The organism is Maribacter aquivivus, assembly GCF_900142175.1.
GTDB classification, from domain to species: Bacteria; Bacteroidota; Bacteroidia; order Flavobacteriales; family Flavobacteriaceae; genus Maribacter; species Maribacter aquivivus.
The window spans coordinates 1786556-1844226 of sequence record NZ_FQZX01000001.1; the positions used below are offsets into that span (position 1 = coordinate 1786556).

Sequence of the window (57671 nt, forward strand, 5' to 3'; positions counted from 1 at the left end):
CAGACATGACGCAAGAGCAATTAGCAGGTACATTGTTTGATAGTTTACGTACTAAAATAATGCCGTTGGCAGATGATATTACCGTTTACCCAGCACATGGCGCTGGTTCTGCATGTGGTAAGAATATGATGAAGGAAACGGTTGATACTTTGGGTAATCAGAAAAACATGAATTATGCCCTTAGGGCAGATATGACCAAAGAAGAATTTGTGAAAGAAGTAACCGATGGTCTGTTGCCACCGCCTAAATATTTTCCTTTGAACGTAAAGATGAATAAGGAAGGGTATGAAGATATTGGAGATGTACTTGATCGTGGTAATGTTGAATTGTCGCCCGATGAGTTTGAAAAAGCAGCGAACGATACGGAAGCTTTGGTATTAGATGTAAGACATCAAGATGAATTTGTGAAAGGTCATATACCGAGATCTATTTTTATAGGACTTAACGGTGATTTTGCTCCGTGGGTAGGCGATTTAATTGCTGATACCAAACAGCCTTTATTATTGGTTATACCTGAAGGAAAGGAAGAAGAAGCAATTACTAGATTATCGCGTGTTGGTTTTGATTCTGCCATAGGATATTTAAAAGGCGGAATTGAAGCTTGGAAAGCTGCTGGTAAAGAAATTGACCAAATAACATCTATAACAGCATCAGAAGCTAAAAACCTTATTGATAAAGGTAATGTTGGTATTTTTGATGTTCGTAAAGATGGAGAATATCAAAGTGAGCACTTAGTAGGTGCAGTTCATACGCCGTTGAGTGAATTGAACAAGCATTTATCTGAATTTCCTGAGAAAGGAGAATTTTTAGTGCATTGTGCTGGCGGATATCGTTCTGTTATAGCATCGTCTATTTTAAAGAGTCGCGGAATCCACAATCTTATTGATGTAAAAGGTGGGTACGGAGCACTTAAAAATGAAGATTTAGAGAAGACAGACTATGTTTGTCCAACCACCTTATAGGTAGTAGTACTGAGCTTATAACGCAAATACGGCAGTAGGATTATTTCTTACATAGCTTTCAACAATACGCTGGGTTTCCAGCGTATTTTTTTGTGGCGTAATGAACATCTCAAGATCTTCAATTTGTGCTATGGTAACATCGGTAGGGGCGAACCCGTAACCGGCATAATTGTTTTCTCTGATGACAACAAATCCGTTTTCATCCATAGTTCTGCCGTTGGTTTTGATAACCAGCGTAGCTTCTACTTCTTTAATACTTTGTAAGGCATCTTGCACGCGTTGGTTGTATTCTTCTACAATATCTAAATCAGAACAAATACCTATGCATTGTTTAATTTTATAATGAGAGCAAACAGCCACATTTTCTTGTAGATGGCAATACTTAGGGCAAAGCTCAAAAGTGCTGCACAGGGTTTCTAAATACTGTCTGGCTTCGGTTGGACTATAACAAATAGCAACCGGATTCGGAGTCATCTTTATTTTATTGAACGCAAGGTGTATAATGCCGTTTCGGTCTTCGTAAGTGAAAATGCCGTATTGTTGAATAGACCTTTTTTGTGCACTATTGTATTTAGGGTAGTGGTGTTTAATTTCGGCAGATTCTTTTAGTAATGCAATTAGTTCATTACCGGTCTCCTCAAAATCTAATGAAGTAGTTTCTGCACAGAGGGTAATTTCCTTTGTTTTTTTATCATAAAAATGACCAAGCACTCTTTTCTTAATGTTTTTGGCTTTACCTACATATATGATTTTTCCCTTATTGTCTTTAAAATAATACACACCAGCAGTTGTTGGTAGTTTTAGATATTCCTCTTTTGGCAACCCGGGAGGTAAAGTAGCTTCTTGAGATTTTGAATTCAAGAATTGTTTAAAAACGGTGTCTGCATTTTCGGCTCTCAGTAATTTATGGAATAAAAGTACCGTAGCATGTGCATCGCCTCGGGCTCGGTGTCGATCTGTTAAGGGTATACCTAATGCAGCCGTTAATTTCCCTAAACTGTATGAATTATAGCCAGGCAATAATTTTCTTGATAAACGAACGGTACATAGTTTCTTTCTAGAGAAATCATGACCAAGTAATTTAAACTCATTTTTGATGACGTTATAATCGAAATTGACACTATGGGCTACAAAAATGGTGTCTTTGGTAATTTCTACGATCTGCGGAATCAGTTCTTCTAACAACGGAGCATTCCGTACCATGTCATCGTCAATACCTGTAAGTCCGGTTATAAAGGCGGGTATCGGGCATTCTGGATTTACCAAAGAAGTAAACTCATCAATGACCTCGTGACCATCATATTTAAAAATGGAAATTTCGGTAATTCGATTACCCTTTATGCCGTTTCCGGTAGTTTCTATGTCAATTATCGTATACAAAAAGAGAAGAATGATTTAGTACTGCAAAGTTAGCAGAAAATGCATTAATACAGGTACTTCTCTTATATGTTTGGCATTTAACTAAAATGTAGAAATGTATAAGTTTACTTGAGCGTATTTGCAAATAAATGTTGAGGTTATGCACTTTTAATACCAAGTAAAATATAGTGGTTATTACAGCGTAAAGATTGTGGTCTTCAAAAACAGCCAGATAAGATTTCTAGCTTTTAATACAATTTAAAATAAGTTGATGCTTGTAGAAGGTAAACAAACCAGTTTTAAAAAGGATTGTTTATATTTCTTGATGCTACTTTACAGAACTTACATTATCAATAACCGCTACTCCAAAATTGTTGCTGTCGGTGGTATTGTTTGATATTACTTTTTCAGCGTTATCTCGTACTACGTATTCTGAAACTAGGTCATAATCCTTGCCGCAAGAAGATAAACTTAAAAGGAAAATAACGGCTGCTACAGGGACGAAAAAGGTTTTGGTAGGGTATAATTTCATGTAATTGGTGGTAAAAATTATCTCGCTATTTTATTAGCGCATTTCGAAAATATTTAAACTTTATTCATTAACGACGAAAAGTTGGTTTTATTCGATGAAATGCACATAAATGTTATTAACACCTGTTGTTGATAACATATATAGGGTTTATTATAAGTGTATTGACTTATATTGTATATAAGATAGGGTTGATTTTTTTTATGAAATAAATGGAAAACTTCGCCCTTTATTCTCTTTACTGATCTATTTTCTAGAATTCTATCAATAATTGCCATGAAGACTTAGACTAAAAATATTTTAAGGTTTTAAATAGTGTATTAGCATTTGCTCTTTTGTTGTGTAGTTTAATAATACATAGTAGTTCAGAAACGGTTTGGTCATGATTTGCTTTCAGCCGTTTTATTCTTCCTTCGCCTAACCTTGTCATTATTTGTAATTTTTCTTGTATCGTGCACGATATTTAAATCTGTCCTTTTAAGGGAAAGACTTAATTGTGTAAAAGGCATTTCATCTTACTAGCGTATTATATGTGGACTAAAACTATGTGTAGGCAAAAAAATGAACAATACTAATAGTGGGTCTATTATAGTTAGTGAAGATATGTTGTGAAATTTATTTCATTAAAAGATAAAGGGGAGACAGATATTTGTCTAAGTAAATTTAATAAAACATCGAATTTAAAGATAGCTTGATGTTTAGGTAAACTTGAACTTAATAAATGAATGCATCTTTGTATCGAGTTTAGAGTACGTTTTGAGTTAGTAGAACTACCGATGCATCCTCATATGTGTGTCGGTTTTTTTATGCTCGAAATTAGAGGATAAGTAAAGTGGTATCTTGAGTGTAAATTAAAGTTGAACTCTAATCTCATTGATTTTAAAAACCTGAGTCCTTAGAAGGTTCTGAAAAATCTGAACGATTTTCTCTTGATTTTTTTCAGGTATACGACCGCCAATAATCCAGTTTTTCTTAACGAACTTTGTGCTTTCTAAATTAAACTCAGACTTCAAGAGAAGTAGTGCTTCATCGCGAGTTTCGTCGTTCATTTTACTGAACATTTGTCTTATATTTTCGGTCATGGTTGGTTTTGGTAGAATCCAAAAATAAATAAAAAAGCGTTTCAACTGCCTAATTAAATGAAATAGATATAAGCATGTTGATAACAATGTAATTCACATTTGTTGGTAACCTAGTTTTTGGTTGATTTTTAAATTTGCATTTAATGGTTTTACAGATAATGAGTTATATATAGTTTTCGTTGTAGTTAATTAATTATTGGAGTCTACAATTTTTTGAAACTTAATGTTGATTGTTGAGAAGAATTTTTATTAAAACGGAAGAATATTCATATAAAATGTAAATGGTAGGTAGTTCTTATTTGGTGTGTTTATAAAGATTGTCATTAAAAGTTAGAACTCTTTTATAATTTTCTTTCAATACATAAAAACAAGTGTGTTATTTTATGAAGAATATTTTCTTACAGTATTAAGATTCTAAGCATCCTTTTTTTGAAATTCTTTTATATTTTTTTTGATTTTCGTAAATCATCAGTAATAAATGTCTGATGTTGAGTTGATTTCATGCTTTTTAAATGAAATTTTAAATAATCAAAATTGACCTTTATATGATAAATATTAGTTTTTAGTAAAATTAATTTGTAAGTTTTATCTTGTTAAAAAAATTATAACGTATATTTAATATATAAAGTAATACGAAAAATTAATTGCTATGAAAGTTGACACAGTTTGTATTATAGACGACGATCCTATTTGTGTTTATGGCACTAAAATTCTTTTGAACCACAATAACTTTGTGAGTGCTAATATTCTAGTTTATGAAGATGGTTATGAGGCATTAAATAATTTAACTTCTCTTCTCAAAAGTGGGCAGAGAATGCCTGATATTATCTTACTAGATTTAAATATGCCGGTTATGAATGGCTGGGAGTTTTTGGATAAATTTCAAAAACTAACCTTTCGTAACAAACCACAGGTATTTATTGTCAGTTCTCACTTTGATCAATCTGAAATTAAAAAAGGAAGAAGTTATGAGTTGGTTCGTGACTTTATCTCAAAACCTTTAATAGCTAAAAATTTGAATGATATTATAGCTATGAGTAAAGTAGCGGTATAAATTGTACGAATAGATTAAAAGTAAAAAACCACCCAAAAGGTGGTTTTTATTAGTGGAGCGGAGACGACCTTACGTTAATAAAAGGTCTAGCAGACCTTTTTAGCATGGTGCGAGCTGATGTGCTGGCTTTCGAATCCTGCAGGTGTAACGAAAAAAACCACCCTAAGGTGGTTTTGTTTTGTGGAGCCGGAGGGATTCGAACCCTCGTCCAAACAAGCAATTAAAATGCTTTCTACATGTTTAGAATCTGATTAATTTTCGATGCGTACCTGACCAGAAGCCGCCCAATACACACTTATCTTCTTAAGATTTTGGTGGTGTCGCCAAAGCGAGCGGACACCCTTATGTTGACTTTTCTGGTGCTCCTATAAGAATCGCCATCAACAAGGGCTATTCAGGAACATCTCGCTTCCCTACCTGGTAGGGACGAGGCTAAATCCTACTATAATTCGGATTAAGCGGCAAGAGCGTAATTATTTTCGCCAATTAAAAGTGTGAAAAATGAGATTAACGAGCTGTTTCTCAGCGCTCGACATGCTTACATTCCAACTGGTCTCGCTGTCAAAACCGGTCGGCCCCAATATGTAAAAGAACTTCCTAATCTAAATAATAGCTGAATCAAATGAATCGACTTCAACTATTAAATAGTGGGCAGCAAAGCTAACAAAACTTTACGATCCCATATAATTTTTATTTTGACCGAAGCCAAGTGTTTCTAATTGCATAATTTAGTGCAATATTTATACCAAACCCATATGAAGTTCGGAATCATCAGAGAACGTAAGAATCCACCAGATAAGCGTGTTGTTTTATCTCCAAAAGCATGTCAAAAAGTCTTAAGTACATATACTAAGGCTGAAATTATTGTAGAACCGTCGCCTATTAGAGCATATACCGATGATGCCTATAAAGCTTTGGGTGTATCTGTAGCCGATGAAATGAATTCTTGTGAGGTGCTACTTGGAGTTAAAGAGGTGCCAATAGATGAGCTAATTCCGAATAAAAAGTATTTTTTCTTCTCACATACCATTAAAAAGCAACCTTATAATAGAGATTTGCTTCAAGCTATATTAGAGAAGAACATTGAAATGTATGACCATGAGGTAATTACCAACAAGCAAGAACAACGTGTTGTTGCCTTTGGTAGATACGCTGGTATTGTTGGTGCCTATAACGGGTTTCGTGCATACGGACTCAAATTTGACTTGTTTCAATTACCCAAAGCCAACGATTTAGAAGATCAAGAAGCGTTAATAAACGAACTAAAAAAAATAAAATTACCTGCTATTAAAGTACTACTTACTGGTAGAGGTAGGGTTGGTAATGGCGCTAGAGAAATGCTAGACGGTATGGGGATAAGAAGGGTGAATGTTGCAGAATACTTAGAAGAGACATTTAATGAACCTGTGTATTGCCAAATAGACGCTGGTGAGTATAACAAGCGTAAAGACGGAGTTCGTGGTAATAAAGCCGATTTTTTTGCTAACCCAGAGGAATATAAGTCTAATTTTTTCAGATTTGCCAAGGTGAGTGATTTCTATATTGCAGGTCATTATTTTGGTCAAGGTTCTCCATATCTTTTTACCCGTGAAGATGCCAAACATGAAGATTTTAAAATAAAAGTTGTTGCCGATGTCAGTTGTGATATTGACGGACCGGTAGCCTCTACCATTCGCCCCTCAACAATTGCAGATCCAATTTATGGGTATCACCCTGAATCGGAATCTGAAATCGATTTTAAAAACACTGACGCGATTGCCGTTATGGCCGTTGATAATTTACCGTGCGAATTGCCTAGAGATGCAAGTGAAGGTTTTGGTGAGGCTTTTATAAAAAATGTTATTCCTGCTTTTTTTAATAACGATAAAAACGGCGTGCTTGAAAGAGCGAGAATGACCCAAAATGGCAAGTTGACCGAACGTTATGCATATTTGCAAGATTATGTTGATGGTAAAGAATAGGTAGTGGTTTCATTTTAATTTATAGGCTGTTTTAATAGGAATCGTTTTTTGATTTCTAAACTGGTTACGGTAAGTACACCTAAGGTATATGCCAATAAATCTTGTATGCTAAAATAGTTTCCGAAGATTAAGTTTGCCCATTTAGAATGTTCTAGTCCGAAATAACTAAGCATACTCGTTAGCTGTAAAAATTCAATGACGTATGCGATTAGCAAGGTTACAATACCGATGGTAATATCATTTGCCTTCACGAAAGATTTAAAAAAGTAAAACATAAGAATGACCACAAGGTAATCTCCGAAAGTGTGTCGAATAAAGCCTGATTTCAAAAACACGGCAATTAAGATTTCGATTCCCAGCAGTGCAAGAAAGTATATAAAATAGATGTGGTTGAATTTGAATTTCATGTGTTGAATGTTTAAGCGTTTATTAAATAGATATAAAGCATACTTATTGGGTAATTCATAATCAGTAAGATAAGCACCATGGTATGCTCTTGTATATCCTTCGAATACCTAAGAACATTTACCAAAATTATAATCAACGCTATACAGGTAACGATGATATAGCTGAGATATAGCATAATTCCTATAACGGTGGTGATTTCATTTTCTGGTATTAAGCCAATGCACAGTAGCAAAGTCGAGACTAGAAAATACAATGAAACTACTCTCAAAATTCTACGGTTCCATTTATGTTTAAATAAAACCATCATTTAGTATCGGTTTTAGCTAGTTGGGCAAACGTATATTCTTGCCATGTTTTTTCTGATTGTAGGGTAAGGTATTCGTCATACTTTTCTTGAATACTAATATTTAAATCATAATTAACTTCTTTCTCTTTAGCATAGTCATATAATTGAATGCTATTGGTATCTCCTAAATCGATGAGGTAATGAATATCTGGATTTTCTAGTGTACTTAAATTAAAATACGTAATTGCTTTATCCCACGGCACTGCAGCGCTGAGTACTAAAAATGCAAACACTGTGGCAATATTGGTGCGTACTAAATAAACAAAGCTTTTTACTTCGGCTACTTTAATATAGGCTGTAATTAATCCGGTAAGGGTAAGTAGCAGATATACGAAAACACCAATGCGTTTATAGGTAAGACCCAAGGCTTCAACATAGGTAAAGTTCTTGTAAGATGTAAAGACAATTAGTATAATATTTAAAGAGATCCAAACATATGTAAGCGTTTTTATTTGCGTATTCTCTTTATGAAAATTGAGATTTCCTCTAAAGAAATAAAGAATTAAGATAATCGCTAGCACTATAGAAAACATAAGGGCATACACACCTTGATGTACAGATGCGGAGTATTCTGCATTAGAAATATCAGTTTTTTGGAACAGGTAAATTCCGTCGGTTACTAAAAAGAATACCAGTAAAAAATTAAGGGCGATAAATATAAATGAACCTAAGGTATGCTCACTTTCAAGTTGCTTTTTTTGACCTATTATTTCTATTTCGGTCGGAGTCTCCAATTCGTTTTTCTGAGATGCATCAACTGCTATTAATTCTTGTGCATCTAAAGGACGTAAAATGTTTAGAAATATAACATATCCCAGAAATGTGAAGAATACCCAAGGGAAACTAATAAAATCAAAAGAGATTTGGTCTACCAGATTTTCAAAAACAGGATTCGCATTCTTATAAAGCGTAGCAAATAAGATTAGTAGAATACCAGCAAAGAAGCCACCTTTTAAGCGGTTCAACAGTTTTGGTGAAGTCTCTTTTTTTACATCTTTTTCTTCTACTGAATTTTGTCTTTGAATGAAATTTGCGATAGACGCAACCAATAAATTAGTAAAACCAAGTAACCAAGAAAGGTATAATGAGGTTTTGCTTGATATGGACTTTCCTATAAACACCATTAATGCCATGAAATGAACAAATATGGTAAACCCCGTTGGGTTAATAAGTATAAAGATGGAAGTTAAAATATAGGTAAGTGCATAGCCCCAAGACATGGTTCTAGTTTCTTTTAAGGTAGAGACAAGCACTACCACTAAAATTGATATTAAGAATAGATTTAGACCAAAGCTTTTGCTGTAGAATAATAAACTGAAGGCTAAGGCAGATAAGATTGATTTTATATGAATATTCATAATATGATGTATTTAAAAGGTTATTAGTGATTTGATTTTTGTGATTATTAATAAGAGATAGTATCCAAGAATGAGATGCACTGTCTTACGGGATTTTGAAATTTTAGATAGTTCTAGTATCATGGATTTATGGAATTAAAAATGTGGATTTTATTCGTTGAATGGGTTGGTTTAGCAGTTTCTGAAACTCTAATTGATGAAAGGGTAGTGCAGATTTTCCACAGGTATATTTAGATATAAAGAACTTCCAATACTCCGGATACAGCATAGAGCCTATTAGTATTACGGTAAATAAGTAAAAACTTCTTTTTCCATTTCCCATTAAATAGAACTGCATGCTTATTTCTTCGGGTACCGTAGTTCCCGTGTTCGTGAGTACATGAAATACATCATGACTCTCTAGTTTGTCTTGCAACTGAAAGTTATTGGCAACAAGAAATTCACCCATATGATAGCCTAGAGAGTTGCTATGGTACTCTTTTAGCTCTTCAGCATTATATTGCCAAGCTTCATTTTTCTTGAAGTATTGATAGGGTGTCACGCTCCAATCATACAATTTTTCTAAAATGGCTGCTCTCATTATTTCTTATTTTAAAAGTACTTTGAAATTCAAAGTAAAATGATAAAAAAATATACTACTTACCTATGAGTTTTTCTAAAGCATTAATATGCTTCTTAAACTGTGCTTTGCCAAGTGGGGTGGCAGAATAACGTGTGTTTGGTTTACGACCAATAAATTGCTTTTCCACTTTTATATATTCCTCTTTTTCAAGCGCTTTGGTATGACTGGCTAAATTGCCATCTGTAGCACCTAAAAGCTCTTTTAGCATTTTAAAATCAGCATAATCGTTCACCATTAGAATAGACATAATGCCCAGTCTTATACGGTGATCAAAAGCTTTGTTTATGTTGTCAATTAAACTCATATATCAATAGCTAGCTAATCTTAATTTCTGTCGTACTTATAATACATCAATGCGCCATATAGAATATGGCAAACGCCAAACCCTAAAGCCCAAAAATACAATCCATATCCTATAAATTGAGTGCTAACCAATCCTATTCCAATAAAAGCTAAACCCATATATCTAACATCACCCATGGTATACTTGCTTGCATTTACACAAGCCAGACCATAAAAAATGAGTGTTGCAGGTGCCACTAGACCAGCTATACCTTGTTGCATAAGTACTAAACAAAAAAGTCCGCCAACTATTAACGGAATAGCGAAATTGAACACTAATCTTTTGCTGGTGCTGTCCCAAATTTTCTCTCCACTTTTTTTAGACTTCTTCAAGGTCATAATAAAACCGGTAATTACTGCTGCCACCAAAACGGCAATAGCAATTAAAGTTAGGTCGCTAACAGTTTCTGAACCCCAAAGTGACGAAGACCTACCTGAAAAATTTTCATAATTGGCAGCTGAGGTGTCTTTTAGCTTAACATAAGTAAAGCCAGCCCCAATTAATGCGTATATACCGGCGAGTACTCCAGAGAGTCCGCTTAATGAAATAAACCGTGAAGAACGATTCATTAAATTCTTGATTTCGGTAATATCGTTTAGATACTTATTTGTCTCCATATTAAAGTACTTTGAAATACAAAGTTAAATTAAATATTTGATTATTCAACAAAACTGAAGTAAAAAAAGTTAGCGAAGATGCTTTAATGCGAGCTAAGAAAGAGGAAGGTGACTAAGTTTTATTGCGTATTAATTCCTTTTAAACTTAATGTCTAAAGGAGGTTTGCTGTTTTGGACAGAACTATTGTAATAAAAATTCTATGGAGAATATATATGTGCACATCAACTATAAAAACGGGCAATAACATCAGAAATCTTCGCTGAATTTCCATCAGTAATTTATATAAAAACGGACTTTAAGTCAAAAAATAGAGTAAGTGTATAGCCTTTTTAAAGCGCTTAATTAATCAAAGAAACACCAATTCCAATTGTGGTTTGTCGGTGGTTGTAATCAATGAGCGTTTCGCCGTAACCGTCAAATAATTGAAAATGACCGTTGAAGTTTTCGAAAATTGGGAAAGACCAATTGAGTTGTAAACTCCCGCGACTTTTATCTCCCAAATTCAAAGAATGCCTTGCAATGGCTCTAAAACGCTGTCTACCCCAGTCATACGTAATATCAGCTTCACCACGCCCTATATAATCAGATATATTCTCGTTATCATCAATCTTGCTCCCTATACGAATCCATGGTTTTAGCATTACCTGCCAGTTTCCTTTTTCGAATGCAGCATGAAAAGCAATACGGTTCCAGCTTCTAGAAATTGGGTCTGACTGTCCGTTAGATTCATGAATTATGGCGGCTCCGATTATTTTAGTCTCAAACCCCAAAATTGGAAACTTAACGGGAAAATTTGCGATGATTTCAGGTTGATAGTTCAATTCTCGAAATGGTCTTGAACGCTCTGTATTATAAATTTGCCAATAGGCGGTCTGCGAATAGCCCATCCATAAATCCATACGACCATCGAACATGCCGTGAAAAATTTTGGTTTTTAGACTGATTTGAAATTTTGACTCCACAGCGTTTAAACTACTAGGTTCATCTAAAACTTTATCTGAATTTTCTGCCTGTGGAAATTCATTGGGGTTGGTAGAAAATTTTGCGGCAGTTATGTATATGGGTTTATACGAAGTAAGAATGAATGTACCGCGTTGGTGGTCATCATCTAGTTCCCATAATTCGCTTAAGCTTTTACTATTGTTGAAATACCAATTATGGTCATGGTCTTCTTGAGCAACACCGATATAATATGTACCTGTTATAAAAGCAATTAGTAGAACTATAGTTGTGTTTTTAAGCATTGATGAATTTTAAGAGTGTCAAAATTATATATTTGAATGCGTATTTGTAAATGAATTCGTATTTTAAATTAACACAATCAAATTGATTATGAAACCAGCAGAGGATTATATTTTCAATCAACCTGAACCGTACAGAGGAATTTTAATGCATTTGCAAATGATGATTGAAACGACTTTGCCTGAGGTTGAACTGAAATTTAAATGGAATATACCTTGCTTTTATATCGGTAAATCGCCTATTTGTTATTTGAATGCATCGCACAAAAAGCAATTTGTAGATATTGCTTTTTGGAACTCTGCACATCTTACAAAACATTTGAACGTACTAATTTCTGAAAACAGAAAAGTAGTACGTTCATTGCGTTATAGTACCCTTGAAGATATTGATAACGATATTCTTATTGATGTTTTACAAGATGCTTATTCTGTTCGTAAAAATGGGTTTTATAAGCGAAAAGACTTATAAATTAAAACTGATTAACAACTGCTCTTAACGCCACTAAATCTGTCAATAGTTTTTTCATTAATCCTAAATCTAGCATATTGGCACCGTCGCTTTTTGCGTTGGCACAATCAAAATGTGTTTCAATAAAGAGTCCGTCAACACCTGCTGCAACACCTGCACGTGCCATTGTGCCTATTAAAGCTGGTCTACCACCTGTAACACCAGAAGTTTGATTTGGTTGTTGTAACGAATGTGTAACATCTAAAACTACAGGTGCAAATTGTTTCATAGTTGGTACACCTCTAAAATCTACGATCATATCTTGGTAGCCGAACATGGTACCACGATCGGTAATAATTGCTTGTTGGTTTCCGGTCTCTGTAACTTTATTAACGGCATGCTTCATACTCTCAGGACTCATAAATTGTCCTTTCTTGATGTTTACCGTTTTTCCTGTTTGTGCAGCGGCAACAACTAAATCTGTTTGGCGTGCTAAAAATGCAGGTATTTGAAGTACATCTACATATTCTGCAGCCATGACGGCATCTTGCTCAGTATGTATATCGGTAACCGTTGGTACTTTAAATGTTTCAGAAACTTTTCGAAGAATCTTCAATGCTTTTTCATCTCCTATACCTGTAAATGAATCTAAACGACTACGATTTGCTTTCTTGAAACTTCCTTTAAATACATAAGGTATTTTAAGCTCATCGGTTATGGTAATAATATGCTCTGCAATGCGCATTGCCATGTCTTCACCTTCAATGGCGCAGGGTCCAGATAGAAGGAAAAAGTTATTACTGTCGGTATGTTTTATTTGTGGTATTAGAGATAGGTTCATTCGTCGAATATTTTTAATCAAAGATACTATTTTAAGAAGCTTACTGTTCTATTAAGATAAGATTGTCGAAACCCCAAATCGAAATGAAAATCAAACAGTTTCTAATTATACTATTGCTTGTATTTTTTACTGGCAATGCCCATGCTCAATTTGGTAAAAATTGTGAGCTGAGGCAGGTAAAGATTAACCTTATTAATCCTGGTATAGAATACGAAATGGCATTGGGCACGAATACAACCCTTGATATAAAAGCGGGAATTCAAGTTGCTTTAGATCCTCTGTTGCCAGATGTATATAGAGAATTTGGAGTTTTTCCTGCTATAGCCGGTCAATATCGCTACTATTATAATTTTGGAAAGCGCCAACGTAAAAGAAAACAGATTTATGGTAATTCTGCTAATTATGTAGCACCTGCTGTAGCGGTCTTTTTTCCTAGTTCGCGAACTATTGCTAATGAAAATGTAGCGGGAGCTTTTGGCTATGCCGGTTTGGTAACAGGTATACAACGTAGTTATGATTCGGGATTCAACTTTTCGGTAGATGTTGGTGCTGCGTATTATGACGGACAATTTGAAGGCGGTATTTATCCGGTAGCGAACTTAAGTATAGGCTTTATTATTAGTGAAAAACGATGGTGCGTTGGGCGTTAATTACGTAGGTATTTTCTTAATATTTCATTAAATCAAGTGGTTACCTTTTTATAATCATGTAGTTTTAGTTGCAACATCAATCTATCTACATGAAAAAAATTACACTGATTTTTCTATTCTTATCTATAACAACGGCACATTCCCAAATCAGGGATTTTTCTGAAAAAGGCAACGGACTCGTTAATCTAGAGCGACACCAATTTACAATTAACATATTGGGACCGGGAATTAGATATGAGCTAGGTCTTTTTAAAAACGTAAGTGTATCTACCAGTTTTACACCGGCATTTGCAAGATACCAAGAAGGCTATACTTTAGGTTTTGCTTGGCATACTAGAATTAGATATTACCATAATTTTCAAGAGCGTTTAGATGTGAATAAGAATGTAATAGGTAACTCTGCAAATTACATTGGTCCTGCGCGTAGCATTTTCTGGGAGCCTGTACAGTTTACAGATAATATCTCTGACGGAAATAGTGATTATGCCTTTGCATTCTATGGCGGAGTATACGGTGTTCAGCGAACCAACAGAAAAGGTTTTAATGTAAATGCAGAAGTGGGTTATGGCTATTTTGATTCAAAAACTTTAGATAGTGGTCATGGCTTTTTGCTTAATGTTACCTTTGGGTGGGTAGCCACAAAAAGAAAATCTACAAAACCCACTTTTGATTAATATGGTCTGATATTTGATATACATCCCCAATAAAATCAAACCAAATTATATCATGAAAAAAATCACCTTTCTATCCGTTATTCTTTTGTCCGCTTTTTATGTGAATGCACAGTCTGATCAATTAGTAGAAGACGGACTCTTTAAAGTTAATGCGTTGTTACCTGGAGTTTCATATGAAATAGGAGTAGGGGAAAGAACAACAATAAATGCAGAAGCTATTATAGGTTTTGCCCTTCGTGGGGCTTCAAATGTAGAAACAGAGTTCGGACTATATCCTGGTTTTGCGGCTGACTTTAGATATTATAATAACTTCGACAGAAGATTAAAAAAAGGAAAAAACATTTCTGGCAACACTGGTAATTACTTCAGTTTTTTAAATCAGTTTCAATTCGGCACACCTATTATTGGTGATTTAGAATACGCATCAGACTACTATTATAACGCTGCATTAGTGTATGGTTTACAGCGTACTTACAAGAAAGGATTCTACTTTAGCCTGGCTTTCGGACCAGGTGTTTTTGTGAATGAATTTAATACAGATGCGGGTATTTTAATTGATGCTAGACTTGGTTGGGTTATTGGTGGTAGAAAAAAGTAGGATTCGTATTGTGGAACTCTCTCAAAATCAATAAGATAAAAATAACATAAGTTTAAGTGTGGCTATTGTTATTTAAAGTATCTTTGCACGCTTAAATAAGACCTTTTATGTCCACTACTACAAAAAATATTGCGATCATTGCGCACGTTGACCACGGTAAAACAACCTTGGTAGACAAAATAATGTACCACTGTAGCTTGTTTCGTGAAAACGAGAATACAGGTGATTTAATTTTGGATAATAACGATTTAGAAAGAGAACGTGGTATTACCATTACTTCTAAAAACGTTTCCGTTATATATAAGGATACTAAAATAAATATTATTGATACTCCTGGTCACGCCGATTTCGGTGGTGAAGTTGAGCGTGTATTGAATATGGCAGATGGTGTTTTGTTATTGGTAGATGCCTTTGAAGGTCCTATGCCACAAACACGTTTTGTACTTCAAAAAGCGATTGACCTTGGTTTAAAGCCTTGTTTGGTGATCAATAAAGTTGACAAAGAAAACTGTACTCCAGAAGAAGTACATGAAAAAGTTTTCGATCTTATGTTTGAACTAGGTGCTGAAGAATGGCAGTTAGACTTCCCTACAGTTTACGGTTCTGCAAAGAACAACTGGATGAGTGAAGATTGGAAAAACGAAACAACGAATATTGAGCCATTGTTAGATATGGTTATTGAGCATATTCCTGTTTTTGAACCAAAAGAAGGTAACACTCAAATGTTGATTACTTCTTTAGATTTCTCTTCATTTACTGGTAGAATTGCTATTGGTAGATTACAAAGAGGAACATTAAAAGAAGGACAACAAATATCTTTGGTTAAAAGAGACGGTTCTATTGTAAAATCTAAAATCAAAGAACTTTACGTATTTGAAGGTCTTGGTCGTAAGAAAGTACAAGAAGTTATAACTGGTGACATTTGTGCATTAGTTGGTGTTGAAGGTTTTGAAATTGGTGATACTGTTGCCGATTTAGAAAACCCTGAAGCATTAAAAACTATTACAATTGATGAGCCAACAATGAGTATGTTGTTTACGATTAACGATAGCCCATTCTTTGGTCAAGATGGTAAATTCGTTACTTCTAGACATATTAAAGATCGTTTGGCTAGGGAGTTGGAGAAAAACCTTGCCCTACGTGTAAATGATACTGATAGTGCTGATAAGTTTTTAGTATTCGGTCGTGGTGTATTGCACCTTTCTGTATTAATAGAAACTATGCGTCGTGAAGGTTATGAATTACAAATTGGACAACCACAAGTAATTATAAAAGAAATAGACGGTGTTAAATGTGAGCCTATTGAGCATTTAACTATTGATTTACCTGAAGAAGTTTCTGGTAGAGCTGTAGAAATGGTATCTATACGTAAAGGTGAGATGACTAGTATGGAAGCTAAAGGTAACCGTATGTTGTGTGAATTTCAAATTCCATCACGTGGTATCATCGGTCTTCGTAACCAATTATTAACTGCTACTGCTGGTGAGGCTATTATGGCACACCGTTTCTTAGAGTATCAACCAATGAAAGGTGATATTCCTCAAAGACAAAATGGTTCTTTAGTTTCTATGGAAAGAGGAAAAGCAATTCCTTATTCTATCGATAAATTACAGGATCGTGGTAAGTTTTTCGTTGATCCGGGTGAAGATATTTACGAAGGTCAAGTTATCGGTGAAAACTCTCGTGGAGATGATATGACCGTGAATATTACAAAAACTAAAAAGATGTCTAACGTTCGTTCTTCTGGTGCAGATGATAAAGCTAAAATTGTTCCGGCAATTAAGTTTTCTCTTGAAGAAGCATTAGAGTACATTCAAAAAGATGAGTATGTTGAGGTTACACCTAAGCATTTACGTTTACGTAAAATCTATTTGACAGAAAATGAGCGTAAGAGAAATAAAATAGCATAAGTAAAAAAGCTCCTTTTTTAAGGAGCTTTTTTTTTCTTTTAAATATAGAAACCACCCAATAGGGTGGTTTTTTTAGTTTTAATAATTATTTGGAAGTTGTTGATGAAGTGTGTTTTGTGATTACCACGCTGATATAATGTTAATTAGTGTCTGTGTGTTCAGAAAAACGCAAAATTATAGGTTAGATTTTCCTACATTCTTAATAATACATTCATCCTGCATTTTTCTTCGTTTATGCATAGAATTTTGGCTAATTTAAAGTGGAATTTAATCACAACTTAAACTAACATTATTATGCAACTAAAAGGGAAAAATGTACTCATTACTGGGGGTACACGGGGTATTGGAAAATGCATGGTTCAATACCTAATTAAAGATGGGGTAACCAATATTGCTGTAATTGCACGCGACAAGAAAAATCTTAAAGATTTATCATTAGAATATCCTGAGGTAAGTTTTATAAGAATTGCGGGTGATATTGCTAATATTCAAGTTTTACGTGATGCTGCTGCACGTATAGAAGATAAATGGGGGCATTTAGATATATTGATAAACAATGCCGGTATCGTCGCTGCTGGTCCTTTAGAAGATATACAAGATGAAGACTTATATGATCAAGTTGCGGTAAACTTAACGGCGGTAATGTTATTGACAAAATACTGTATTCCACTTTTAAGGTTTTCTGAGGATGCATATATTTTAAATATTTCATCGGGATTGGGATTGATCGGAATGCCATTTTATGCAGTTTATGGTAGTACCAAAGCTGCTATTCGTCAGTTTTCAGATTCTATGCGTAGAGAATTGGCACCTTTTAAAGTTTGGGTAACCTGTGCTTTCCCCACTGCTACAGATACCCAAATGATGCAAAAATTTAAGGGTAGAAAAATGGATGCACCAGAGTATGTTGCTGAGCGATCCTTAGAAGGATTATTTAATAAAGAGATTCAAGTTATTTTTGGAGGTGAAGAACGACTTAAAGAAAATACTCTAAATTTTGAAGCACCAGCAGAATTAGATAAGGTGGTTGCAGAGAATTATGAGGAACGTAAAATAGCCAGTTTAGATCATAAAGCCGTCTGATCATAACTGTATACTAAACTAAACGGCACACAACTATGAAATTACTTTACAAATTTTCACTTTTATCATTATTTGCAGTTTTTATATCCTGTAAAGAAACTCCTAAAAAAACAACCGAAACCGCTAAAGAAGTGGTTGCTGAAAATGATGTTATTGCTTACCCAGATTCTTGGGTTACATCAAGAGTTGCAAAAACAAAAGAAAGACTAAATGGCACTGAAGCTGGAAAAGTTATTTGGAATGCTATGGAAGCTCATGGCGGTTTAGATACTTGGTATGCAAACGGACCAATTACCTTTCGTTTTAATTATCAACCTTTAGATGGTAAAACGCCTAGAGATAGTTACCAAACGGTAGATACGTGGAGCAACAGATCTGTACATACAAGTGCGACAGATAGCTCAGCCAAATTTGGTTGGACAGGTGAGCAAGCTTGGGTAAAGGCTAAAGACAGTACTTCATTTGCTTATGATACTAAGTTCTGGGCACTAACACCGTTATGGTTTGTTGGTCATCCGTTTGTTTTGAGTGGGGAAGGGGTTAATCTAGAGTTGTTAGATGCAGAGAAATTTAAAGATCAAGATTATAATGTGATCAAAGTAACTTTTGATGCAGAGACTGGTGATGCACCAGATGATTACTACATTTTATATGTAAATAAAGAGACAAATAAAATAGCGGTTATGAGATATATCGTTTCATACCCTGAGTACTTTAAAGATGGTGGTCATGCACCAGAAAAGTTTACTGAATTTGTAGGTGAGCAAACGGTAGATGGTATTACCATGCCAGGCGGATTTAAAACATACTGGACAGTAAAAGATAATCAACCTGGTGACTATATCACTAAAATTGATTTTACAGATGTGTCTTTTGAGAAAGAATTACCAAAGAACTTTTTTGATGCTCCAGAGGGCGCGAAAATTTTAGAATAATACCTTATCAAGTTTTAAGGTATATCTATACTATAAAAAAAGCGTGTATCTAAAAGTTCTTTTAGATACACGCTTTATGATTTGATCAAGGTTTAAACTCTATTCCGCAGCGCAAGCATCATACGCTTGGCTATAAGCTAAAAGACCTTCTTTAGTGTTTTTGTATTCGTTAGCCATAATTTTTCCTTTTACCACTTCACATTCAGTACTTAAGGCTGCTAATTTTTTATTAAAACCAAAAACAAAATCTTTGCTCATTGTTGATATACCGTCTTCAGTATTGGTATACTTTAAAACATATTCTTTGCCCATATGTTCGTACAATGATATATTGCTTCCCTGGTAAATAGCTTTTGCAAATTTTGGGCTGTTAGATTTGTCACTAGCAACTGATGAAGTAAAAGTGGCAACTTCATAAATATCACCTGTAGTTAATACTATTTGTTTGCTGTCTATAGCAGCAACTTCCTTTGCTTTATTGTTTTCGTCTAGCACTTGTATTGCTGCGCTCGCTTTTGTTAATTCGTCAATAGCAACTGTTGTTTGTAAAGTATCGTTAGCAGCTGTTATTAAAAACGCAACTGCCTTTTCTGATTCTTCGGCCGGATCTTCTGCATATACAATTGCTACATCTGGCTCATTAGATAGGTCTTCTGTTATAACTTCAAAATGCCTTGTTGAGATTTCGTTTATGGTGAAATCATTAATTAAATCTTCGGCACTTCTATTTAGTCGTTTCCCGTCTTTTTTATCGTACTCGTTTGCCGTAAGTAAATCGGCATATTCCTTAACTTTTTCTGGTAAATCTAAGTTCAAATATATTTTTGCAATATTGTAGTAACTCGCATAACGCACTTTTTTATGCTGCTTGTCATCTTCATTATATCTTGTTACAACGTCATTGAAATAATCGATCCATGGTTGCGCCTCTACTAAAAGATCATCTACTGGTTGATCATGCTGCATTTTTGAAAATATTGCCTTTAAAGCTGCAGATGCTTCTTGGTGATTGGCAAATTCTGGGTGCTTCTTGGTAGCGATTATCCAAAAATGTTGTGATTGACTAGTAGTAACTGGAACGTATCCATATTTATAGTTGATTTTACTATTTGTTTGGCTAATCATGCTATTGCGATGCTTAGTACGATATTTGTCTCGTATACTATAGCGATTGTTGTTGTAATACGAACTTGCTTTAGAATAGGTCTTGAATCCTTTGCTTGAGTAACTGTCATCTTCGGAAAAGGTAAGAGAAGAATTTTCACCAGAATCGGCATTACTAATTGAAACCGTTGCTGAAGATGAATAACTACAAAGTACATCATACGTATAGGTCGTTTTAATTACGTTTCCTTCTTTGTCTTTTTCTTCGTGAGTTCTTTTTTTGATATCTACATCACCTATTTCGGTACCGTGAAATGTAAATCTAAAATCAAGGGTTCCGTTTTGTGCTACTCTAGAAAATCCTTCTAAAAAAATATTACGACTACTTGAGGTAAAGGTTCTTTTTGAGTCATCTAGAATTGGTATTGTTGGTAAATCAACATAAGAGACTTGAAAGTATTCTCTATCTAAATTTGCCCTTTGACTTAAAAGTTTTGTGGCAGTAAGGCAACTGATAATTACTAATAAACTGAGTACTTTTTTCATTGTGGTTATTTTGGTTGGTTATATAAAATATTAAGCGTGAGATATTACACTTTGTTTTAAAGTGTTATAAATACGTTGAATACATATTGATAATGTATTGTAATTGAATAAAGATTAATGAAGTGTAGCTACTGCTGCACCTATAATACCGGCGTGATTTTGAAGCGCTGCAGGTATAACTTTGGTATCTATTTTGATCTTCGATTTAAACTCATCAAAATCTTTTGAAGCACCCCCGCCTAGAATAATTAAATCTGGTGAAACAATCAATTCAACATACTCTAAAAAGGTATTGAATCTCTTTCCCCATTTTTTATACGAAAGACCTTCGCGGTCTTTTGCTGATCCGGCTGCCCATTTTTCTATTTTAGAATATCCTTTATAAGGTATTTGTCCTAGCTCAAAATTAGGTATCAACCTACCATCTAAAAATGCGCCACTACCTAAGCCTGTGCCAATGGTAATCATAACTACAAATCCTTTTTTGCCTTTACCAGTACCATAGTTCATAGTAGCGTAGCCAGCAGCATCTGCATCGTTGATTACGGTAAAATCAAGTCCCGTTTTCTTTTCTAATAACTTTTCAACATTTACACCTAACCAGCTTTTATCAAGATTACCGGTAGCCTTACAGACTCCGTTTTTAATAATGGTAGGGAAACCACAGCCAACTTTGCCTTTATAGTCAAAATGGGTTACAATTTGAGCAATAACATCGGTCATTGCTTCTGGCGTTCTAGGTATGGGAGTGGGTATTCTATGGCGTTCAGAGATCATTTCTCCTGTTTCCGAATTAACTAATGCTCCTTTAATTCCAGAGCCACCTACATCAATACCTAGTAAAGTCATTTTGTGTTTTGTTATGAATTACAAAGAAACGAAAAAGAATCGGGTCTTTGAAGTGAGATTCTTTTTGTGAATATACACATCGTTTTTAGCTCATTTTAGAGCATAAAAAAAGGACCTTTTTAGGTCCTTTATATATGTTTATATTGGCATTAGCAATTTGACTATAGTGCTAACTTGAATTTCTTCATCATCTTCATCTAACTCAGTATCTACAATGAAAGTGATCATAAATTGTTTGCCAACAAATTTTTGGCTGTTTAAATCGAATTCATTCGCAACATTATCTGTAATGTTCGTGAATTCAGCATTGTAACCTTCACTATCAGAAAAAACATATGCGCCATCAACATAGCCTACATAAGTTCCGTTCATAGTGCTGGTGTCTTGACCATATGAGGTCAACGAAGAAACAGCTACGAACAATACTATTAAAAGTGATTTCATTTTTTTAATTGTTTAGTTAATTATAGATTTTTTTTGTCCGTTTTTTAAGTCCTGTTTATGGACCTAAAAAGTTGATACAAATGAAATCTAATTTATTGAATAACGAATAATTTTATCATTTTATTATGAATCTTTTTTTTAATCTTAATCTGCTGTAATTCAGTAGCGTATTTTTATTTTTTTGTATTAAAATAATTAATAGTTAGCGAATTAAGTAATCTGATTTGATAGTACCTTTGCTAAATAAATTAATAGAATTCAATTGAAAAATAATAATATATATTTTCATCTTATTACGCTTATTGTTGTTCTCTTTACTTTGGTTCAAAGTACTAATGCACAATCTAATTTAGCCGCCGAAAATTTGCAGACATTAGTAGCGAAATACAAAAGTGATATTCGAGGTCCCTATAAAGATATTCGTTGGTTTTGTACAGATGGTAGCGTACGCCAGCCAAAAGATCCTTGTCCAGATAATATAGGTCCAGGGGTGCAGCATGCGCGCTATAAAGATGAGGTTGTTGCTTTGGGCAAAAGCAACCATATTTACTTTGGTCAAATTCTAGCTTATACGACTATTGATGAACTTTGGGATGCTAACCACAACCATTCTCGTTTAAAACAATATCAATTAGATAAGTATTTGCGTTTGGTCGATGACGGATGGATCAATCAAAAAGGGCAGTTTTACAGAGGATCGGTTCAGGTAGAAGACGAAGAAGCTTGGGGTATTGCTTTCTATAAATCGATTTTATCAAAGGATGCAGTAGTTACCGATAACTTCTATTTTATTCGTCAGTCATTAAAAGATATTCCACATAACGGGGATGATAATGTTGCGCAGTTAATGCGAAGCGAATCTAAAGTGATTTCCGATTTGTATACTCCGTTTATGGACTTGAGAACTAAGATTCATAGTCAACCAGAAAAATTGGATATTCAAAAAGTAATTGATTTTAAAGCTAAAAATCAAAAATCGCTGACTACTGATTTGAATAAAAAGTTAGACGGACTTGTAGCTACAATGAATACGTTTTTTAAACCTGTAGATGTTCAGTCATTATTGAATAAATCAAAATTGGTAAAAGGAACGGTCTTAGGTGATAAGGTGCAATCATTTGTAGATGGTATGGCAAATAATGAATCGCCTTCGTATTCCGTAAATGAAACAGCGCAGTTACTTTTAGAAATCAGAGAAGAACTGCTAACCGAGAAGCGATCTTTAGCACGATTACAATTGCTTGATATTTCTTTAAAGTTAGAAGAGTTATTATTTCAAAATGCACCTATTTGGGAGCCTACAACGGTAAGTGGACAATTAGAAAAAATTTGTGCATTGACAACGGCATCAGTCGGGGCAGGATATTTAGAACTGTGGGAATGGGAGCAGATTTCTGGTGTCCTTAGTAAATTCAACCAAGATCAATTAAGTTTGGCAGAATTAACGCAAGTATTAGAAACGGCTAGAGCTGCGGTAGAATGGAGTGCAGCTATGGTAAAAGCAAACTACCAGGAAGTTGTAAATACATATACTACGTTTGAACCAAAATCTTATGCATTTATAGATGATAGAATTAGAGGTTCTGTAGCATTACATTTAGGGCAAAGCGTTGGTGAGTTGGGTGATTTCATTTCAAAGGAATCTGCCTTGACCAATAAAGTGATGGATGTTGCTAACCAAAGTACATTTAGAGGATTGAACCCTGGGTATGCGTTTGGTGAGTTGGTGGTTGTAGATGGCTCATCTGAAGATATTGAAGTGTCAGCAGATAAAATTTATATTTTTCAACGCTCACCATCAGATTTAAAACCTGTTGCGGGTATTGCTACGGTGGCTGAAGGGAACATGGTGTCACACGTGCAATTATTGGCACGTAATTTAGGCATACCAAATGCAGCGTTGTCAGATGCTAACCTTCAAAGTTTAAAGAAGTACGACGGTACAAGGGTGTTTTATGCGGTTTCTAACAAGGGAAATGTGATTATAAAACCGGAAGCACAAATGACGGATCAAGAACGTGGAATATTTGTAAAGAAAGAGCGTAATACAGATAAAATCGAGGTGCCTGTTGAAAAAATTCAATTGGGTAATACTGATGTTTTGAATATGCACGATGTTGATGCTAGCGATTCGGGAGCTTTATGCGGACCAAAAGCTGCGAACCTTGGGCAGTTGAAAAAGATGTTTCCTGAACAGGTGGTTGAGGGGTTAGTGATTCCGTTCGGAATTTTTAGAGACCATATGGATCAGCAAATGCCAGGCGAGAATAGTTCATATTGGGAATATTTGAATACGATGTTTGTGGAAGCTGAGCGTATGCGCAGTGCAAATGTGTCAGAGCCAGAAGTGGAGAATTATCAATTACGACAATTAGAGACTTTAAGAGGTGCCATCAAAAAAATGCCGTTGAAAGAAGATTTTATGAATCAACTGGAAAGTAAATTCAAATCTGTTCTTGGGTCGGACTTTGGAAAAATTCCTGTGTTCTTACGCAGCGACACCAATATGGAGGATTTAAAAGAGTTTACTGGTGCAGGATTAAACCTAACATTATTCAATGTGTTGGATAAAGAGAAAGTTTTAGAAGGTATAAAAGATGTGTGGGCTTCACCATACACTGAACGTAGCTTTAAATGGAGACAGGTGTATTTATTGAATCCAGAGAATGTTTTTCCTTCTATTTTGGTGATACCAAGTGTTGATGTAGATTACTCGGGTGTATTAATTACAAAGGGTATCAATTCTGGTAACGATAAAGATTTAACCGTGGCATTCAGCAGAGGTGCAGGTGGTGCCGTAGATGGTCAGTCAGCAGAAACCTATACTATATATGATAGTAATGGATATCGTCTTTTAGCGCCTGCAAGAGAACCTTTATATAATACTTTACCTGCAACTGGAGGAACTGGCAAGAAAGTAGCTACGTTTCAGAACAGGGTAGTGAATGATAAGAACATGGCCGAGATTAAGACTTTAGCAAAAACTATACGTGAAACCTTGCCTAAAGAAACAAATTCAGATTACGAAGGTGCTTATGATGTAGAGCTTGGTTTTAAAGAAGATAAATTATGGTTGTTTCAAATTAGACCATTTGTTGAGAATAAAAAAGCGTTGAGTTCTGGCTATTTAGAATCTATTACACCGAAAATTAATACAGAGAAAGAAATCTCTTTAAATACAAAATTGTAATATGAAAAGGATCTATTTGTTTTTTATTGCTTCATTGTTTCTTGTTTTTACTGGTTGTGATACAGAGGATGACAATGTTGTTAATGAAGAATTGCCAATATCAACAATAGCAGGCTTAAATACATTTGGATGCCTTATTAATGGACAAGTGTATGTGCCTGAACAAGAGAGCTTTTGTTTAGATTGTGAAGATGCACCTAAATTGCAATTAACCTATGGCGAAGTCTTTGAGGAGTATCGGTTTTCTTTAAGTACATTCAATGATACAGACGGTGATGTTTCTGTTGCTTTAGAACTTTTTAATGGAAATGAACCGTTAACGGAAGGTCTGTATTCTCTTTCACAAACTATATTAGAAACTAATGACACACCCGTAGCTAATGCAACTTGTAGTATTAATAAAAAAATTAATGGCGAAAAAATTGAGTCGGAATTTTACTCTAATGACAATATTGGTGGAGTTTTGGAAATCATTAAAATTGATGAAGAAAAGAAGTTTATATCAGGTACTTTTTATTTTTCAGCATTAGATGGCAACGGTCAATTCGTTAATATAACCGACGGTCGTTTTGATGTTACGTATAATAGTTTTTAAGAATTAGTATTGATATGAGTATGAAGAAAATTATAGTATTACTAATTGTTGTGTTAAGTGCATCTGCATTTACAACCTACAAATATTACCCAATTGACGGTTACGAGCGTACAGGCATAAAACGTTTAAAGAGGTTAGAATTAATTAAAAGCGGCGAGCTTAAAGATGCAACGGCATTACCGGTTGGGGCTTTAAAATCGTACAGCGATATTCAATTGAACCTACTCTCAAGAAAGAGTGATAGTGCAATGGGTTTAATGCAGGTGAACGAAGATTTTCAGAAAGAGATAAGTGCACTTTTCCGCGGATTGGATAAAAGTTATTCACTAACTGTCTTGGATATTTCTGATCCTGAGAATGTGCGTTATGCCGAACGAAATGAAACGGCAGGCTATCAACCAGGTAGTGTTGGTAAACTGGCTGTTTTGGTTGGGTTATTTACACAATTAGAAAAAATTTATCCGGATTCATTTGAAAAAAGAACGGAGTTGTTAAAGAACAAATCTGTGAAAGCGGGAGTATGGGGATTGACAGATGAACACACTATTCCTATCTATAATATTGAAAAGAATACGTTGGTAAAACGACAGGTGATTGCTAGCGATGTTTTCTCATTATATGAATGGGCTGATCACATGTTATCAGTAAGTAATAATGGTGCGGCGAGTATAGTATGGAGAGAAGTTTTGTTAATGGCAGCTTTTGGTGAAAAATATCCTGACTTAACTCAGGAAGAAACGGATACCTATTTTAAAGAAACTCCAAAAAAGGAGTTGACAGATTTAAGTAATGATGTAGTGAATTTACCATTGCGAGATTTAGGAATTACAAGCGATGAATGGCGTTTGGGTAGTTTCTTCACTAGAGGTGCAATTACTTATGTTGGTGATAAAGGTGGTAGTATTGGGTCGCCACAAGGGTTAATGAAATTTTTGGTTCATTTAGAGCAGGGTAAAGTTGTAGATGAGGCTTCTAGTTTAGAAATGAAACGATTAATGTATATGACAGATCGTAGAATTCGTTACGCACAATCACCTGCTTTAAAAGAAGCAGCTGTGTATTTTAAATCTGGCTCACTTTATAAGTGTGATAGAAGTAAAGGTGAAGCCTGTGGTAAATATATGGGTAATGTTACCAATTTTATGAACTCGGTAATTATCGTAGAACAACCAGATAATTGTAAATATATGGTGGTGTTGATGACCAATGTATTGCGTAAAAATTCTGCTAGTGACCATATGTACTTAGCCGGAAATATTGATAAAATTATTCGAAAGGGGTAAAATTAAAACTTCAGGCCCATCTAATTTGAATAACCTATTGTACTATATGTCAATAGGTTATTTTCGTTTTAAGAGGTTTTAATGCCCAATAATACTTAATCTAAAGTTAAAAGTTTTTTTATATCAAAGCACTTGCTTAGTTTTGTAGTTAATTAGAAATAATGGCACGTAAAAAACAATATAACGAAACTGAAGTCATAGATAAGGCCATGCGCTTGTTCTGGCGTAATGGCTATGAAAGTACATCGGTTCGTATGTTGGAGAAAGAAATGGGTATTAACCAGTTCTCTATTTATGCCAGCTTTAAAAATAAAGAAGGTGTATTCTTAGAAAGTATTAAACTTTATAATACTCAAATTAAAGCCATTACCAATACCTTAGAAAAATCTAATAATGGGGTAGAAGGTATTAAAGATTATTTTTTTGATTTTCTAGATTTTTCTAGAGAAGGTGCAATTTTCAAAGGATGTTTGGTTACCAATACGGTAAACGAAATTAAAGAAGATTCGAGTCCGGTTATTATGGCGGCATTGAAACGTTTTTCTTCAAATATTAGAGAACTTTTTGTAAGGAACTTAAAACAAGACGACTTAAGGGATGTAAAAGAAATAGAAGCACAAGCTGACTATTTAATGAACGCGCTTTTAGGTCTGTCAATTTCATCAAAAGTATTTAAAGAGGAACAGTTAAAAGGCATCATTAGGATTACATTTTTACACTTGTAGCATTTTTTTTGAACAATAACTAAGCGGTTGCTTAGATTTAACATAAATATAATAAATAGAAATAATAAGATTATGACAACTTTAAAAGTACACGACTTAGAATCTGCACCAGAAGGTAGCAAAGCATTATTAGAGAACTCTCAAAAATCATTTGGTATGATTCCTGGTTTGCATGGTGTATTGGCATCTTCTCCAAAAATTTTAGAAGCATACCAAACACTACATCAGTTATTTACTGAAACTTCATTCAATAATGATGAGTTAACGGTAGTATGGCAAACAATAAATGTTGAGCATGCATGTCATTATTGTGTGCCAGCACATACAGGTATTGCTAAAATGATGAAGGTTGATGATGCTATTTCAGAAGCATTACGTAACCAAACTCCGTTAGCAGACGCAAAATTAGAAGCACTAAGAACTATGACTTTAACTATAGTTCGTAACCGTGGTAATGTAACTCAAGAAGATTTAGATACTTTTTACGCTGCAGGTTATGGAGAGCAACAAGTGTTGGAAATTATTTTAGGATTATCTCAAAAGGTAATTAGTAACTATACAAATCATATTGCGCATACACCGGTCGATGCAGCTTTTGAAAAGTTTGCATGGTCCAAATAATTGAGGTTTCAGTTTTCCCGGAAACCATATGTTGATTGAGTGATTAATTGTAGCCTTCTGTCTTTAAGGCAGAAGGTTATTTAATTTTAATAAACTAAATACATCAAAATGAAAAAAATAGCAATAAACGGAATGGGGCGTATTGGTCGCGCTTCTTTAAAAGTAATTTTGGATACTCCAGAATTAGAATTAGTAGCAGTAAACGATATCGTATCTATAGAGAATATTGCTTATTTATTGAAGTACGATTCAGTCTATGGTATTTATGAAAAGGAAGTTTCACATGATGAAAACAACCTTATCATAGATGGTAAAAAAATACAATACAACTCTCAACGTAATCCTGTGGATTTGCCTTGGGCAGAACATAAAATTGATGTCGTTATTGAAAGTACCGGTTTCTTTACCAAGAGTGAAGATGCTAAAAAACACATTAAAGCAGGTGCTAAATCTGTAATTATATCGGCACCTACCAAAAGTGAAGATATACCGACAGTGGTACATGGTGTAAATACCGAAGCTGGTGAGACTAATATATTCTCTTGTGCTAGTTGTACTACGAATAATATTAGCCCGGTTGTAGAAGTATTGGGTCGTAGAATTGGTATCAAAAAAGCCATTATGACTACGGTGCATGCTTATACTGCCTCTCAAGGTATTGTTGATGCACCTTCTCAAAAGAACTTGAGAATGGGTCGTGCAGGTGCGGCAAACATTGTACCTACGTCAACAGGAGCGGCAATTGCAACTACAAAGGCATTACCAGAATTAGCAGGTAAGTTTGATGGTGTTGCGTTACGTGTGCCAATTCCGGTAGGGTCAATGTCCGATTTAACTTTTGTAATGGAACGCGATGTAACTATTGAAGAGGTGAATGCTATCTTTAAAGAAGAAGCGGCAACTGATAGATATAAAAATATTTTGGACACTACAGATGAGCCTTTGGTATCTTCTGATATTGTAAAGAATCCGCATGCATCAACTGTTGATTTAGGTATGACTAGAGTAGTGGATGGCGACTTATTGAAAGTGATGACGTGGTATGATAATGAATGGGGATTCACCAATCAAATGATACGTCAAATTTTGGCAGAAAACTAAATTAAATGAGGTAGCTAATCTTGATTTATAAGAATGGCTACCTTTATTTATCAACTTAAAAAACTCATATAATGATAAAAGTATCTGTAATGTATCCGAACAGTGAAGATGTTAAGTTCGATGCTGATTATTACAAAAACACGCACTTGCCAATGGTTCAAAAATTTGTGGGTAGTGCATTGAAAGAATTGGAATTAGATTTAGGTATTGGTGGTAGAGCTCCTGGCGAAGCTGCGCCATATGTTGCCATTGCACATTTAAAGTTTGACGATGTGGCTTCTTTTCAGGCAGCTTTTGGTCCGCATGCAGCAACATTCGCTGACGACGTTAAGAATTATAGTAACGTGCAAGGAGAAATTCAAATTAGTGAGCTTGTAACTTTTTAGAAATGAAAAAGAAATTAAAAATAGATATTGTATCTGATGTTGTTTGCCCTTGGTGTGCAATTGGCTACAAGAGATTAGAAAAAGCAATTGACGAACTAGGTATTCAAGATCAGGTAGAGATTGAATGGCAACCTTTTGAACTGAACCCAGGTATGCCACCAGAAGGTCAGAATATTACAGAACATATTACTGAAAAATATGGTTCTACCATAGAACAACAAAATGAGTCGCGCCAAAATATGACAGATATTGGCGAAGAACTTGGCTTTAAATTCGATTATTTTGATGACATGCGTATGTCAAACACTTTTGATGCTCATGTGTTATTGGAGTATGCAAAAGATTTTGGGAAACAAACGGAACTAAAATTACGCTTAATGACTTCATTTTTTGGTGAAAGAAAAGATGTGTCTGATAGAGAGGTCTTAAAACAAGCGTTATTAGAAGTGGGTTTAAATGCAGAGGAAGCATTGTCTAAATTAGATAATGAAGAAGCCCGTTATGAAGTAAGGAATAAACAGGGGCAATGGAAAAATATGGGTGTAAACTCCGTACCAACTATTGTATTTAACATGAAAAGTGCAATAACAGGTGCCCAACCCGTAGCTAGTTTTAAACAAGTACTTTCTGAATTGATTGCTGAATAGAAAATTAAAAATGCAGGTTATGAGTAAAGCAGATAAAAATAAAGGTGAACTAGATGCATTGCTAGAGGTAAAACGTCAAGGAGCATCGAAATTTACTGAAGAGAAAAGGAAGATTTATGCTGATGGTATTAAAAGTGTTGCAGCATCTGGGGTGCTTGAAAATGCATTGAATATAGGAGATAAAGCGCCTAATTTTAGTTTAAAAAATGCATTGGGAGAATCTGTTTTGTTATATGATGAATTAAAAAAAGGTCCAGTTGTCTTAACATGGTACAGAGGTGGTTGGTGTCCGTATTGTAATATCACACTGCACTATTTACAAGAAAAACTTCCTGAAATTAAAGAAGCTGGCGCTACATTAATTGCAATTACACCAGAATTGCCAGATAATTCTTTATCTACTTCAGAGAAGAATAAGTTAGAATTTTCTGTTTTAAGCGATGTTGGTAATGTAGTAGGAAAAGAATATGGCGTAGTATATACATTAACCCATGAGGTAGCTACTATGTATGAAGCAGGATTTGGGTTAAGTGAAGTAAATGGAGATCATAGTAATGAACTGCCTTTGGCTGCGACTTATGTAATCAATACTGATGCTGTTATTCAATATGCTTTTTTAGATGCTGATTACACAGAAAGAGCAGAAGTGACGGATATCGTAGAGGCATTACATAAGCTGAAATAAATTAATATTCAACCACCAATACTGTTAACCATGAAAAGAGATAGAATCATTTATTACATCGCAACAGGTATTTTTAGCTTGGTGATATTATTTTCCGCAGGCATGTACTTTTTTAATCACGAATTTATAAAAGGTGCTTTCGTAAAATTGGGCTATCCTACGTATTTAATTTACCCATATGCTACGGCAAAGTTGGTAGGTTTGTTTGCAATCTGGAACCCTAGGTTTCATGTGATAAAAGAGTGGGCATACTCCGCATTTTTCTTTGCGGTTACCTTAGCATTTTTTGCACACATCATGGTAAGTGATGGAGAGCAGATGGCTGCTGTTATTGCTTTGGTTTCATTGGTCGTTTCTTATATCTTTAGTAAAAGAATATAAAAACACATTAAACGAAGATTGTAATATGGATACTACTATAGCGAATAAAACTATACGTCCAAAAGTATTGTTCTTTGATGTCAACGAAACACTTTTAGACCTTACAGAGGTTAAAAAAGAAGTTGGTAAAGCATTAGGAGGAAGAGAAGATTTACTTTCCCTTTGGTTTACAACCATGTTACAGTATTCATTAGTGACTTCGGCAAGTGGTCAATACAAACCTTTTGGGCATATTGGTGCTGCCGCATTACAAATGGTAGCTGCAAATCTTAATATGACCCTAACAGAAGAAGAGGCGCGTACCATTGTTTCAGAGGCTATGGGAAATTTACCTGCGCACCCAGAAGTAAAAGAGGCACTTGCACAGTTGAAAAATGCCGGATACAAATTAGTAGCATTCACCAATTCGTCTAAGGAAGGTTTAACCAAGCAATTTAAAAGTGCGGGATTAACGGAGTATTTCAATGAGATGCTAAGTGTAGAACCAACGGGGAAATTCAAACCATTTACAGATACCTATGTTTGGGGTGCTAAAAAAATGGGAGTTGAACTAGATGAATGTATGCTTATAGCAGCACACGGTTGGGATGTTGCCGGTGCTCTTTGGGCAGGTTGGCGAGCAGCGTTTATAGGTAGACCTGGTCAACAAGAGTATCCGTTAGCTCCAAAAACAGAAATTATAGTATCTGACCTGAAAAAGGCTGCAGATATTTTAGTGACCTACAGCTAGAAATTCTTGTCATTTCATTTTCAAATAAAAAGCATCTAAGAATATGTATCTTTGGCGTACCATTAACTAAAGAAAGTATTACATGTTTAAAAGAACACTATTTGTTGCCCTAATTGCACTTACGCTAACTTCTTGTTGGAAAGATAAAAGTCCCGAAGACCTTATTCGCTTAAAAGATAAATTCAAGTCTCAAGTAGACGATTTTGAGAATAAGAAAGAGACCGCTAATAAAAATGTAAACAAAGGTCTAGAATCTTTGAATGCCTTAAAAAGCGCTTTAGAAGACACCAAAAATGAAGATAAAGAATTCGCCAAGGTATATGGCGATTGGGAGAAAGTAGATCGTCGTGTTAATAATTTGAATAAAGAGTACGAAGATTTAAAAGAGAAAGCTTCCAATCTGTTTACAGCAATGGAAACACAGACCAATAGCCTAAGTGATGAAAAGAGTAAGAAAACACTCTTAGGAGCTATAGAAAAGGCGCGTACCAAATACAACGCAACATTAGCCAATACTTCTACGGCTATAGATAAATTAAGGTTGTTACATGGCGATGCCGTTGAGGTGGTAAAAGCCTTAGAAGTAGCTGCAGCCCTTAATTCTTTCGATAATATCAATGATCAAATGAAAAGCATTGAAGGTCGTGTAGACGGTATTATGCAAGAATTGAACGTTGCCGTTGTAGAGAGCAAGAAACTATACGAGAAAAAAATTACCGAGTTGGGAGAGGAGTAGTTTAAATTTTTATTTTTTCCAAGAAAAAAGCCAGTATGAACACATACTGGCTTTTTTTTGTGATGTACATGCTTCAGAATAGGCATTTTATTTACGCAACAAATTAGATTTGAGTCCGTTAATTATATTAAACCTTTCTAAAGAGTAAATAACATGATATATAGATTATTTTATATAGGTATTCTATTTATACTTTTAAGCTGTCAATCAGATGATTCCGTGTCGGTTGATTCAAATGAGCCAAACCCAACAGAAACCTCTACTTATTTTCCGCCAATTAATACAAATGACTGGGAAAATGTTTCACCTTCAGAATTGAATTGGAATGTTGATAAACTTTCAGAATTAGAAGATTTTCTTATACAGGATAATACAAAATCTTTTATGGTGTTGGTCGATGGTAAGATTGTGGTAGAAGAATATTATAATGACCATACGGTTAACGATACTTATCAGTGGAATAGTGCAGGAAAAACTTTGGTAACGGCTACCACTGGTATTGCTCAACAAAACGGATTAATCGATATAGATAATAAGGTGTCTGATTATATTGGAACCGAGTGGACAAGTGCCACAATACAACAAGAAAATTTAATTACTGTAAAGAGTTTGTTGACGATGACCTCTGGTCTAGACGACGAACCTCAATTGGTAATCAAAGCGAATCTGGTTTCGCTTTCCGATGCAGGTACACGCTGGGCTTATGGCAATGTATTTCAAAGATTAATGAATGTAGTCGAAGATGCCAGTGGAACCGAATTTGAAACTTATTTTAATACCGAATTAGCTGTTAAAATAGGTATGGATGGGTTTTGGAATAACGGATTTATTTATCGTATATACCATAGTAATACGAGAAGTATGGCAAGATTTGGATTACTTGCTTCTCAGAATGGAAAATGGGACGGAGAGCAAATTGTAGATGAAGATTTCTTTTTGGAAAGCACAACAACTTCTCAAGATATTAACCCGGCGTATGGCTATTTATGGTGGTTAAATGGAAAAAGTGACTTCATGCTACCATCTACGCAAACAGAATTTTCGGGATCTCTTATTCCGAATGCACCAGCAGATATGATTGCAGCTTTAGGTAAAGATGAACAGCGCATCTACATTGTACCTAGTGAGAATTTGGTAATTATAAGAATGGGTGAGGCTACGGGATCTGAAGAAAATTTTGCATTATCATCTTTCGACAATGTTTTTTGGGAGAAGTTCAATGAGGTAACTAATTAGGAGAAAAAAGAACTAAGAGATATCTTTTTGTCTTTTAAAGGACTTTTGAAAACTAACGAATCTTTATAAATAATTAAGGTTGTTACATGGCGATGCCGTTGCGTAGTAAAAGCATTAGAAGTGGCAGCTGCGTTAAATTTGTTCGATAATATCAATCTTCAAATGAAAAGCATAGAAGGTCGTGTAGATGGTATTATGTAAGAATTGAACGTCGCCGTTTTAAAGAGTAAGAAACTATACCAGAAGAAATTACCGAGTTAGGGGAGGAGTAATATAACTTCACTTCGGGTATAAAAAAATAGCCGGTTTTAAATGCTGGCTTTTTTAATGCCACAATAGTTCACACTAATATTCATTATTAGTGTTATAAATGTAAAATTTCATCTTTCTTAGTTGTAATTACTGTTTCGGTAATATAAATTTTGGCAATCAATAGGAAAGAGAACATATACCGTACCTTGTATAGTAAATTAAATTAATGAAAAACTTAAAAGAACAAACCGAAGCTAAAATTGCCGCTGGCAGATTGGCTAAACCTGAATTCATGAAAGGTGTAGACGATGTTATTAATGAGGCAAAGGCATTTGAACAGGGTAAGAATGCAATTAAGGTTGGACAAAAAGCTCCAACATTTGAGCTACCGAACCCGGTAGGTCAATTGATATCATTAGATGCTTTATTAGAAAAGGTGCTGTTGTAGTTACATTTTATCGTGGCGATTGGTGTCCGTATTGCAACTTACAACTTAGAGCTTTGCAGGCAAGGTTAAGTGAGATTCATGAGCTAGGTGCTACATTGGTTGCTATAAGTCCGCAAGTACCAGACGGGTCATTGACAAAGAGTGAAATCAATGGAATGGATTTTATTGTATTGTCTGATCAAGATGCTAAAGTAGCTTCAGAATACGGAGTGGCATGGGAAGTTCCGTAGTTTTTATTAGATCATATGCGAGTAGATCGTAGTCTTGATTTGGAGAAAATCAATAATGGTAATGGTAGTGTATTGCCAATTCCGGGTACATTTATTTTAGGAAGAGATGGCGTTGTAGAGTGGAGCTATGTAAATGTTGATTATAGAACACGCTCAGAACCTGAAGAGATTATTCAGGCTTTGAAGAAGTTATCTTAAATGATTAAGAAGGAAGAAAGGTCTTTTACTTTATAGGTGAACAGACAGAGAAAGTATTGAAAATAATGAAAGAAGATAAATTATTGGATAGATGAGTTAGCGAAACTCTTTATGCTCATATCAAACACAAACATGAACACTACTATAAATTTTGAGGAATTAAAAAACGAAATTGAAATTGCCACAAGAATAGCTTTTAAAGAAAACGTTGAAAGATATGGCAAAGATATTTGTGCTTTTTCATTGGTCAGTGATGATGGTGCTATGACGGTTGTACCTTACATAAATACTACAAGTCATCTAGTAAAGATGCAATCAGAGAATCCAGAAAATATAGAAAGTTATGAGTTTGAGTCTGCGGAGTGGTTTACGTCCGGGGGCGCAAATACAGAGTTTAATGCGATATGTAAAACGCTTTGTGATGAAATTGATAATGATGATTTAGATTTTGAAGCTTTTAGAAATTCTTTGTTCGAAACCTGCACTCAGGTTTTAGAGCAACTTCTAAAAGAAAATTTCTTTCATAAAATTTTAAGTAAAGATATATTGTTGATGTTCAGTATTTCTGATACTTCTGAATCTAAAGAAAATTTAGTACAATGGACAAAGCGTCTTAATACTATAAATGAAGGTAAACGCTTTGAATATTATATGAATGATAATTATTAAGCTAGGTTTGTTTTTAAATCATTAAAGATTATTTATTCCTAAAAACAATTATACTTAGTACATATTTCATTATCACTATAGGAAGGCATTCAAGCAATTTATCAAACATAAAAACGTTCTAAAACGAGTCATATTAACCAAGGTTATAGTTAATAAATTCTTTAGTCTATTAGCAAATACATAATGAAAATCATCACAAATCTTTTTTTTATTATGATCATGCAAGCCGGTTCAGTTTGTCATGCGCAGCATACGCAAGAAAAAAATTCTACAATGTCAAAGGAGGTAACAGAGGTAATTAAATTGGGTGAAGATGCTATTGTAGAATTGGCTTTAAAGTCTATTGGCGGTAATGTAAGCCTCGAAAACTTTACATCTGCTACGGTATTATCTAATGGAGAAGAAGTTTATGTTTCGTTTAGAAACCAATACAAATACCTTTCTTTAAATGCAATCTGCTATTTTGATGTTGGTGTCAATATTACTACGCAAACAACCTATAAAAACTCCGTTGCAAATCCTTATAATTTTACGACAGAACGAGCAATTCCCTATTTTCATATAACAGAAGATATTAAAAAGCATATCGATTTTGTAAAACAAGCGATTGGCAATTTAGAAGATTTTGAAGACGAAATGGTTATTCGAGAGAATGAAGACTTTTATGATATAGAAGTAGTATCTGAATCTCAAGAGTCTAGCTATAAGATCAAAAAAGGCACAGGAGAAATATATGATGAATTCCATGCGCATTTAGAGCCAATTCCATTTGATGTAGAAAGTGAGCAGGCATTTGAGGTTATCGATTTTTCTCTAAAAGATAAGTAAAATTACATACTAATAGGCTGTTTAATGCATGTTTTGTAGTGCTATTTTAAATTCTAATATTCCAAATTATAACCAGTACTATCCTTCACGGAATTCAATACAAATGAACTGTGTATAGTAGAAATACCATCGATGATAGATAGTTTTTCATTAATAAATTCATGAAACTCCGCTATATCATCCAAAGCGATTTTTAATAGAAAATCAAAATTTCCAGATACTTGATGGCATTCCATAATATCTGGTAACAACAGTATTTCCTCCTTAAATTTGTCTGCCAATTTTTTTTGATGTTGAGATAAGGTCACTTGACAGTAGGCAATTAATTCTTTCCCAATTTTAGTTCTATCTAAAAGAGCAACATAAGATTTAATGATTTCTTGCTGCTCTAACTTTCTAATTCTTTCATAAGTGGGTGTGACGCTGAGCCCTACTTTAGCCGCAATTTCCTTAGTGTTTTGCTTCGCATTTTTTTGAAGTTGCATCAAAATTTTGTTGTCAATCGTATCCATACCAGTTTATTTTTCTGTTATCCAACTTAACTTATCTTTAAACAGTTATTTAAAACTGTCAAGTTAAGTATATCAGTTCAATATTCTGTATATACTTTATATAAAGTAATTTATTATCAATAATTGTAATTTTACAGTATTATTATATGTATAACAAACCACAAGGAATATGAATAACGAACAACAGATAGATGAGCTGTTAACCAAACTAATTCAAGAGAAAGATAGAGTTATAGGTTACCCAGTAGCAAAGGATTTTGATTATTCAAGATTATACGAGTTTTTAAAGCATCCCATTAATAATGTCGGTGATCCTTATGAAGATAATACTTATAAGGTTCAAACACATGAAATGGAGCGAGAGGTGGTAGATTTCTTTGCAAAATTATACAGAGCAGATCCTAATGATTTTTGGGGGTATGTAACCAATGGTGGATCAGAAAGTAACTTGTACGGCTTGTACCTGGCAAGAGAATCTCACCCAAAAGCAATGGTGTATTTTTCAGAATCAACCCATTATAGCGTAAAAAAGAATATTCATTTATTGAATTTGCCGAGTATTACCATTAGGGCGCAAGAGAATGGCGAGTTAGATTACGATGATTTAGAGAATACCTTGCAATTGAACAGAGATAAGCCGGCTATTATTCTAACCACATTTGGTACGACAATGACCGAGGCGAAAGATGATGTTTCTAAGGTGAAGAGAATATTGAAGAAATTGGCTATTCAAAATCACTATATACATTGCGATGCTGCTTTGGCGGGTTCTTACGGTCCTTTTATAGAACCACGAATTCCTTTTGATTTTCAAGATGGCGCAGATAGTATTTCAATCAGTGGGCATAAGTTTATTGGTTCACCATTTCCTTCTGGTGTTATTATCGCAAAGCGGTCATTGAGAGATCGTATAGCAAGGGGTATATCATATATAGGTTCATTAGACACTACCATTACAGGTTCTAGAAACGGACATAGTCCGCTGTTTCTGTGGTACGCCATAAAGAAAATGGGTGTAAAAGGTTTAGAAGAACGGTATCATCATAGTTTAGAAACTGCTGAGTATTGTAAGCAAGAACTTTTAAAAATAGGTATCAACGCCTGGAAGAACGAAGGGGCAATTACAGTGGTACTGCCTAAAGTTGCAGATGCTATTAAAAAGAAATGGCAATTAGCGACCGATGACATTACACACGTAATTTGTATGCCTAATGTTACTAAGGATCAAATAGACGAGTTTATTAAAGATATAGTAGAAGAGCAAAAGAAAAGCGCCCAAAAAGAAACCGATGCATTGGCACTTCAAGATTAAATAGAAAGTTTTAATTTTATAAAAGCCTGGTTTCGATAGTTAACGAAATCGGGCTTTTATTTTCTAAAATCTAAATACTTGTTTTGTAATAAGTTATCGAATTCTAATCGACCTTAAGAGAAATTTTTTAGACATCTAGATTAAGCTTTACAGTATACAACTTTAGGTTTAAGAAATTCATTTTCATATTTATTTAAAAATTTGAATCTGATCATACCAAAATGAGGTATATTCATTTATTGAAATTTTAATAATTGGTAATACCCCCCTTTTTAACCTATTACTAAAAATGAAAAGCCTGTTTTCTAATAAGATTATGATGAAGTTAAAGTCGCTTATTGGTTCGACAAAAACCTATATTATCTTATTGGTTTTGGCAATTGCCTTGTTACTATATACTGTTAGTGTAGGTTATAAACAGGTAAATAGACTTCATAAAACAGGAGACCTAGTTTCTCATACGTTTGAGGTACAGCGTACCATTGTAGAACTTTCTTCTAAATTTTTAGAGGTAGAGGCTATTCAACTTAAAAAACTTTTTGAAGCCGAAGAGAGTAATCTTTCCACCATTGTAGTAACAGAAATGGGTCAGTCGTTAGATAGGCTGAATACACTTACAATAGACAACGATGCCCAACAAGAACGCGTTAAGGCATTGCAACTATTACATAATAAAATTAAGGTTGAAATAGATACAGCAACCATTGTTGATGCTACTAAGGCGCCAGATAGTTTAGAAGTAAAAGATAGTATTGTTATTAATTATACCGGTTTGCGCTATAAGCGTAATGAGCGAATTTCAAAACTTGTTGCGGAGTCCCAGGTTATAAAAGATAGAATGCTTGCTGAAGAGAACTATTTAATGGTTTCGCGTAAAGAAGAATACACCTCACAATCGTTCTTGACGCCTATGTCATCTTTGTTGGTTGCGCTAACGGCTTTAGGTATTTTTTTAATTGGTTTTATTAGTATCTATAAACAGAAAGGTGAAATTAATGAGGTAAACAGTCAGGTTTTTGTTCAGAATAAGAAATTACAAGAAACAGAAGAGTTTTTAAAAGGTGTATATAAAAGCTCTAACAATGTCATTAGTCATTTTGAGCCTATTCTAGATACACAGAAGAATATAACCGATTTTCAATTTAGGTATACCTCCAATGCCATAGAAAAAGTAACAGGGTCAGAACAAGATGATATTATAGGTGGCTCGCTTTTAGAGATGTACCCAATGGTTTTGGAGAATGGGCTTTTTGTATTAATGAAAGAATGTTATGTTAGCGGCAATACCCAAGAGCATGAGAGTGTATATACGTTTGAAGGTGAAAAAAAATACATTTTTAATACGATTGTAAAATCTGCAAACGGGATTACAAATACCGCTTGGGATACCACAAAAATTAAAAAAGCTGAAGAAGAACTTAAAAAGCTGAACGAAGATCTAAGCCTTCAAAACACCATTTTCAAAGAGGCTGAAAATGTAGCGGGTGTTGGTAGTTTTATTTGGTATTTAGATGATGGTACCGCAACGGTTTCTGATAACTTTTATAGAATCCTTGGCGTTGAGCCCAATAGCTTTGAGGTTACTTTTAGTTCTTATAAAGAATTTGTGCATCCAGAAGATGTTGCCATATTTGAGTCTATAGGTGCTAATATAGAAGAAAAAGGTGCTTCTACTGTTTTTGCCTATCGTGTGTTTACGAAAGCAAAAGGGATAAAACATTTAGATTTAAAAGGTAAGTATGTTGAAATAGATAACAGACCGGTATCGGTGGGTATTGTACAAGATATTACCAGTCGTGTAGAAAAAGATAGGGCACTTATTGAGAGTTATGAGAAATTGAAGATTAGTAATGAAGAGCTAGAATCTTTTAACAGAGTGGCAAGTCATGATCTACAAGAGCCTTTGCGTAAAATTCAAATGTTTATTTCTAGAATAGAAGACGATGGTGAAAAGGGTATGCCCGTTGGTATTCAAAATTATTTTGGAAAAATCAAGGACGGTACTTTCAGAATGCGAGAATTGATTCAGAATTTACTTTCGTATTCACGAATAGATAAGATCAATTCAAAATTCGAAAATATTTCTCTTAGTGAAGTTGTAGGTAAAATTGAAGATGAACTATCACAACTTATTAAAGATACAGGTACTTCTATTTCTTATGATAATTTGCCAGATATTCAGGGCATACCTTTTAAAATAGAACAACTTTGCACAAATCTTATCAGTAATTCTATCAAGTATGGCAAAAGTGGTGTAGCTCCAAAAATAATCATTAGCGCTAAAAAGGTGCGTAATTCAGAAATTGTAGAAAATTTTAGTAAGACTACAGAATACTATTATAAAATTTCATTTGCAGATAATGGCATTGGCTTTGAACCTGAATTTGCTAGTAATATATTTGAGGTGTTTCAAAGGCTACATTCAAAAAATGAATATTCAGGTACAGGTATCGGACTCTCTATTTGTAAAAAGATAGTTGAAAAACATAATGGTTATATTCATGCCATCGGTAAAAAGGACCAAGGTTCTACTTTTGTCATTTATTTGCCTGTTAACTAATATCTTCAATACTTATGTTTTGAGGTTACATTTGTAGTTTAAATACCTATAACATCAACCATGAACAAACTCGAAATACAAACAGATCGATTAATGTTAAGGCTGATTGAGTGGACAGATGTAGAAGTAATTCATCGCTTACATTCCTTACCAGAAACAGACGAATTCAATACCCTTGGCATACCTGAAAATTTACAAGAAACCTATGAGGTGATAACCCCGTGGATCGAAGATAATAGTGTAGCTGAAATTAGAAATTATACTTTTGCTATTCAGCATAAAAAGAAAGGCGAGTTTATAGGTTTATTTGGATTAAGACTTGGTCCCAAGAAATATAATAGGGCTGAGGTTTGGTATAAACTACATCTCGATTATTGGAACAAAGGCTATGCAACAGAAGCTCTAAAAGCGGTTTTGAAATACGGATTCGATGTGCTTAAACTACATCGAATAGAAGCAGGCTGTGCTGTAGACAATATAGGTTCTGCAAAAGTGATGGAAAAAGTAGGAATGCAGAAAGAAGGTCGAAAGAGAAAAATTCTCCCCTTGCAATCTGGATGGTCAGATAGTTTTGAATATGCCATAGTCGAAGGTGATGTACGTAACTAGAAAATCTTTAAAAATAGTGAGTTGTAGATGGATAAGAAAATAGGATTAAAAGATGCCATTTCTATAGGTATAGGGGGTATGGTAGGTGGCGGAATTTTTGCCGTTCTAGGTCTAGCAGTTGCTCTGGCAAAAGGTGCAACACCTCTAGCTTTTCTTTGGGCAGGAATAATTGCTATGCTAACTGCATACTCTTATGCTAAACTTTCAAAGAAATATCCAGAAAATGGAGGAACCGTAAGATTCATACATCAACAATTTGGAACCGGAATTTTTGCAGGTGGTATTAATAATCTTTTGTGGGTCAGCTATATTGTTATGCTCGCACTTTATGCGTCTGCTTTTGGGTCGTATGCTACAGAATTAATTTCCCTGTCAGGTTCAAAAGAGATTGACACGCGTATATTTCAAACTTCCATATTATTAATTGCATTGTTCATCAATTATTTAAGTGTAAAACTTGTTAGTGAAATAGAGTCAGTGGCTGTAATCATTAAGCTTTTTATTTTAATTGCATTTATAGGTGTTGGTTTTTATGGCCTGTCTCTTCATCCAGAAAACCTACATCAATTATCACCTGAAAATTGGGAAAGTCCTATACTAATACTTTCTGGTGGTATGGTCATTTTTGTTGCATATGAAGGTTTTGAATTAATTGCAAATTCAGTATCAGATTTAAAAGATAGAGAGAAGAATACTGAAAAAGCATATTTTGGAGCCGTTGGTTTTGTAATTGTATTATACATACTTATTGCTATTGTAACTGTAGGTGCATTGCCATTTCAGCAAATTGCAAATGCTGAAGATTATGTTTTAGCCAAAGCAGCAGAACCTACATTAGGTCAGATCGGTTTTACCATAATTACGATTACGGCATTGATATCTACATTTTCTGCCATCAACGCAACTGTTTTAGGTAGTGGTAGGGTAAATTATGATATAGCTGAAGACGACGAGTTGCCTAAGTATTTTTGCCATATGTTCTGGGGTAAACCCGTAGGGTTTTTAATCACGGCAATGCTGTCAGTTGCATTGGTTAATCTGTTTAATCTAAAAAGTATATCAACAGCTGGTAGTGCAGGCTTTTTATTGATTTTTTGTATTGTTAATTACATAGGTTACAAAAAGCATAAGGAACTGGATTCTAAAAGTTATGTTCATTTATTGGCGAGTATACTCTGTTTATTGGCTTTCATTACATTAATTATTCAGCAGTTTTCTGAGAATAAAGTAGGGGTATTAACCGCATTGGGTATTATTGTGTTCTGTTTTATTCTTGAAATTGTATACAAAGCTACAAAGCCAAAAGTGGTGTAGTTGATTAGCTATTTCTAAGGCTTTATATAACAATTGTTTAAAATAGAAATCTCTTGCAAGCACAGAGTAATGCACAAAAAATGACGAATCGAAAATTTGCAGGTGTAGGTGCCTTTATCAGTGTATTTGTATTGTTGATTATCTATTACACAAATTCTAATATCGGTTTTCCAGATGGTCACCTCACAGAATTTGATGTGTTTTATAAAGAGGTGCTATTTCCTATTTTTATTGCTGTTAACATCCTATATCTAATAGTATTTACGACCTTGTACTTTGTTAAGAAAAAAGCAAGTAACGGTCTTATTTTTTATGTGCTTACGTTAATAATAATTGCTGTTATTTATTATTATTTTTCAATAAATTTAGAGAACGGACAAGGTGGATAGCGCATTTTTAAAATAGTTTTAATCCATATATTTCTAACAATCTGTTATAAATTTTTCCGAAATAGAATTATTTAAATTTATGAGGTTCATAGTATAACAGTATTAAATTTAACAAGTTAACAATGTAATTGGTTGAATAGTTACGATTAAGTAATACTATTCACTTGTTGAATGCGTTAATCAATCTTATACTATAACAAATAGTATTTTTAACGATTCGTCCGTCGTAGGACGTTAAATTTGTTAAACCTTTAAATTGCCTTTGTGCAGTTGTGGTTGAAAGAAGATTTTTACAATTGAAAAAGACTTTATGGTCCATAAAAATGCTGAGGAAGAAAGATTAGCCGTTGAGGATAATTATAAAAACTGGAAAAGATGGGGTCCTTATTTGGCAGAGCGCCAATGGGGTACGGTAAGAGAAGATTATAGTCCAGAAGGGCATGCGTGGAGTTTTGTTGGTCATGACAAAGCACGTAGTAATGCCTATAGATGGGGAGAAGAGGGTATTGGCGGATTCTGCGATTCTAGAGAAATTCTATGTTTAGCCCCTGCCTTCTGGAACGGGAAAGATTCTATTTTAAAAGAACGCCTGTTCGGTTTAACCAATGATGAAGGTAACCATGGTGAGGATGTAAAAGAACTCTATTTTCATCAAGTTTCAACACCTACACACTCTTACGCTAAGTATTTATATAAGTATCCGCATAAGAAGTTTCCATATGCCGAGCTGGTTAAAAAGAATAAAAGTAGAAATCGTGAGGAAGCTGAGTTTGAAATTTTAGATACCAAAGCTTTTGCTAATAATACCTATTTCGATTGTTTTATAGAATATGCCAAAGAAGATGTTGGTGATATTTTAATGAAGGTTACTGTAGTTAATAGAGGCCCAAGAGCTGCGAACATTCATGTGCTTCCGCATTTGTGGTTTCGTAATTTTTGGAAACATAACAACAGGTTCGAAAGACCTGAGATGAAATCAACCTCAGATAATTCGGTACAATCTCGTAGTACTAGAAATGGTCGTTACTATTTTTATCATGAGAATGGAGATCAGCTTTTCTGTGAGAACGAAACTAACAACCAACGTATTTATGGAGTGCCTAATGAGGTTGAATACGTAAAAGATGGTATCAATGACCATGTTGTTGATGGGCAACCTACTGTGAACCCAGATAAAAAAGGTTCAAAATTTGCCGTGTGGCATAAGCTCCGCTTAAAATCTGGAGAAGAAAAAACAATTAAAGTCCGACTTAGTAAAAAGAAACTTGATGACCCATGGGGTAATTATGATTCTATTTTTGAAAAGAGAATTCAAGAATGTGAAGAATTTTATGGAGATATTTTAAAGAAAGAGCTTCCGGTTCAACAACAAGAGATTGCAAGAAAAGCATTCTCTGGTTTACTCTGGACAAAGCAGTTCTATTATTATGATGTTTATAAATGGCTATTTGGCGGTCCAGGAGAAGCCAAACCATATAGAACCGATTCTCGGAATAAGCATTGGGAACATTTGACAAATCGTCACGTAATTTCAATGCCCGATAAGTGGGAGTATCCGTGGTATGCTGCTTGGGACCTTGCTTTTCATATGGCATCGTTTGTTGAGATTGATCCTTATTTTGCCAAAGAGCAGTTGTTGTTAGTATTAAGGGAAAGCTATATGCACCCTAACGGACAAATACCTGCTTACGAATGGAATTTTAGTGATGTAAACCCACCTGTGCATTCATGGGCTGTATGGACGGTATATGAGAAGGATAAGAAAAGAAATGGTAAAGGCGATTTTAAGTTTTTAGAAAAGGCATATCAGAAATTACTGGTGAACTTTACCTGGTGGGTCAACCAAAAAGATAAGAGTGGAACAAACCTTTTTGAAGGCGGATTCTTAGGTCTTGATAATATTGGTGTTTTTGATCGTAACCACATGCCAGAAGGTATTACGCGTATGCAACAAGCAGATGCTACCAGTTGGATGGCAATGTTTACCTTAAACATGTTACGCATGTCATTAGAGATGGCAACAATTAACCCAAACTACGAAGACAGTGTCGCCAAGTTCTTTAGGCATTTCTTGAATATCGCTTGGGCAATGCATCACATTGGGCAGAAAGATATTTCTCTTTGGGATGATGAAGATAATTTCTATTATGATGTTGTAGAAATGTCGAATGGTAATACAGACCGATTAAAAGTAAGATCCTTGGTTGGTATCATACCAATGTTCGCAGTAGAGATCATTCATAAAGATTTGTTTGATGAGTTAAAACACTTTAAAGTTAGAGCTGCAGAAATTGTAAGAACTAGACCAGATTTGGCTTCTTTGATCTCTAATATCGAAGAATTTAATTCTGATGGAAATTACCTGTTCTCCATTATGCGAGGTTTTAGGTTAGAAAAGCTATTGTTTCGTTTACTAGATGAGAAAGAGTTTTTGTCTGATTACGGTATTCGCTCACTTTCAAAATATCATGAAGAGCATCCGTATGTTTTTCAACATAACGGTCACCACCAAATTCAGTATGAATCTGGGGAAAGTCAGTCAAACATGTTTGGTGGTAATTCTAACTGGCGAGGTCCTATTTGGTTGCCTTTAAATTATATGATTATTCAGTCTTTACGTAAATACTTCTCTTATTATGGTAAGGAGTATATTTATGAGTTTCCAACAGGATCTGGTATAAAAATGAACTTAAACGAGATTGCAAATGAAATTTCAAAACGACTCATAAAGTTATTTGAGCCTGACGAAAACGGTAAGTTTGTATATCACTCAGAAGACGAGAACCATGTGTTTACTAAAAATGAACACTTTAAAAAGGAGCATTTCTTTTATGAGTTTTTTGATGGCGATTCTGGGAAAGGTCTTGGAGCATCTCATCAAACAGGTTGGACAGCTTTAGTTGCAAATCTGATTATGGAATTGGAGCAGAATAGTTAGCATCTATTTTCTATTATAGTTGAACAAAAACGAGACATTTTTAATGTCTCGTTTTTGTTTTTAAGCTTCTGCCGTAATCGCTTGTTGTGCCTCTAAGGCAAAACTCCTAATTTTAGTTTCTTCATCAGTAAGAAGGCTTTCAACAATACTTAAATATCGCGGTTCTTTTTGTTGCGTAATTAAGTATAGTACCGCCAATTTTATTTTTAAGTCGTTACCCTGTAATAACAGTTTAAAACATTCTAGTTCCGTAGGTATTTTGTGCTTTATCTTTTGTAGCTCTTCTTCAGACGAAATATCTAAGGCAGATTCTTCAATAATAGGTAATAGTTTACGCTTTAATTCTCCCGTTAAAAGATTGTCTAAAAATTCGATGGCATTGTGTTGCGCTTCCTGTTTCTGACTAATTAAGCCCTCATACGCAATGGCAACATCATTTTGTTGATAGCGTAAACCTAATAGTTTAAAAATACGCTCTAGTCCAGAATCTAAACGGCGTTCTAGTAATTCCAAAAGGCTAGTTCTAGCATCTCGTTCTGCATCGCCAATTTCTTTCTTCGATTTGTTTCTATTTCGGTATGATATAATAATCTGGGTATGCATAGACGATAAGGTCTGATGATGCAGTTTGCATTCATCAAAAATTACCGAGACCACTTTGTAACGATTAAATTTTAACTGCGGATGCGTAGATCGTATGGCACTCAAAGCACGAATAGTTTCTAAACGGACAGTAAGGTCATTATCGGTTAAAATGGCTAATAAATGGTGCACAGCTTCTTTTGAATGAAAAGATTGCATGGCTGCAGGTATAAACCGAAGCACAGGTAATGGTTGTAGACGATCTTGAATTGTACTACGTAGCACCGGTAGAATCTGCTGACCATAGATTTTAAAAGCTTCCATTACGGTTGGTCTATAATTCTTCTGTGCTAAAAACGGAATTATTTGTTGCACCATGGTAGGGTCTGTGGCAGTACCGATGGCCTTTATCGTTGTTAGTATTACATCTTTATTATCATGGTTTAGAAAGGCAGTAAGCTTCGTGTTGAAAATAGGCATATTCGCCACGCCTAGTACTTCAATGACGGCTTCTACATATGATAGGTCTTTTTCATTCGCTTCAATATTTTTAAGCGATGCTGAAATGCGGTCTAATAGCGAGTAACGTTGTTTTAAAGAATAGTTGTTTTTTGCAGCCCTAGCTAAGCAGTATAATGCTGCCATTGCAATTCGTTCATTTGAATGTTCTAAATAGGTATCGAACACGAAAGATTTGTCTTTGTGTGCAAAACTTAAGACATAAGCTAATGTCGCAATGGTCAATTCTCGATCATCGATCTTTAATAGCTCTGAAACCTCGGCTGTCATACTTTTAGAATTTAAAAAGTATAAATTCTGAATGGCAGATAATTTTACTTTGTTGCTAGGGTGATCTAACAATAGCTCAACGTCGTCTGCAAAACGTTTGTCATTAATTTCCATCAATTTGTCTAGCATAAAGAGTATTTGCTCTTCGGTACCGTTTTTAAATACGGTACGCATGCCATTTACTACAGATACTTTTGAGTGGGAGATTTTTTTAGCCTTCTTACCACTATCTGTCAATACCTCTAAATTGGTTCTAAAGGTCTTGTAATACTCTATTCTTACTTTGTAAATGAAGTATAGCCAAAGACACACTAAAACGATAATTAGTACGCCAATGTAGAATGAAGGTAAGTCCAGTCCACGCACTACGAATATTAAAAGACATCCGGCAATACCAGTTGCTAAACTATCTACAACAACATCTATAAACGATTTTGTCCTGTTTTTTAAATCGAAAGGCAGGGGTAAGGTCAATAATTCCGAAGCACTTTTGTGTATAGATTGTTTCAGTATTCCGTCCATCGCCTTAATAACAACTACGGCAGAAAGCTCGGGTAATATCAAAAATAAAATGCTCCCGCCAAAAATACCAATGGGTAATAAAAGCAATGAAAAACCAACGCCCCAAATACCTACAATTCTATGGGTGAAAAATAGTTGTATCACCAACGATAATAAGTTGAAGGTCGAAAACCAAAAGGCAAAAAAAGCGGTAAGCTCGTCAGCATCGGTTATGGCAGATGAGGCAAAGTCACTAAATAAGTAGTCTGCCAATTTGGCAACAACTACGCTCACCGCCACAATGCTCGCTATGTAAGTAAGATGTTTGGATCTTAATATGAGTTTTAGTGGTGGCTCTGAAATGTTCGTAGCCGACTTATGTTTCTTGACGCTGCCGTTTTTTTTAACTCTAATATTCCAAATTCTACGTAATAATGGAATACAGAAAAATAGGAGAAGGGCTGCTACAAACATTAGATTTTCATTGCCAATAAGCGGCGCCAAAATAGAGGTGAGGTACCCACCAAATATACCACCAATGATAGCGCCAGACCCAATAAAGCCGAACAATCTCTTTGCTTCTCTAATATTGAATACCAAGTTTGCCAATACCCAAAATTGCGATGCAGATAGTACTGCATAAATTGCTACCCATATATAAAAGAAGTAGAGTAACACACCACTGACCACATCTAGTGAGAGTAGTATACCTAAACCAATTAAAATGACAATAGAACTAATAATGGTAAACTCAATTACTTTTTTAAGCGGGAATTTTGAAACGGCTTTTGAATAAAAATAAGAGGTAGCTACGGCAGTTATAGCAACTAACAAGAAAGCAAAAGGCAATTGTTCAACACCTAATTCTGATAGAAAAAGGGCATTGACAGTAGGTTTGATAATAAGCAGAACGGCAATGACCAAAAAAATGTAGGCGAGCATCCAAAGAGAAACTTTGAACTCGCCTTCACGAACATCGAATATTTTTTTTATTAGTCTTTCTACCATCAAGAAATGGAAATATGTATTCCAAGACCTAAAGTACAGGCTTTTTTAGCACCTTTTCAATTGGTTTCACTAAATCTCTTATAATTTGCTCTCCATTGGCATCATCTATTAAGGCAACTAGAATATATCTTCTATTACTGTCCTTGCCCCAAACCAATATTGAGTCAGAATGGTAGGTGCGCCAAGAACCTGATTTTCTGAACAATCTGGCAGTTGGTGCAATTTTATCTAATGTATTTACAAATTTATGGTGCAGCTCTGGGTTTTCAAGAATATCTAGCATCTGCTTAGATTGTTTTTGGTTCACTAGCTTACCGTTCGCCAATAAATAATAATACCTACATACTTGTGTTACCGATGCAGCGTGACTCAGGTTCTTTAAAGGTTCGCGGTTTGTTTCTCCACCACTTCCGTAGCGTTTACCAACCCAAAGACCGCCACCTTTTTGCTCGTCATAAAAAGCATATTTAGGATCAGTCATAACAGATTCAAGTTTTTCATAACCAACACGATCTATCATTCTAGTAGCAGCAGAATTATCAGATTTACTGATCATAAGACGCATATCTTTTTTAACCTCTGCGGTTTCTTTTAATTCGCCTTTTTCAATAGCATCCATAGCAGCGAGAAGAATAGCTATTTTAGGTAAACTAGCGGCATACATCATATGGTTACCGTTTACACGAGCAAAACGTACATTTTCTGGGTCGCTTAAATCAACCAAGCCTACGGACATCTTCTTTTGTACAATGAGATCGTTCCATTCTGGGTGAGAGGCTAATTCATCTCTTAAATTAGTCTGCAAAGAACTATCAAGTAATTTTTGCAAGGGTTTGATCTTTGAATTATCTATTTGTAACGGTAGCTCGTTTTGAGCATTTGTGGCTAAACAAAATAGGAAAGAAAAAAGAAAAATGATTCGGGTAGCTTTCATTGATTTATGTGTATTTTAAAAAGTAGTCAAAATTAGGTAATGCACTGATTTGTTAAATGTTAATTTTTGTCTTTCTATAAAATTTTAAAACTGTTGTAAAATCACTGTGTAGCCCCATATACTGTAAAATGTTGTGTTAAAATTCTAATTATTTTCAGATTATATAGTACCTATGCGTCCCTTTTTTAAAGAGCAAATGGGTTAAAAATTTATATTGACATTCAATTAAATAACAGTATCTTAAATAATGGAATATATGCAAACTTATGAATCTTAAAGATGGCGTTAAAACGGCTGAGAATAAAGTGTCTACAGAGGCACGTAAACTTAGCGATATGGTTAAAGATACAAGCAAATCTTTAGTAGACCGTTTAGAATGTTTTGAAGATATTATAAGTTTAGAAGTTGGCGATACGGGCTTGCATAGGGCCAAAACATTAGAGCGTGAGTTCAATGTTCGTCAACTTTACCTAAAGTATGAGGGTGATAACCCTACCGGAACTCAAAAAGACCGTATTGCTTTTGCACAATTATATGATGCGCTGCGTAGGGAGTTTACTGTGGTAAGCTTGGCTACTTGCGGTAATTATGGTGTGGCAATGGCACTGGCATCTGATCTAGCGGGTATTGCCTGTAAAATTTACATTCCTGAAAGTTACCATACCGATCGGGTTATTGAAATGGAAACTTTAGGGGCAGAGATAATTCGTATACCTGGTAGTTACGAAGATGTGGTTACCGAAAGTTCCAGATTAGCAGCTGAACATGGTTGGTATGATGCTAACCCTGGTGGTGCCAATACTCCGCTACAAATATCTGCCTATGCGCTAATTGCACAAGAGATTTTTGAAGATTTAGGTGATGCACCAAAATACTGTGCTGTACCTGTTTCTAATGGAACGTTGTTCGCAGGAATTTATAGAGGATTTGTAAATCTGTATAAAAGAGGAAAGACTTCTCGTATACCTAAAATGATAGCGGCTTCATCATCTCATAAGAACCCAATTGTAGAATCATATCTGCAAGGATTAGATCACTGTAAAGATTTGAATCCGGCTGCGATAAAAGAAACGAAATACAACGAACCATTGATTAACTGGCATAGTTTCGATGGGGAAGAGGCATTATACGCATTAAAAGAATCTGAGGGGGAAGCTTTTAATATCAGTGATAAAAAACTGAAAGAGATGACTTCCCTTTTATATAAGAAAGAAGGATTTCGAATTCTACCTGCATCTACAGCGGGTTTGATCGGACTCTTAGAATTAGACGAAAAAATGAATTTTGAGCCTGACCGTTTTGTGGCAGTGCTCACTGCAAAAAATTAAATAAATAGATGAAAAAAGTTATAGACGGTAAGGCACTTGTATATTGTGAGGGAGCATTTAATACTCCAAATGGTAAAACAGCACACGGTTTGGTTCGCTTTACTGAGCGTTATGAAGTTGTGGGTGTTTTAGATGAAAAATATGCAGGCAGAGATGCCGGTGATGTTTTGGATGGAAGACCTAACGGAATTCCGGTTTTTAGAGATCTAGAGGCTGCAATTGTTACATTGACAGCAAGTAATAATCTGCCAAGTTACTTGGTAATTGGTTTAGCACCAGATGGTGGCAGATTGCCAAAAGTGGCTAAATCGACAATTAAGGCTGCATTACAACAAGGTTGGAATGTGGATAGTGGTTTACACGATTTCTTAAGTAATGACCCAGAACTGGTTGCATTGGCAAAAGAAAAGAATGTAAAAATCAGAGATATTAGAAAAACACCCGATCGTGATCAATTGCACTTTTTTACGGGTGATATTGAAAAAGTAAACTGTTTAAAATTAGCGGTTCTAGGAACGGATTCTGCTCTAGGGAAACGGACTACGGCTTGGATATTGGTTCACGCATTTCGTAATGCAGGTAAAAAAGCAGAAATGATCGGAACCGGACAAACAGGATGGATGCAAGGTGCTAAGTATAGCATGGTGATGGATAGCTGTATTAACGATTTCGTTTCAGGTGAAATTGAGCATGCTGTGGTAAGTGCCTATAATAATGAGGACCCAGATGTTATTGTTATTGAAGGGCAAGGGAGTTTAATGAACCCTGCATACCCTGGCGGATTTGAAATTCTAGCTGCAGGCAGACCAGATTATGTAATTCTGCAACATGCACCAAAAAGATTGGAATATGACGGATTCCCTGGGTATAAAATGCACTCTTTAGCTGAGCAAATAAATGCCATACAGGTTATTTCTGGTAAAGAAGTGATTGCTATTACCGTAAACCATGAGGATATGAAAAAAGAAGAAATTCTTGATGTTTGTAAGGCTATCACTTTAGAAACCAAATTACCTGCCTTTGATGTGTTGGAGTATGGTGCTGAAGATTTAATTGCACTTTTAATGACAAAATTAAAATGAAAATAACCCATATTTCTTTTGAGCGTTTAGACCTTAAATTGTCTGATCCTTATACTATTGCTTACGAAACAATTGATCGCACTAGTAACTTTATTCTAAAGGTTGAAACCGATACCAAAATTGTGGGTTATGGTTGCGCGGCACCTGACCCTGTGGTTACAAATGAATCGCCAAGTGATGTTACCGATGCTATTAAGAATATCATTATTCCGTATTTATTGGGTAAAGATCCTTTTACGTATGCATTGTTATTATTAGAGCTGAAGGAGTTATTGGGTAAACGTTCTTCTGCCTTGGCAATGGTAGATTTGGCATTGTTCGATATCATGTCGAAAAAGGCAGAGGTACCTTTGTATAAATTTTTAGGGGGCTATCGTAATAGCATCGCTACCAGTATTACTATCGGTATTATGAGCATAGACGAGACCTTGTCTTATGCTAGCGAATATGTGAAACAAGGTTTTACCATTTTAAAAATAAAAGGCGGTTCTAATCTCGAAGAGGATATTGCCAAAATGAGAATGATCCACGAGAAATACCCTAATATCGAATTGCGTTTTGATGGTAACCAAGGATATTCTGTGAAAGAATCGGTAGATTTTGTAAAGGCTACGGCAGCAATAGGAATCGAGATTTTTGAACAACCTACAAAAGTGGAATCGGAAGAACGATTGGGCGAAGTAACCAATCAGGTGAGTATTCCTGTAATGGCAGATGAAAGCTTAAAAACATTGACCGATGCATTTCGTTTGGCGCAGAATGAGCGTGTGGATATGGTGAATATTAAGCTGCAGAAAGTAGGCGGTATCTGGGTAGGTATGCATATTAATTCCGTTGCTAAAGCCGCTAAATTAGATGCTATGGTAGGTTGTATAGATGAATGCGGACTGGGTATTGCTGCCGGTCTACATTTTGCCCTGTCTAGACCAAACATTGTATATGCTGATCTAGACGGACATTTAGATATTATTGATGATCCTTACCATTCTATCTTTAGATTGGAAAAGGGAATTTTATACCCTACCGAAAAGTTTGGTTTAGGTTTTTCTGAGTTGAATATGTAAAATACTAGCTTTAATCTTCTAACTGCTCAATAAGGTTGGCTACTAAGGCTGTCCAGCCTGTTTGATGCGATGCTCCTAAACCACGACCGTTTTCTCCGTGAAAATACTCGTAAAATAATATCAAGTCCTCAAAATTAGGGTCTTGGTAGTATTTCTCGTAGTTCTTATTTATTGCTCGGTTTCCGGTTTCATCTTTCTCGAACATCTTAATAAGACGTTTGCTCAATTCATCACTAACTTGTTTTAGATTGAGCAACTTCGAGCTTCCTGTTGGGTATTCAAAAAGAAAATCATTACCATCATACCACTGGTATTCGCGCAATGCCTGAATAAATAAATAATTCATAGGCATCCAAATAGGTCCACGCCAGTTAGAATTACCTCCAAATAGGGAAACGGTAGATTCCGCTGGTTCATAGTCAATAGAGTAATCTATACCATCTATATGAATCTGATATGCCTTTTCGTGTACCTTAGATAAAGATCGTATTCCATAGTCACTCAAAAATTCTTTTTCGTCTAAAAGTGCGGCAACTAATTTTTGCATTCTATCTTTTGGAACTAACGATAAAAGTAAATCACCATTTTCTTCATACTGCTGTATAACCTCGTATTTTAAATTCTCTGCACGGTATTTTTTAAACCAAAGAACACTTGCTTTAAATTTTGGGAACTTATCTAGAACACTTTTCTTAATAGTAAGTACCGCAGCCAGTGATAACATACCGGCAATTGATCTTACTTTTATAGTGGTTGATTGTCCGTCTGGTAGTGTTAGACGATCATAGAAGAACCCTTCCACATCATCCCAGGTATTGGCTTTATCAGTATCCATTTTATTCAGAGCTTCCGCTATGAATACAAAATGCCCAAAATATTTGGTTGCCATATCTTCATAAGAATCGTCATGTTCTGCGATACGTAAACTTATTTCTAGCATATTCAAGCTATACATCGCCATCCATGCGGTACCATCTACTTGATCTAAAGAACCACCACCGGGTACACCATGGCTACGGTCAAAAACTCCAATGTTATCCAAGCCCAGGAATCCGCCTTGAAAAACATTGTTGTCATTTCTGTCTAAACGGTTCACCCACCAGTTAAAGTTCAAGTTGAGTTTATTGAACATTCGTTTTAAGAACTTAATATCTGGTAAACCTGTAATAGATTTATCAGTTCCATAAATTTGTAAGGTTGCCCATGCCTGAACTGGCGGATTCACATCACTAAAATTCCATTCGTAAGCAGGTATTTGTCCGTTAGGCGACATGTACCATTCTTTGGTGAACAATAGTAGTTGGTCTTTCGCAAATTCTGGATCTATAGATGCGAACGATGCACAGTGAAAAGCAGAATCCCACGCAGCATACCAAGGGTATTCCCAAGCATCTGGCATAGAAAGTATATCGTGATTACGCAATGTTTTCCAATGGCTATTACGACCTTCTAATCTTTCTTTTGGCGGTGGAGTAGTTTTGTAGTCCCCATCTAGCCATTTTTCAACTTCGTAGTTATAGTATTGCTTCGTCCAAAGTAAACCTGCAAATGCTTGTTTTAGAATAGCCTTTCTATCCTCGGTTGCTTTTGGGGCTATTTCATCATAGAATTGAGCACATTCTTTTTGTCTCTTTTTAAATATGGAATCAAAATCTGAAAAAGGTGTGTCAAGTGACTCTTCGGTTAAACGAAGTTGGAATATTTTTGATTCGCCACCATCTAAAATAACTTGATATAATGGCGCAAATTTAGTGCCTGAATTGTTTTTTGTTGCCAGGTCAAAATCATTATTACATACTGCGGTATGGAACAAGTCTTTCTTAAACGGATGGTCATTCTTATCCTTATAAACCTTTTCTCTATTGGTTTCATTCTCCGTAAAGAATAGCTGTTCTGCCTTTTGAAAATAAAGATTGTATTTACCCACGTACGGGTGGTCTATGTGAACAGATGGGTTTGCTTTTGTCCCTTGTTGAGTGATGGTCGGTTTTTTGGGCATTTCTTTAAATGACCAATGATTACGCATCACCATTTGTGGCAATAACGTAATAGGTGCAGGTTTTGAGTTTCTATTGGTTATAGTAATTTGGATTAGAATATCTGTTTCATCGCCTTTTGCATATTCTGTGCTGACATCAAAATAGGTGTTGTCATCGAAAATACCGGTATCCAATAACTCAAATTCTAGTTCTTTACGATTACGTTTTTGGTTTTCGTCAATTAGTTGATTGTACGGATATTCTTTTTGTGAATACTTGTACAAATACTTCATATATGAGTGCGACGGCGTATTCTCTAAATAGTAATACAGCTCTTTTACATCTTCACCATGATTACCCTGCGGACCAGTTAAACCGAAAAGGCGTTCTTTTAGAATAGGATCTTTACCGTTCCATAAACCAATACTAAAACACATATTGCAATAGCGGTCGCTTATACCTGCAATGCCATCTTCACCCCAACGAAACGCACGACTTCTTGCATGGTCATGTGGTAGATAGTTCCAAGCATCACCACCTGCACTATAATCTTCACGTACCGTACCCCATTGGCGTTCACTTAAATAAGGTCCCCATTTTAACCAGTCTTTTTCTTCTGTATGTTGTTGGTCTAAACGATTTTTTTCAGGGTTTTTCATTTGCTTTGGGAGATTTTATAACTTTCTTATAAATAGTAAATGGATTCTAAGATAACTGTTAATTTTTTGAATGTATTTTGTGGAATATATGTTATTACTTTTTAATGTCAGTTAGTCTTTTAATATAGTCGAATTCTATTTCTTCTAATAAATTAATTTTACCAGAGGTTGCACTTTTGATTACGATATCAGTCTTTTTTAAAGTTTCAATCATCGGAATAACTTTTGAACTATAATTATTGTAAAAACGAATTATATCACCACGACAACATGGAATTTTATATCCACTTTGAGAACTTGTTATCAATATTTTATTTTCTCTCAAATTGCCAATTACTTCTTTACTAAATATACGTTTAGTAATATGAATATTACGAACCCTTATTCTATCTATTATTTCATCTGAATAGATATATTGATGAGGGTCTTTCTTAAATCTATAGACTAAGTAGTTCAAGCATATTAATTGATTTTTAATTTCAATAGCTGGATTCTCTGCATTAATATGAATGAAATTCTTGATTCTAAAGAATATGAAATCGACTAGTTCTTTATTGAATTTTTCGTCTTCTAATTCAATATTAGAATATTTATTTCGAGGGTTTTCCGGCCATTCTCTTAAATGTAGAATATGCTTGTCTAGAATCTTTAATATCTCAGAACTTCTTGGGTTAATTTTTTTTGGATCATAGCACCGAGATAAACTACCAGCAATAAAATCCGCTAATTGTATTAGTGGTTCATCTTTACTATCACAGAATTCGAACTTTGGTCCTCTAAATAATTCTGTTTGTTTATGGTTCTTTTCAACATAATTAACGAAGCCATCCATGAATTTTTCAGAGCCATGATTGTCTGAAATTAATTTCAAATATGGATAATAATCATATAGTTCTCGGTCTAATAAACCATTGACATATTTATAAAAAATGTTTCTAAATTGTAATCCACTATCTTCAAAAACTTCTCTTTTATCAACTATGATACTATAGATTTTGAAATTAAGTTTAGAAATATCCTTTATAAAATCAATTCTTTTGTCAAAATCTTTAAAGGCTTTAGCGCTGGATTTAATTTCAGGTGCTCGAGTATGTTTTGCTGCTGTTTCAACAAATTGTTCTCTAGTTTTATCTACTGAATATTCATCTAAAATAATTGCAGTTACGATAAAGAATGTTGAAACACCATCCTTTGTAAAATGAATA

55 protein-coding genes, 1 other RNA gene and 1 pseudogene (2 of these 57 running past the window's edge) are annotated in these 57671 nt (G+C 34.8%); 37 read left to right on the top strand and 20 right to left on the bottom strand.

The window, feature by feature from the left end:
* Positions 1-962: the 3' portion of an MBL fold metallo-hydrolase gene (locus BUC31_RS07560; RefSeq protein ID WP_073242705.1), read on the top strand. The gene continues 448 nt to the left of window position 1, outside the view; the window shows 962 of its 1410 coding nt (coding positions 449-1410); its start codon lies beyond the left edge, outside the window; its stop codon occupies positions 960-962.
* A gap of 15 nt (positions 963-977) precedes the next feature.
* Here the strand turns inward: BUC31_RS07560 and BUC31_RS07565 are convergent, their stop codons facing one another.
* The 3 genes from BUC31_RS07565 to BUC31_RS07575 form a co-directional block, all read right to left on the bottom strand.
* A complete protein-coding gene (locus BUC31_RS07565) occupies positions 978-2342 on the bottom strand; it encodes an exonuclease domain-containing protein (RefSeq protein WP_073242707.1) in 1365 nt (454 codons plus the stop codon).
* Between the two features lie 307 nt (positions 2343-2649).
* A complete protein-coding gene (locus BUC31_RS07570; protein WP_073242709.1) occupies positions 2650-2853 on the bottom strand; it encodes a hypothetical protein in 204 nt (67 codons plus the stop codon).
* 848 nt (positions 2854-3701) lie between these two features.
* Positions 3702-3932 (bottom strand): hypothetical protein, encoded by a 231-nt coding sequence (locus tag BUC31_RS07575; RefSeq protein ID WP_073242711.1) that lies wholly within the window; start codon positions 3930-3932, stop codon positions 3702-3704.
* 649 nt (positions 3933-4581) lie between these two features.
* Between BUC31_RS07575 and BUC31_RS07580 the strand changes: the two genes are divergently transcribed.
* Complete coding sequence (locus BUC31_RS07580) at positions 4582-4986, top strand: response regulator (RefSeq protein WP_073242713.1); 405 nt, start codon at positions 4582-4584, stop codon at positions 4984-4986.
* Between the two features lie 178 nt (positions 4987-5164).
* Here the strand turns inward: BUC31_RS07580 and ssrA are convergent.
* Positions 5165-5565, bottom strand: a transfer-messenger RNA (tmRNA) gene (gene ssrA / locus BUC31_RS07585).
* A 176-nt stretch (positions 5566-5741) separates the two neighbouring features.
* On the opposite strand from ssrA, the pseudogene BUC31_RS20665 reads away from it, so the two are divergent.
* Positions 5742-6134, top strand: a pseudogene (locus BUC31_RS20665) (alanine dehydrogenase); the annotation flags it as partial.
* Between the two features lie 630 nt (positions 6135-6764).
* Here BUC31_RS20665 and BUC31_RS20670 read toward each other — a convergent pair.
* The 7 genes from BUC31_RS20670 to BUC31_RS07620 all read right to left on the bottom strand — a co-directional run bounded on the left by BUC31_RS20670 (position 6765) and on the right by BUC31_RS07620 (position 11886).
* A complete protein-coding gene (locus BUC31_RS20670) occupies positions 6765-6923 on the bottom strand; it encodes a hypothetical protein (RefSeq protein WP_396627749.1) in 159 nt (52 codons plus the stop codon).
* A gap of 38 nt (positions 6924-6961) precedes the next feature.
* Positions 6962-7354 carry a ribosomal maturation YjgA family protein gene (locus BUC31_RS07595; RefSeq protein WP_073242717.1) on the bottom strand — a complete coding sequence of 131 codons (393 nt, stop codon included), beginning with the start codon at positions 7352-7354 and terminating at the stop codon, positions 6962-6964.
* 304 nt (positions 7355-7658) lie between these two features.
* On the bottom strand, positions 7659-9059 hold the full coding sequence (locus BUC31_RS07600; RefSeq protein WP_073242719.1) for a DUF4153 domain-containing protein: 1401 nt from the start codon (positions 9057-9059) through the stop codon (positions 7659-7661).
* A gap of 127 nt (positions 9060-9186) precedes the next feature.
* Positions 9187-9639 (bottom strand): Coq4 family protein, encoded by a 453-nt coding sequence (locus BUC31_RS07605; protein WP_073242721.1) that lies wholly within the window; start codon positions 9637-9639, stop codon positions 9187-9189.
* A gap of 55 nt (positions 9640-9694) precedes the next feature.
* A complete protein-coding gene (locus BUC31_RS07610) occupies positions 9695-9985 on the bottom strand; it encodes a winged helix-turn-helix domain-containing protein (RefSeq protein WP_027064736.1) in 291 nt (96 codons plus the stop codon).
* A gap of 20 nt (positions 9986-10005) precedes the next feature.
* The gene (locus BUC31_RS07615) at positions 10006-10641 is read right to left on the bottom strand and encodes a hypothetical protein (RefSeq protein ID WP_073242723.1); all 636 of its coding nucleotides are present in this window, start codon (positions 10639-10641) and stop codon (positions 10006-10008) included.
* Between the two features lie 339 nt (positions 10642-10980).
* On the bottom strand, positions 10981-11886 hold the full coding sequence (locus tag BUC31_RS07620; RefSeq protein WP_084134966.1) for a phospholipase A: 906 nt from the start codon (positions 11884-11886) through the stop codon (positions 10981-10983).
* 88 nt (positions 11887-11974) lie between these two features.
* Between BUC31_RS07620 and BUC31_RS07625 the strand changes: the two genes are divergently transcribed.
* Positions 11975-12352: a DUF1801 domain-containing protein gene (locus BUC31_RS07625; protein ID WP_073242725.1), complete on the top strand. Its 378-nt coding sequence runs from the start codon at positions 11975-11977 to the stop codon at positions 12350-12352.
* 1 nt (position 12353) lies between these two features.
* Here the strand turns inward: BUC31_RS07625 and kdsA are convergent, their stop codons facing one another.
* Positions 12354-13172 carry a 3-deoxy-8-phosphooctulonate synthase gene (kdsA, locus tag BUC31_RS07630; RefSeq protein ID WP_073242727.1) on the bottom strand — a complete coding sequence of 273 codons (819 nt, stop codon included), beginning with the start codon at positions 13170-13172 and terminating at the stop codon, positions 12354-12356.
* 83 nt (positions 13173-13255) lie between these two features.
* Between kdsA and BUC31_RS07635 the strand changes: the two genes are divergently transcribed.
* The 6 genes from BUC31_RS07635 to BUC31_RS07660 all read left to right on the top strand — a co-directional run bounded on the left by BUC31_RS07635 (position 13256) and on the right by BUC31_RS07660 (position 19022).
* Positions 13256-13822 (top strand): hypothetical protein, encoded by a 567-nt coding sequence (locus tag BUC31_RS07635; protein WP_073242729.1) that lies wholly within the window; start codon positions 13256-13258, stop codon positions 13820-13822.
* Positions 13823-13911: 89 nt separating this feature from the next.
* The gene (locus BUC31_RS07640) at positions 13912-14496 is read left to right on the top strand and encodes a hypothetical protein (RefSeq protein ID WP_073242731.1); all 585 of its coding nucleotides are present in this window, start codon (positions 13912-13914) and stop codon (positions 14494-14496) included.
* Positions 14497-14548: 52 nt separating this feature from the next.
* Positions 14549-15094, top strand: a complete 546-nt coding sequence (locus BUC31_RS07645; protein WP_073242733.1) for a hypothetical protein — start codon at positions 14549-14551, stop codon at positions 15092-15094.
* A gap of 107 nt (positions 15095-15201) precedes the next feature.
* Positions 15202-17004, top strand: coding sequence for a translational GTPase TypA (typA, locus tag BUC31_RS07650; protein WP_073242735.1), 1803 nt, complete (start codon positions 15202-15204; stop codon positions 17002-17004).
* Between the two features lie 294 nt (positions 17005-17298).
* Positions 17299-18087: an SDR family NAD(P)-dependent oxidoreductase gene (locus BUC31_RS07655; protein ID WP_073242737.1), complete on the top strand. Its 789-nt coding sequence runs from the start codon at positions 17299-17301 to the stop codon at positions 18085-18087.
* Positions 18088-18122: 35 nt separating this feature from the next.
* Positions 18123-19022, top strand: a complete 900-nt coding sequence (locus tag BUC31_RS07660; RefSeq protein ID WP_073242739.1) for a DUF6503 family protein — start codon at positions 18123-18125, stop codon at positions 19020-19022.
* Between the two features lie 99 nt (positions 19023-19121).
* Here BUC31_RS07660 and BUC31_RS07665 read toward each other — a convergent pair whose 3' ends face one another.
* From BUC31_RS07665 to BUC31_RS07675, 3 genes are all read right to left on the bottom strand, one after another.
* On the bottom strand, positions 19122-20672 hold the full coding sequence (locus BUC31_RS07665) for a hypothetical protein (RefSeq protein WP_073242741.1): 1551 nt from the start codon (positions 20670-20672) through the stop codon (positions 19122-19124).
* A 114-nt stretch (positions 20673-20786) separates the two neighbouring features.
* Positions 20787-21521: a polyphosphate--glucose phosphotransferase gene (gene ppgK / locus BUC31_RS07670; protein WP_073242743.1), complete on the bottom strand. Its 735-nt coding sequence runs from the start codon at positions 21519-21521 to the stop codon at positions 20787-20789.
* A gap of 138 nt (positions 21522-21659) precedes the next feature.
* A complete protein-coding gene (locus tag BUC31_RS07675; protein ID WP_073242744.1) occupies positions 21660-21965 on the bottom strand; it encodes a hypothetical protein in 306 nt (101 codons plus the stop codon).
* A gap of 262 nt (positions 21966-22227) precedes the next feature.
* Between BUC31_RS07675 and BUC31_RS07680 the strand changes: the two genes are divergently transcribed.
* The 18 genes from BUC31_RS07680 (at position 22228) to BUC31_RS07755 (ending at position 36906) form a co-directional block, all read left to right on the top strand.
* A complete protein-coding gene (locus BUC31_RS07680) occupies positions 22228-25155 on the top strand; it encodes a PEP/pyruvate-binding domain-containing protein (RefSeq protein ID WP_244534015.1) in 2928 nt (975 codons plus the stop codon).
* A 1-nt stretch (position 25156) separates the two neighbouring features.
* Positions 25157-25750, top strand: a complete 594-nt coding sequence (locus BUC31_RS07685; protein ID WP_073242746.1) for a Riean_0653 family protein — start codon at positions 25157-25159, stop codon at positions 25748-25750.
* Between the two features lie 20 nt (positions 25751-25770).
* A complete protein-coding gene (locus BUC31_RS07690; RefSeq protein ID WP_073242748.1) occupies positions 25771-27033 on the top strand; it encodes a serine hydrolase in 1263 nt (420 codons plus the stop codon).
* A 161-nt stretch (positions 27034-27194) separates the two neighbouring features.
* Positions 27195-27758: a TetR/AcrR family transcriptional regulator gene (locus tag BUC31_RS07695; RefSeq protein WP_073242750.1), complete on the top strand. Its 564-nt coding sequence runs from the start codon at positions 27195-27197 to the stop codon at positions 27756-27758.
* A 72-nt stretch (positions 27759-27830) separates the two neighbouring features.
* Positions 27831-28379, top strand: a complete 549-nt coding sequence (locus tag BUC31_RS07700) for a carboxymuconolactone decarboxylase family protein (RefSeq protein ID WP_073242752.1) — start codon at positions 27831-27833, stop codon at positions 28377-28379.
* 108 nt (positions 28380-28487) lie between these two features.
* The gene (gene gap / locus BUC31_RS07705; RefSeq protein WP_073242754.1) at positions 28488-29480 is read left to right on the top strand and encodes a type I glyceraldehyde-3-phosphate dehydrogenase; all 993 of its coding nucleotides are present in this window, start codon (positions 28488-28490) and stop codon (positions 29478-29480) included.
* Positions 29481-29551: 71 nt separating this feature from the next.
* Positions 29552-29866, top strand: a complete 315-nt coding sequence (locus tag BUC31_RS07710; protein WP_073242756.1) for an EthD family reductase — start codon at positions 29552-29554, stop codon at positions 29864-29866.
* A gap of 2 nt (positions 29867-29868) precedes the next feature.
* Positions 29869-30513, top strand: coding sequence for a DsbA family oxidoreductase (locus tag BUC31_RS07715; RefSeq protein ID WP_073242758.1), 645 nt, complete (start codon positions 29869-29871; stop codon positions 30511-30513).
* Positions 30514-30532: 19 nt separating this feature from the next.
* Positions 30533-31198, top strand: coding sequence for a peroxiredoxin-like family protein (locus tag BUC31_RS07720; RefSeq protein WP_073243812.1), 666 nt, complete (start codon positions 30533-30535; stop codon positions 31196-31198).
* A gap of 30 nt (positions 31199-31228) precedes the next feature.
* On the top strand, positions 31229-31579 hold the full coding sequence (locus BUC31_RS07725) for a DoxX family protein (RefSeq protein WP_073242760.1): 351 nt from the start codon (positions 31229-31231) through the stop codon (positions 31577-31579).
* Positions 31580-31604: 25 nt separating this feature from the next.
* The gene (locus BUC31_RS07730) at positions 31605-32309 is read left to right on the top strand and encodes a haloacid dehalogenase type II (protein ID WP_073242762.1); all 705 of its coding nucleotides are present in this window, start codon (positions 31605-31607) and stop codon (positions 32307-32309) included.
* Between the two features lie 82 nt (positions 32310-32391).
* Complete coding sequence (locus BUC31_RS07735; protein WP_073242764.1) at positions 32392-33045, top strand: hypothetical protein; 654 nt, start codon at positions 32392-32394, stop codon at positions 33043-33045.
* Positions 33046-33198: 153 nt separating this feature from the next.
* Positions 33199-34281, top strand: a complete 1083-nt coding sequence (locus BUC31_RS07740) for a serine hydrolase domain-containing protein (RefSeq protein ID WP_073242766.1) — start codon at positions 33199-33201, stop codon at positions 34279-34281.
* 478 nt (positions 34282-34759) lie between these two features.
* On the top strand, positions 34760-34981 hold the full coding sequence (locus tag BUC31_RS20500) for a hypothetical protein (RefSeq protein WP_244534016.1): 222 nt from the start codon (positions 34760-34762) through the stop codon (positions 34979-34981).
* Positions 34960-35211: a peroxiredoxin-like family protein gene (locus BUC31_RS20505; RefSeq protein WP_244534038.1), complete on the top strand. Its 252-nt coding sequence runs from the start codon at positions 34960-34962 to the stop codon at positions 35209-35211. Before BUC31_RS20500 ends, BUC31_RS20505 begins: the two co-directional genes overlap by 22 nt.
* A gap of 15 nt (positions 35212-35226) precedes the next feature.
* Positions 35227-35409 carry a hypothetical protein gene (locus BUC31_RS20510; RefSeq protein ID WP_244534017.1) on the top strand — a complete coding sequence of 61 codons (183 nt, stop codon included), beginning with the start codon at positions 35227-35229 and terminating at the stop codon, positions 35407-35409.
* 132 nt (positions 35410-35541) lie between these two features.
* A complete protein-coding gene (locus BUC31_RS07750) occupies positions 35542-36078 on the top strand; it encodes a DUF4303 domain-containing protein (protein ID WP_073242768.1) in 537 nt (178 codons plus the stop codon).
* A 273-nt stretch (positions 36079-36351) separates the two neighbouring features.
* Positions 36352-36906, top strand: coding sequence for a hypothetical protein (locus BUC31_RS07755; RefSeq protein WP_139251907.1), 555 nt, complete (start codon positions 36352-36354; stop codon positions 36904-36906).
* 53 nt (positions 36907-36959) lie between these two features.
* Here BUC31_RS07755 and BUC31_RS07760 read toward each other — a convergent pair whose 3' ends face one another.
* On the bottom strand, positions 36960-37418 hold the full coding sequence (locus BUC31_RS07760; RefSeq protein WP_073242771.1) for an Lrp/AsnC family transcriptional regulator: 459 nt from the start codon (positions 37416-37418) through the stop codon (positions 36960-36962).
* Positions 37419-37587: 169 nt separating this feature from the next.
* On the opposite strand from BUC31_RS07760, the gene BUC31_RS07765 reads away from it, so the two are divergent.
* The 6 genes from BUC31_RS07765 to BUC31_RS07790 all read left to right on the top strand — a co-directional run bounded on the left by BUC31_RS07765 (position 37588) and on the right by BUC31_RS07790 (position 46540).
* A complete protein-coding gene (locus BUC31_RS07765) occupies positions 37588-38730 on the top strand; it encodes a histidine decarboxylase (RefSeq protein WP_073242773.1) in 1143 nt (380 codons plus the stop codon).
* A gap of 289 nt (positions 38731-39019) precedes the next feature.
* Positions 39020-41290: an ATP-binding protein gene (locus BUC31_RS07770; RefSeq protein ID WP_084134968.1), complete on the top strand. Its 2271-nt coding sequence runs from the start codon at positions 39020-39022 to the stop codon at positions 41288-41290.
* A 60-nt stretch (positions 41291-41350) separates the two neighbouring features.
* Positions 41351-41899 (top strand): GNAT family N-acetyltransferase, encoded by a 549-nt coding sequence (locus BUC31_RS07775; RefSeq protein ID WP_073242777.1) that lies wholly within the window; start codon positions 41351-41353, stop codon positions 41897-41899.
* A gap of 27 nt (positions 41900-41926) precedes the next feature.
* A complete protein-coding gene (locus BUC31_RS07780; protein ID WP_073242779.1) occupies positions 41927-43213 on the top strand; it encodes an APC family permease in 1287 nt (428 codons plus the stop codon).
* A 53-nt stretch (positions 43214-43266) separates the two neighbouring features.
* Positions 43267-43602: a hypothetical protein gene (locus BUC31_RS07785; RefSeq protein WP_139251908.1), complete on the top strand. Its 336-nt coding sequence runs from the start codon at positions 43267-43269 to the stop codon at positions 43600-43602.
* 310 nt (positions 43603-43912) lie between these two features.
* Positions 43913-46540, top strand: coding sequence for an MGH1-like glycoside hydrolase domain-containing protein (locus tag BUC31_RS07790; RefSeq protein WP_073242783.1), 2628 nt, complete (start codon positions 43913-43915; stop codon positions 46538-46540).
* Positions 46541-46600: 60 nt separating this feature from the next.
* Here BUC31_RS07790 and BUC31_RS07795 read toward each other — a convergent pair whose 3' ends face one another.
* Both BUC31_RS07795 and BUC31_RS07800 read right to left on the bottom strand, forming a co-directional pair.
* The gene (locus BUC31_RS07795) at positions 46601-49420 is read right to left on the bottom strand and encodes a hypothetical protein (RefSeq protein WP_073242785.1); all 2820 of its coding nucleotides are present in this window, start codon (positions 49418-49420) and stop codon (positions 46601-46603) included.
* Positions 49421-49448: 28 nt separating this feature from the next.
* Positions 49449-50354: a serine hydrolase gene (locus BUC31_RS07800; RefSeq protein ID WP_073242787.1), complete on the bottom strand. Its 906-nt coding sequence runs from the start codon at positions 50352-50354 to the stop codon at positions 49449-49451.
* 266 nt (positions 50355-50620) lie between these two features.
* Between BUC31_RS07800 and BUC31_RS07805 the strand changes: the two genes are divergently transcribed.
* From BUC31_RS07805 to BUC31_RS07815, 3 genes are read left to right on the top strand one after another with little or no spacing between them, the layout of a single operon-like run.
* Positions 50621-51682 carry a pyridoxal-phosphate dependent enzyme gene (locus tag BUC31_RS07805; RefSeq protein WP_073242789.1) on the top strand — a complete coding sequence of 354 codons (1062 nt, stop codon included), beginning with the start codon at positions 50621-50623 and terminating at the stop codon, positions 51680-51682.
* An 8-nt stretch (positions 51683-51690) separates the two neighbouring features.
* Entirely contained in the window at positions 51691-52764 is a 1074-nt protein-coding gene (locus BUC31_RS07810; RefSeq protein WP_073242791.1) for an N-acetyltransferase DgcN family protein, read from the top strand.
* Positions 52761-53828 carry a mandelate racemase/muconate lactonizing enzyme family protein gene (locus BUC31_RS07815; RefSeq protein WP_073242793.1) on the top strand — a complete coding sequence of 356 codons (1068 nt, stop codon included), beginning with the start codon at positions 52761-52763 and terminating at the stop codon, positions 53826-53828. The genes BUC31_RS07810 and BUC31_RS07815 overlap by 4 nt, the downstream gene beginning before the upstream one ends.
* A 10-nt stretch (positions 53829-53838) precedes the next feature.
* Here BUC31_RS07815 and BUC31_RS07820 read toward each other — a convergent pair whose 3' ends face one another.
* Entirely contained in the window at positions 53839-56466 is a 2628-nt protein-coding gene (locus tag BUC31_RS07820; protein ID WP_073242795.1) for an MGH1-like glycoside hydrolase domain-containing protein, read from the bottom strand.
* Between the two features lie 94 nt (positions 56467-56560).
* Positions 56561-57671: the 3' portion of a DUF3800 domain-containing protein gene (locus BUC31_RS07825; protein ID WP_073242797.1), read on the bottom strand. 44 nt of this gene lie beyond the right edge of the window; the window shows 1111 of its 1155 coding nt (coding positions 45-1155); its start codon lies off the right edge, out of view; it ends in the stop codon at positions 56561-56563.

Coding starts and splice junctions, on each gene's coding strand:
- BUC31_RS07675 (WP_073242744.1), bottom strand. CDS start 21,965: ATGAAATCACTTTTAATAGTATTGTTCGTAGCTGTTTCTTCGTTGACC.
- BUC31_RS07695 (WP_073242750.1), top strand. CDS start 27,195: ATGGCACGTAAAAAACAATATAACGAAACTGAAGTCATAGATAAGGCC.
- BUC31_RS07640 (WP_073242731.1), top strand. CDS start 13,912: ATGAAAAAAATTACACTGATTTTTCTATTCTTATCTATAACAACGGCA.
- BUC31_RS07660 (WP_073242739.1), top strand. CDS start 18,123: ATGAAATTACTTTACAAATTTTCACTTTTATCATTATTTGCAGTTTTT.
- BUC31_RS07620 (WP_084134966.1), bottom strand. CDS start 11,886: ATGCTTAAAAACACAACTATAGTTCTACTAATTGCTTTTATAACAGGT.
- BUC31_RS07805 (WP_073242789.1), top strand. CDS start 50,621: ATGAATCTTAAAGATGGCGTTAAAACGGCTGAGAATAAAGTGTCTACA.
- BUC31_RS07595 (WP_073242717.1), bottom strand. CDS start 7,354: ATGAAATTCAAATTCAACCACATCTATTTTATATACTTTCTTGCACTG.
- BUC31_RS07800 (WP_073242787.1), bottom strand. CDS start 50,354: ATGAAAGCTACCCGAATCATTTTTCTTTTTTCTTTCCTATTTTGTTTA.
- BUC31_RS07735 (WP_073242764.1), top strand. CDS start 32,392: ATGTTTAAAAGAACACTATTTGTTGCCCTAATTGCACTTACGCTAACT.
- BUC31_RS07615 (WP_073242723.1), bottom strand. CDS start 10,641: ATGGAGACAAATAAGTATCTAAACGATATTACCGAAATCAAGAATTTA.
- BUC31_RS07725 (WP_073242760.1), top strand. CDS start 31,229: ATGAAAAGAGATAGAATCATTTATTACATCGCAACAGGTATTTTTAGC.
- BUC31_RS07625 (WP_073242725.1), top strand. CDS start 11,975: ATGAAACCAGCAGAGGATTATATTTTCAATCAACCTGAACCGTACAGA.
- BUC31_RS07815 (WP_073242793.1), top strand. CDS start 52,761: ATGAAAATAACCCATATTTCTTTTGAGCGTTTAGACCTTAAATTGTCT.
- BUC31_RS07685 (WP_073242746.1), top strand. CDS start 25,157: ATGAAAAGGATCTATTTGTTTTTTATTGCTTCATTGTTTCTTGTTTTT.
- BUC31_RS07715 (WP_073242758.1), top strand. CDS start 29,869: ATGAAAAAGAAATTAAAAATAGATATTGTATCTGATGTTGTTTGCCCT.
- BUC31_RS07820 (WP_073242795.1), bottom strand. CDS start 56,466: ATGAAAAACCCTGAAAAAAATCGTTTAGACCAACAACATACAGAAGAA.
- BUC31_RS07690 (WP_073242748.1), top strand. CDS start 25,771: ATGAAGAAAATTATAGTATTACTAATTGTTGTGTTAAGTGCATCTGCA.
- BUC31_RS07755 (WP_139251907.1), top strand. CDS start 36,352: ATGTCAAAGGAGGTAACAGAGGTAATTAAATTGGGTGAAGATGCTATT.
- BUC31_RS07605 (WP_073242721.1), bottom strand. CDS start 9,639: ATGAGAGCAGCCATTTTAGAAAAATTGTATGATTGGAGCGTGACACCC.
- BUC31_RS07610 (WP_027064736.1), bottom strand. CDS start 9,985: ATGAGTTTAATTGACAACATAAACAAAGCTTTTGATCACCGTATAAGA.
- gap (WP_073242754.1), top strand. CDS start 28,488: ATGAAAAAAATAGCAATAAACGGAATGGGGCGTATTGGTCGCGCTTCT.
- BUC31_RS07730 (WP_073242762.1), top strand. CDS start 31,605: ATGGATACTACTATAGCGAATAAAACTATACGTCCAAAAGTATTGTTC.
- BUC31_RS07765 (WP_073242773.1), top strand. CDS start 37,588: ATGAATAACGAACAACAGATAGATGAGCTGTTAACCAAACTAATTCAA.
- BUC31_RS07775 (WP_073242777.1), top strand. CDS start 41,351: ATGAACAAACTCGAAATACAAACAGATCGATTAATGTTAAGGCTGATT.
- BUC31_RS07570 (WP_073242709.1), bottom strand. CDS start 2,853: ATGAAATTATACCCTACCAAAACCTTTTTCGTCCCTGTAGCAGCCGTT.
- BUC31_RS07780 (WP_073242779.1), top strand. CDS start 41,927: ATGGATAAGAAAATAGGATTAAAAGATGCCATTTCTATAGGTATAGGG.
- BUC31_RS07760 (WP_073242771.1), bottom strand. CDS start 37,418: ATGGATACGATTGACAACAAAATTTTGATGCAACTTCAAAAAAATGCG.
- BUC31_RS07645 (WP_073242733.1), top strand. CDS start 14,549: ATGAAAAAAATCACCTTTCTATCCGTTATTCTTTTGTCCGCTTTTTAT.
- BUC31_RS07720 (WP_073243812.1), top strand. CDS start 30,533: ATGAGTAAAGCAGATAAAAATAAAGGTGAACTAGATGCATTGCTAGAG.
- BUC31_RS07750 (WP_073242768.1), top strand. CDS start 35,542: ATGAACACTACTATAAATTTTGAGGAATTAAAAAACGAAATTGAAATT.
- kdsA (WP_073242727.1), bottom strand. CDS start 13,172: ATGAACCTATCTCTAATACCACAAATAAAACATACCGACAGTAATAAC.
- BUC31_RS07655 (WP_073242737.1), top strand. CDS start 17,299: ATGCAACTAAAAGGGAAAAATGTACTCATTACTGGGGGTACACGGGGT.
- BUC31_RS07665 (WP_073242741.1), bottom strand. CDS start 20,672: ATGAAAAAAGTACTCAGTTTATTAGTAATTATCAGTTGCCTTACTGCC.
- BUC31_RS07600 (WP_073242719.1), bottom strand. CDS start 9,059: ATGAATATTCATATAAAATCAATCTTATCTGCCTTAGCCTTCAGTTTA.
- BUC31_RS20500 (WP_244534016.1), top strand. CDS start 34,760: ATGAAAAACTTAAAAGAACAAACCGAAGCTAAAATTGCCGCTGGCAGA.
- BUC31_RS07575 (WP_073242711.1), bottom strand. CDS start 3,932: ATGACCGAAAATATAAGACAAATGTTCAGTAAAATGAACGACGAAACT.
- BUC31_RS07700 (WP_073242752.1), top strand. CDS start 27,831: ATGACAACTTTAAAAGTACACGACTTAGAATCTGCACCAGAAGGTAGC.
- BUC31_RS07740 (WP_073242766.1), top strand. CDS start 33,199: ATGATATATAGATTATTTTATATAGGTATTCTATTTATACTTTTAAGC.
- typA (WP_073242735.1), top strand. CDS start 15,202: ATGTCCACTACTACAAAAAATATTGCGATCATTGCGCACGTTGACCAC.
- BUC31_RS07580 (WP_073242713.1), top strand. CDS start 4,582: ATGAAAGTTGACACAGTTTGTATTATAGACGACGATCCTATTTGTGTT.
- BUC31_RS07635 (WP_073242729.1), top strand. CDS start 13,256: ATGAAAATCAAACAGTTTCTAATTATACTATTGCTTGTATTTTTTACT.
- ppgK (WP_073242743.1), bottom strand. CDS start 21,521: ATGACTTTACTAGGTATTGATGTAGGTGGCTCTGGAATTAAAGGAGCA.
- BUC31_RS07810 (WP_073242791.1), top strand. CDS start 51,691: ATGAAAAAAGTTATAGACGGTAAGGCACTTGTATATTGTGAGGGAGCA.
- BUC31_RS20510 (WP_244534017.1), top strand. CDS start 35,227: ATGCGAGTAGATCGTAGTCTTGATTTGGAGAAAATCAATAATGGTAAT.
- BUC31_RS07795 (WP_073242785.1), bottom strand. CDS start 49,420: ATGGTAGAAAGACTAATAAAAAAAATATTCGATGTTCGTGAAGGCGAG.
- BUC31_RS07770 (WP_084134968.1), top strand. CDS start 39,020: ATGAAAAGCCTGTTTTCTAATAAGATTATGATGAAGTTAAAGTCGCTT.
- BUC31_RS07710 (WP_073242756.1), top strand. CDS start 29,552: ATGATAAAAGTATCTGTAATGTATCCGAACAGTGAAGATGTTAAGTTC.
- BUC31_RS07790 (WP_073242783.1), top strand. CDS start 43,913: ATGGTCCATAAAAATGCTGAGGAAGAAAGATTAGCCGTTGAGGATAAT.